General features: G+C 45.5%; 51 protein-coding genes and 8 tRNA genes (1 of these 59 running past the window's edge). 25 read left to right on the forward strand and 34 right to left on the reverse strand.

The annotated features are described in order from the left end of the window. Positions 1 to 31: 31 nt before the first annotated feature. The 4 genes from FW758_RS15735 to FW758_RS15750 form a co-directional block, all read right to left on the reverse strand. Positions 32 to 799 carry a hypothetical protein gene (locus FW758_RS15735; RefSeq protein ID WP_446445870.1) on the reverse strand — a complete coding sequence of 256 codons (768 nt, stop codon included), beginning with the start codon at positions 797 to 799 and terminating at the stop codon, positions 32 to 34. Positions 800 to 962: 163 nt separating this feature from the next. Beyond that, positions 963 to 1,289 carry a hypothetical protein gene (locus tag FW758_RS15740; protein ID WP_310802978.1) on the reverse strand — a complete coding sequence of 109 codons (327 nt, stop codon included), beginning with the start codon at positions 1,287 to 1,289 and terminating at the stop codon, positions 963 to 965. Between the two features lie 5 nt (positions 1,290 to 1,294). After that, entirely contained in the window at positions 1,295 to 1,918 is a 624-nt protein-coding gene (locus FW758_RS15745) for a hypothetical protein (RefSeq protein ID WP_012088965.1), read from the reverse strand. A gap of 30 nt (positions 1,919 to 1,948) precedes the next feature. Next, positions 1,949 to 2,188 (reverse strand): helix-turn-helix transcriptional regulator, encoded by a 240-nt coding sequence (locus tag FW758_RS15750; RefSeq protein ID WP_446445871.1) that lies wholly within the window; start codon positions 2,186 to 2,188, stop codon positions 1,949 to 1,951. A 130-nt stretch (positions 2,189 to 2,318) separates the two neighbouring features. Between FW758_RS15750 and FW758_RS15755 the strand changes: the two genes are divergently transcribed. From FW758_RS15755 to FW758_RS15830, 16 genes are all read left to right on the forward strand, one after another. After that, positions 2,319 to 3,074 (forward strand): XRE family transcriptional regulator, encoded by a 756-nt coding sequence (locus tag FW758_RS15755; protein ID WP_446445872.1) that lies wholly within the window; start codon positions 2,319 to 2,321, stop codon positions 3,072 to 3,074. Positions 3,075 to 3,315: 241 nt separating this feature from the next. Continuing rightward, positions 3,316 to 6,957, forward strand: a complete 3,642-nt coding sequence (gene gapS6b / locus FW758_RS15760; protein ID WP_446445873.1) for a GapS6b family protein — start codon at positions 3,316 to 3,318, stop codon at positions 6,955 to 6,957. Positions 6,958 to 7,463: 506 nt separating this feature from the next. Continuing rightward, positions 7,464 to 7,826: a hypothetical protein gene (locus FW758_RS15765; RefSeq protein WP_446445874.1), complete on the forward strand. Its 363-nt coding sequence runs from the start codon at positions 7,464 to 7,466 to the stop codon at positions 7,824 to 7,826. Between the two features lie 138 nt (positions 7,827 to 7,964). Beyond that, a complete protein-coding gene (locus tag FW758_RS15770; RefSeq protein ID WP_006082041.1) occupies positions 7,965 to 8,312 on the forward strand; it encodes a hypothetical protein in 348 nt (115 codons plus the stop codon). Positions 8,313 to 8,342: 30 nt separating this feature from the next. Beyond that, complete coding sequence (locus FW758_RS15775; protein WP_446445875.1) at positions 8,343 to 8,972, forward strand: hypothetical protein; 630 nt, start codon at positions 8,343 to 8,345, stop codon at positions 8,970 to 8,972. After that, the gene (locus FW758_RS15780; protein WP_446445876.1) at positions 8,969 to 9,358 is read left to right on the forward strand and encodes a hypothetical protein; all 390 of its coding nucleotides are present in this window, start codon (positions 8,969 to 8,971) and stop codon (positions 9,356 to 9,358) included. The genes FW758_RS15775 and FW758_RS15780 overlap by 4 nt, the downstream gene beginning before the upstream one ends. Next, entirely contained in the window at positions 9,355 to 9,648 is a 294-nt protein-coding gene (locus FW758_RS15785) for a hypothetical protein (RefSeq protein WP_012089044.1), read from the forward strand. The genes FW758_RS15780 and FW758_RS15785 overlap by 4 nt, the downstream gene beginning before the upstream one ends. Beyond that, positions 9,649 to 9,927, forward strand: coding sequence for a hypothetical protein (locus FW758_RS15790; protein WP_115334406.1), 279 nt, complete (start codon positions 9,649 to 9,651; stop codon positions 9,925 to 9,927). After that, positions 9,924 to 10,154, forward strand: coding sequence for a hypothetical protein (locus FW758_RS15795; RefSeq protein WP_012089913.1), 231 nt, complete (start codon positions 9,924 to 9,926; stop codon positions 10,152 to 10,154). The genes FW758_RS15790 and FW758_RS15795 overlap by 4 nt, the downstream gene beginning before the upstream one ends. Then, the gene (locus tag FW758_RS15800) at positions 10,151 to 10,759 is read left to right on the forward strand and encodes a hypothetical protein (RefSeq protein ID WP_446445368.1); all 609 of its coding nucleotides are present in this window, start codon (positions 10,151 to 10,153) and stop codon (positions 10,757 to 10,759) included. The genes FW758_RS15795 and FW758_RS15800 overlap by 4 nt, the downstream gene beginning before the upstream one ends. Continuing rightward, the gene (locus FW758_RS15805; protein WP_259576182.1) at positions 10,756 to 11,076 is read left to right on the forward strand and encodes a hypothetical protein; all 321 of its coding nucleotides are present in this window, start codon (positions 10,756 to 10,758) and stop codon (positions 11,074 to 11,076) included. Before FW758_RS15800 ends, FW758_RS15805 begins: the two co-directional genes overlap by 4 nt. Next, positions 11,073 to 11,387 (forward strand): hypothetical protein, encoded by a 315-nt coding sequence (locus FW758_RS15810; RefSeq protein WP_446445877.1) that lies wholly within the window; start codon positions 11,073 to 11,075, stop codon positions 11,385 to 11,387. The genes FW758_RS15805 and FW758_RS15810 overlap by 4 nt, the downstream gene beginning before the upstream one ends. Positions 11,388 to 11,565: 178 nt before the next feature. Beyond that, positions 11,566 to 11,874 (forward strand): hypothetical protein, encoded by a 309-nt coding sequence (locus tag FW758_RS15815; protein WP_446445878.1) that lies wholly within the window; start codon positions 11,566 to 11,568, stop codon positions 11,872 to 11,874. A 2-nt stretch (positions 11,875 to 11,876) separates the two neighbouring features. Beyond that, a complete protein-coding gene (locus FW758_RS15820; RefSeq protein ID WP_310803691.1) occupies positions 11,877 to 12,074 on the forward strand; it encodes a hypothetical protein in 198 nt (65 codons plus the stop codon). Positions 12,075 to 12,086: 12 nt separating this feature from the next. Beyond that, complete coding sequence (locus tag FW758_RS15825; RefSeq protein WP_115334402.1) at positions 12,087 to 12,314, forward strand: hypothetical protein; 228 nt, start codon at positions 12,087 to 12,089, stop codon at positions 12,312 to 12,314. Between the two features lie 5 nt (positions 12,315 to 12,319). Then, positions 12,320 to 13,504 carry a recombinase gene (locus tag FW758_RS15830; protein ID WP_115334401.1) on the forward strand — a complete coding sequence of 395 codons (1,185 nt, stop codon included), beginning with the start codon at positions 12,320 to 12,322 and terminating at the stop codon, positions 13,502 to 13,504. Positions 13,505 to 13,664: 160 nt separating this feature from the next. Here the strand turns inward: FW758_RS15830 and FW758_RS15835 are convergent. Continuing rightward, positions 13,665 to 13,741: transfer RNA gene (locus FW758_RS15835), tRNA-Pro, on the reverse strand. Positions 13,742 to 14,206: 465 nt separating this feature from the next. On the opposite strand from FW758_RS15835, the gene FW758_RS15840 reads away from it, so the two are divergent. Next, positions 14,207 to 16,441, forward strand: coding sequence for a diguanylate cyclase (locus FW758_RS15840; RefSeq protein ID WP_446445879.1), 2,235 nt, complete (start codon positions 14,207 to 14,209; stop codon positions 16,439 to 16,441). A 232-nt stretch (positions 16,442 to 16,673) separates the two neighbouring features. Here the strand turns inward: FW758_RS15840 and FW758_RS15845 are convergent, their stop codons facing one another. Beyond that, a complete protein-coding gene (locus tag FW758_RS15845) occupies positions 16,674 to 18,152 on the reverse strand; it encodes an alpha/beta hydrolase (RefSeq protein WP_446445880.1) in 1,479 nt (492 codons plus the stop codon). 260 nt (positions 18,153 to 18,412) lie between these two features. On the opposite strand from FW758_RS15845, the gene FW758_RS15850 reads away from it, so the two are divergent. Continuing rightward, positions 18,413 to 18,895: a DUF6942 family protein gene (locus FW758_RS15850; protein WP_446445881.1), complete on the forward strand. Its 483-nt coding sequence runs from the start codon at positions 18,413 to 18,415 to the stop codon at positions 18,893 to 18,895. A 118-nt stretch (positions 18,896 to 19,013) separates the two neighbouring features. Here the strand turns inward: FW758_RS15850 and nadE are convergent, their stop codons facing one another. The 10 genes from nadE to dapA form a co-directional block, all read right to left on the reverse strand. Continuing rightward, positions 19,014 to 19,844: an ammonia-dependent NAD(+) synthetase gene (nadE, locus tag FW758_RS15855; protein WP_446445882.1), complete on the reverse strand. Its 831-nt coding sequence runs from the start codon at positions 19,842 to 19,844 to the stop codon at positions 19,014 to 19,016. 201 nt (positions 19,845 to 20,045) lie between these two features. After that, positions 20,046 to 21,350, reverse strand: a complete 1,305-nt coding sequence (locus FW758_RS15860) for an inosine/guanosine kinase (protein ID WP_006086215.1) — start codon at positions 21,348 to 21,350, stop codon at positions 20,046 to 20,048. Between the two features lie 476 nt (positions 21,351 to 21,826). Beyond that, positions 21,827 to 22,846: a ferrochelatase gene (hemH, locus tag FW758_RS15865; protein WP_446445894.1), complete on the reverse strand. Its 1,020-nt coding sequence runs from the start codon at positions 22,844 to 22,846 to the stop codon at positions 21,827 to 21,829. A gap of 111 nt (positions 22,847 to 22,957) precedes the next feature. After that, the gene (gene adk, locus FW758_RS15870; protein WP_006082054.1) at positions 22,958 to 23,602 is read right to left on the reverse strand and encodes an adenylate kinase; all 645 of its coding nucleotides are present in this window, start codon (positions 23,600 to 23,602) and stop codon (positions 22,958 to 22,960) included. A gap of 140 nt (positions 23,603 to 23,742) precedes the next feature. Continuing rightward, entirely contained in the window at positions 23,743 to 24,606 is an 864-nt protein-coding gene (locus FW758_RS15875; protein WP_446445883.1) for a co-chaperone YbbN, read from the reverse strand. Positions 24,607 to 24,904: 298 nt separating this feature from the next. Next, positions 24,905 to 26,818, reverse strand: a complete 1,914-nt coding sequence (htpG, locus tag FW758_RS15880; RefSeq protein ID WP_300482670.1) for a molecular chaperone HtpG — start codon at positions 26,816 to 26,818, stop codon at positions 24,905 to 24,907. Positions 26,819 to 27,009: 191 nt separating this feature from the next. Beyond that, positions 27,010 to 30,105: an efflux RND transporter permease subunit gene (locus tag FW758_RS15885; protein ID WP_446445884.1), complete on the reverse strand. Its 3,096-nt coding sequence runs from the start codon at positions 30,103 to 30,105 to the stop codon at positions 27,010 to 27,012. Then, positions 30,102 to 31,184 (reverse strand): efflux RND transporter periplasmic adaptor subunit, encoded by a 1,083-nt coding sequence (locus FW758_RS15890; protein WP_446445885.1) that lies wholly within the window; start codon positions 31,182 to 31,184, stop codon positions 30,102 to 30,104. Before FW758_RS15890 ends, FW758_RS15885 begins: the two co-directional genes overlap by 4 nt. Positions 31,185 to 31,553: 369 nt before the next feature. Next, positions 31,554 to 32,651, reverse strand: coding sequence for an outer membrane protein assembly factor BamC (bamC, locus tag FW758_RS15895; RefSeq protein ID WP_446445886.1), 1,098 nt, complete (start codon positions 32,649 to 32,651; stop codon positions 31,554 to 31,556). Between the two features lie 3 nt (positions 32,652 to 32,654). Beyond that, positions 32,655 to 33,539 carry a 4-hydroxy-tetrahydrodipicolinate synthase gene (dapA, locus tag FW758_RS15900; protein ID WP_107947968.1) on the reverse strand — a complete coding sequence of 295 codons (885 nt, stop codon included), beginning with the start codon at positions 33,537 to 33,539 and terminating at the stop codon, positions 32,655 to 32,657. A gap of 172 nt (positions 33,540 to 33,711) precedes the next feature. Here dapA and FW758_RS15905 point away from each other — a divergent pair, with 172 nt between their 5' ends. Beyond that, a complete protein-coding gene (locus FW758_RS15905) occupies positions 33,712 to 34,263 on the forward strand; it encodes a glycine cleavage system protein R (protein ID WP_006082061.1) in 552 nt (183 codons plus the stop codon). Positions 34,264 to 34,266: 3 nt separating this feature from the next. Beyond that, entirely contained in the window at positions 34,267 to 34,734 is a 468-nt protein-coding gene (gene bcp, locus FW758_RS15910) for a thioredoxin-dependent thiol peroxidase (protein WP_006086208.1), read from the forward strand. 244 nt (positions 34,735 to 34,978) lie between these two features. On the opposite strand, the gene FW758_RS15915 is transcribed toward bcp, so the two are convergent. Then, on the reverse strand, positions 34,979 to 35,596 hold the full coding sequence (locus tag FW758_RS15915; RefSeq protein WP_106650801.1) for a LysE/ArgO family amino acid transporter: 618 nt from the start codon (positions 35,594 to 35,596) through the stop codon (positions 34,979 to 34,981). A 125-nt stretch (positions 35,597 to 35,721) separates the two neighbouring features. Between FW758_RS15915 and FW758_RS15920 the strand changes: the two genes are divergently transcribed. Continuing rightward, a complete protein-coding gene (locus FW758_RS15920) occupies positions 35,722 to 36,657 on the forward strand; it encodes a LysR family transcriptional regulator ArgP (RefSeq protein WP_446445887.1) in 936 nt (311 codons plus the stop codon). 94 nt (positions 36,658 to 36,751) lie between these two features. Here FW758_RS15920 and htpX read toward each other — a convergent pair whose 3' ends face one another. Beyond that, positions 36,752 to 37,615 (reverse strand): protease HtpX, encoded by an 864-nt coding sequence (gene htpX, locus FW758_RS15925; RefSeq protein ID WP_446445888.1) that lies wholly within the window; start codon positions 37,613 to 37,615, stop codon positions 36,752 to 36,754. A gap of 286 nt (positions 37,616 to 37,901) precedes the next feature. Between htpX and pepE the strand changes: the two genes are divergently transcribed. Continuing rightward, the gene (gene pepE, locus FW758_RS15930; RefSeq protein WP_446445889.1) at positions 37,902 to 38,615 is read left to right on the forward strand and encodes a dipeptidase PepE; all 714 of its coding nucleotides are present in this window, start codon (positions 37,902 to 37,904) and stop codon (positions 38,613 to 38,615) included. A 552-nt stretch (positions 38,616 to 39,167) separates the two neighbouring features. Then, positions 39,168 to 40,763: a glucan biosynthesis protein G gene (locus FW758_RS15935; RefSeq protein ID WP_446445890.1), complete on the forward strand. Its 1,596-nt coding sequence runs from the start codon at positions 39,168 to 39,170 to the stop codon at positions 40,761 to 40,763. A 567-nt stretch (positions 40,764 to 41,330) separates the two neighbouring features. Here FW758_RS15935 and FW758_RS15940 read toward each other — a convergent pair. From FW758_RS15940 to FW758_RS15990, 11 genes are all read right to left on the reverse strand, one after another. Further along, positions 41,331 to 41,417 (reverse strand) — tRNA-Leu (locus FW758_RS15940). A gap of 140 nt (positions 41,418 to 41,557) precedes the next feature. Next, positions 41,558 to 41,644 (reverse strand) — tRNA-Leu (locus FW758_RS15945). A 49-nt stretch (positions 41,645 to 41,693) separates the two neighbouring features. Further along, positions 41,694 to 41,767, reverse strand: a tRNA-Cys gene (locus FW758_RS15950). A gap of 44 nt (positions 41,768 to 41,811) precedes the next feature. Beyond that, positions 41,812 to 41,887: transfer RNA gene (locus FW758_RS15955), tRNA-Gly, on the reverse strand. A gap of 220 nt (positions 41,888 to 42,107) precedes the next feature. After that, the gene (gene pgsA, locus FW758_RS15960; RefSeq protein ID WP_006082068.1) at positions 42,108 to 42,656 is read right to left on the reverse strand and encodes a CDP-diacylglycerol--glycerol-3-phosphate 3-phosphatidyltransferase; all 549 of its coding nucleotides are present in this window, start codon (positions 42,654 to 42,656) and stop codon (positions 42,108 to 42,110) included. 47 nt (positions 42,657 to 42,703) lie between these two features. Then, positions 42,704 to 44,533, reverse strand: a complete 1,830-nt coding sequence (gene uvrC / locus FW758_RS15965) for an excinuclease ABC subunit UvrC (RefSeq protein ID WP_446445895.1) — start codon at positions 44,531 to 44,533, stop codon at positions 42,704 to 42,706. A gap of 103 nt (positions 44,534 to 44,636) precedes the next feature. Continuing rightward, positions 44,637 to 45,281 (reverse strand): UvrY/SirA/GacA family response regulator transcription factor, encoded by a 645-nt coding sequence (gene uvrY, locus FW758_RS15970; protein WP_006082070.1) that lies wholly within the window; start codon positions 45,279 to 45,281, stop codon positions 44,637 to 44,639. Between the two features lie 419 nt (positions 45,282 to 45,700). Next, positions 45,701 to 45,791 (reverse strand) — tRNA-Ser (locus FW758_RS15975). A gap of 562 nt (positions 45,792 to 46,353) precedes the next feature. Next, positions 46,354 to 46,444 (reverse strand) — tRNA-Ser (locus tag FW758_RS15980). 188 nt (positions 46,445 to 46,632) lie between these two features. Next, entirely contained in the window at positions 46,633 to 48,630 is a 1,998-nt protein-coding gene (locus FW758_RS15985; RefSeq protein WP_446445891.1) for a methyl-accepting chemotaxis protein, read from the reverse strand. 931 nt (positions 48,631 to 49,561) lie between these two features. Continuing rightward, positions 49,562 to 49,652, reverse strand: a tRNA-Ser gene (locus FW758_RS15990). A 221-nt stretch (positions 49,653 to 49,873) separates the two neighbouring features. Here FW758_RS15990 and FW758_RS15995 point away from each other — a divergent pair. Continuing rightward, the gene (locus FW758_RS15995) at positions 49,874 to 51,607 is read left to right on the forward strand and encodes an AAA family ATPase (RefSeq protein WP_446445892.1); all 1,734 of its coding nucleotides are present in this window, start codon (positions 49,874 to 49,876) and stop codon (positions 51,605 to 51,607) included. A gap of 74 nt (positions 51,608 to 51,681) precedes the next feature. Continuing rightward, a complete protein-coding gene (fabA, locus tag FW758_RS16000) occupies positions 51,682 to 52,197 on the forward strand; it encodes a bifunctional 3-hydroxydecanoyl-ACP dehydratase/trans-2-decenoyl-ACP isomerase (RefSeq protein WP_006082073.1) in 516 nt (171 codons plus the stop codon). A gap of 123 nt (positions 52,198 to 52,320) precedes the next feature. Here fabA and rmf read toward each other — a convergent pair whose 3' ends face one another. The 5 genes from rmf to rlmKL all read right to left on the reverse strand — a co-directional run. Next, complete coding sequence (gene rmf, locus FW758_RS16005) at positions 52,321 to 52,497, reverse strand: ribosome modulation factor (RefSeq protein ID WP_006082074.1); 177 nt, start codon at positions 52,495 to 52,497, stop codon at positions 52,321 to 52,323. A 187-nt stretch (positions 52,498 to 52,684) separates the two neighbouring features. Further along, on the reverse strand, positions 52,685 to 54,568 hold the full coding sequence (locus tag FW758_RS16010) for a DUF3466 family protein (protein WP_446445893.1): 1,884 nt from the start codon (positions 54,566 to 54,568) through the stop codon (positions 52,685 to 52,687). A gap of 28 nt (positions 54,569 to 54,596) precedes the next feature. Beyond that, complete coding sequence (locus FW758_RS16015; protein ID WP_006082076.1) at positions 54,597 to 56,522, reverse strand: ABC transporter ATP-binding protein; 1,926 nt, start codon at positions 56,520 to 56,522, stop codon at positions 54,597 to 54,599. Between the two features lies 1 nt (position 56,523). Further along, positions 56,524 to 56,778 carry a glutaredoxin family protein gene (locus FW758_RS16020; protein WP_107947992.1) on the reverse strand — a complete coding sequence of 85 codons (255 nt, stop codon included), beginning with the start codon at positions 56,776 to 56,778 and terminating at the stop codon, positions 56,524 to 56,526. Beyond that, positions 56,771 to 57,671, reverse strand: the 3' portion of a protein-coding gene (gene rlmKL, locus FW758_RS16025; protein ID WP_259482183.1) for a bifunctional 23S rRNA (guanine(2069)-N(7))-methyltransferase RlmK/23S rRNA (guanine(2445)-N(2))-methyltransferase RlmL. It continues 1,229 nt past the right edge of the window; the window shows 901 of its 2,130 coding nt (coding positions 1,230-2,130); its start codon lies beyond the right edge, outside the window; it ends in the stop codon at positions 56,771 to 56,773. Before rlmKL ends, FW758_RS16020 begins: the two co-directional genes overlap by 8 nt.

Raw genomic sequence — 57,671 nt, forward strand, 5'->3', positions numbered from 1 at the left:
AGCGGGCTTTCTTATGTCTACAACAACGGGATCAACTGCAATGCGCCCCGTTGCCCTCCGCTCGCTCGCCTTCACTGCCAAGCAAGTAAACCTCGTGCGCCAAGTTACTGCGCAACTGGCTAAAAAAATCTCGCCGTTTAATGTGCACGTTGCGGCTTTTCGCGATTGCACTCATATCAGTGGCATTCACATTAGCCGCACTCGCATCAGCCGCGCCTACATCCGCTGCCAATAGCGCAATAGAACGTTCCGCACGTTGTTCTTCCATCAACAGATAATTCATAATCCAATCGATACTCACCGTCGGCAGCAACAACTGCTTGCTACTGCCCAGCAACGCCTTATCCACTATGTCGGTCGCGATAACCGCCCAACGCTCGGGGCGACTATGCTGCAATTCATCGCAGCTCCTTAACACCTCAACCATTCGGCCCACCTGCGTTCGCCTAAACAACTCCGCCGTGGTATGCCCATGAAAACAGGCAATGTCTTTGCCCATGTTCACGCCACTTAACGCTGCCCGTTCAGAGGTTGCCGCGCTAAGCTCAAGGACATTAGGATCATTAGCGCTAAGCTCAGCCACATTAGGCTCAGTGCTATTAGGCATGTTCGACTTAGATTTAAGCGCCATCGCCTTAAGCATTAACTGCTTTGCTTGCATCACGAGTAACGTCACTTGCGCGGTTTCCATCTCGGTAAGCGCGGCCACGACGGGCCCATCAGCACGGCTAACTTGCCCATGTACCGAACACGCGGCGCCGCCCTCCAAACAACAAATTAAAGATTCAGGATCAAACATCGTTTATCCTCCTCACTTCATCTTAGGTATCAAGCCCGCATCGGTCGCCAAACTGTGGCGGGCAATTTGATAACGGCGTTTTTTACGCGCCCAGTTATCACTTAACTGATTTGTGAACATGTCATTCACTCCTTCTTTCATTTCAACAAGTCATTCAAACAACTCATTTCAACAACTGCCACTTATGCCCATTGGCACACACGGCGCGTTTTGAGCCCGACTTGGTTTGCTTTAAAGCCAAACCGCACTGGCCACACGGCACATCAGCCACCCGCTTAAGCATTACCGCATTAATCTGTGCGCTGTGATTAGCCCGTTTAGGCCGATACCCTAACGCCCGCGCCACTTTCACATACTCTTTCGCAATCCATTTGCCATCGGGTTCTAAATGCAAACCGTCGCCGATCATGTCGCCCAAGCGGATCAACTGCTGGTGCAACTCAGGTTTAGCGCGGGCGATAACATTGATATTTAGGTTCGATTGCGGCATCGCGGTCACTTCTCGGCCGCGAATTGCGCCGCCTTACCGCCATGACTTGCTAAATACGGATACGCCAGCTCTAACGCCGCCATGCTGGCTTGCGTGGTCGCCGCCGACTCTTTTAACTCGCGGTGCGCCGCCACTAACTGCTCGCGCTTGGGCTCACAACCCAAGTGGATCACCGCCACTTGCGCCTCGGCGTTCTCTTTGGTTAACGATGCAGCCATATCGGCCACATGCAACACATGGCCATCATTCATGCGGTCAGCAATGACCGTCACCCCAGTGCAACCAAACACATCGTTGAGATACTGCACCCGCAAATGCTCGGGCAGCGCTGCCACCAGTGCTTGCTCAACATGAAACAAGCGATCCGCCTGCGGATGTTGACCCTCGTACTGGCCGAGCCAACGGAACAGCTTTTGGGCATTTATCCGCGCATCGTTATGTACGTCTTGCGTGCTCGCAAAGCTAATGCCCTCCGCCGCCAGCACCTCACTCAGCCCGAGGCGCTCAACCGCCGCAACAAAATCTATCGCCAGCGCAAAGCGCGTCATCTTGGGTAACTCCAATACCCGATGAATCGTTTTCATCAACAAATTCAAACGGCTATCTTTTTTACGTGAATTGGTTTTCATGCTAATAAGCCTCTCTCTGTTAACGTTCAATTAAATGGCAAGCGAAACGGCCTTATTGGTGTCGCCTGATGGTTCGGGGAAAACATCTGCAAAAGTGCATTCAACACCCAACTGGTTAATCGCTCTTACAATTTCCCAACAAGTACTAAGATCGATGTTTCTAATACCGGCCTCGTAGTTGCCAACCGCCCCTTGAGTCTTGCCAATTGCCCTCGCTAGATCAGATTGAGACAAATTGGCTTTCTTACGGTAAGTGGAAATATTGTTCATGCTATCCAGTCTCAATGTTGATTTAACCACATTAAACACGAATCGTGTTTACAAGTAAACACAAAACGAAAAAATCAAATATCACATATCGTGATATTCTTAAAACGAGACTTTATCGTTGGTGGTTATAATGGGATCTGAAGATTTAAAAAAACGAGTTGGACAAAACATCAAACGGCTTCGAATGAATGCTGGCATTAAAAGTCAAGCCGAACTGGCAAACCTTTGCGGATGGAAATCTCAATCTCGTGTTGGTAACTATGAAGCAGGTACAAGAGCGGTTAGTGCCATCGACGCGGAAATATTGGCAAAAGTGCTTGGTGTGAGTCCTGCTGAAATTCTGTATGGTAATTCCCATAATTCATATGACTCAAATACCAAAACAAAACCAGAGTCAAATGCCGAATGGCATGCTGGTTTTGATCTGTGGGATGGTGATACACCGCTTAAGGATGATGAGGTCGCTTTGCCATTTTTTCGTGAAGTTGAATTAGCCGCTGGTAATGGTTCTACTTTTGTGCAAGAAAATGGCGGGTGCAAACTACGCTTTGCTAAGTCCACTCTAAAAAAGAGTAATGTTGATCCCCAACATGCCGCTTGTGTAACAGTATCTGGCAACAGCATGTTACCTGTCCTACGACATGGCACCACGGTCGGAGTCGATACAAGCAAAAAGAGTATTGTTGATGGCGAAATGTACGCCATCGATCACGACGGTATGCTAAGGGTTAAAATGCTCTACCGTACGCCGGGCGGAGGGATTCGAATCAAAAGTTATAATAATGATGAATTCCCAGATGAATTTATCCAACCAGAGAAGATAGGCGAAATTAAGATCATAGGTTGGGTATTTTGGTGGTCTGTATTGAACATCTGGAATAACTAGCAAATAACTATTTGAGTGTATGGTATTAAATAGCTTATTTTAATTTCGCTATAATAAATATCGTTCTAAACAAACTCATAAAAAATAAAAATCCTAATTTAAATTCCGATTATAAGAGCTGTTTAAAATATGACAGGAAAACTAAAGATGGCCTCAACAATGAATTGCAAAGAAATTATTGAAGGTAATACTGTATAAAGTTGCTATAATAATTATTTCATTAGAGTGAAGGAGCATTAAAGTGGTTGGAGCATTTGAGGGATGGTTGCTTGGTTACGCAGGAACAAAGCTATCAGATAAAATATTATGTATATTTATGAGCAATCCTCTCATATCCGAGCTGCATTCAGCAATAGATAAATGGGCTCAAGAACTTCCAATAGATGCTAACTTAATTTCCTCCTATGCACTTTTCCCTGATCATATCCTTGATGAAGACTTAAAAGAACGTAAAAGCCTAAAAATACTTCGCTCTAAACTACATAATTTTACAATTCCAGAAAAGGATGACTGGGTAAAAGCTCTTATAGAACAATGGCACTTTGTGAAAGATAAAATTTCAAGTCCTCAAGAATTTTTTTTAATTGATGAAGATGCAGCTCTAAAACATATAATACATCTCTCAGATAGCATGGATATTGTGTGTTCAAAACACGACCAACTATTTAAAGTGACAGTAATTAAATTACTGAGAAACATAGATAGCACAAAATACATTGAAGCAGAAAATCTAGAATATGTAAGCGAAAATATTTTGCGCGACATTAGATTCAGATTATTTTCAACTGCAAAAGAAAAAATTAATATTCTAAAAAACATTGAATCTCTTAATGGCGATACTAGAAATTTGCTATCCGCGCTTTCTATAAAAATAGAACTAGCAAATGGAGTAATAACAGAGAGCAAGCACCAGCTCACACAAATTCTAAGTACACTAACCTCAAATAATATAGAAACAATAATAACATCAATATTGATTGAATTCGAGTCTAAAAAACAACCAGAAATAGCAAGAAAACGGTACAATTTAATTAAAAAAAGCTCACCTTATATTGAAGAAGTATTTTTTGAATTCCTTGCTAATGAAGAAGAAATTGTAAATAAATACGGGAGTAATATAAAGTACAACTTAACTGAGCAAGAATTAACAGGTTTAGCAAGAGGTGCATTTAGAATAGGCAATATAGAACTTGCTGTAGAAATTAGCAACTTTCTTAATGAAAGTTACCCTTCCAGCAATAGCAAAACACTTATTCTTTATTTATCTAGTATTTCAATTGCAAATAAATGTAATTCTAAACACTATTTCTTAATAGAGAAAAACATCCAACTACAAGTAGAAAGCCTAATAGAACAGTTGATTAAAAACATTGACAACCAAGATTTAAGATATATTTATTCTCTAATGAATCTTTTAAGTATTACTTCCTTTTTAGACAGAAGATTACTTCAATTTTTTGATAAACATAGAGATCAAATTTCAAATATAAATCCAGATTTCATAAATAATCACCTGAATAAAAAACATCAAGCATCCGAATATAAATCTAGATTTGAACTATCTAACAACGAAGTAGATATTGAAGGATATGCTGAACTAAACTTAGCGGTGGAGAATAATAAGATATCAATCACCGCTATTAACAAATGGCTTGACAATGGAGGTCGAATAGAGACAGGTGACGACCTGTTTAATTCATTTTTAACACTCAGTTTAACAGCAAAAATTTGCAAAATAACAAATAAACTAGACATTAATAATGTAAAAAAATTAGCAGAAAATTTCCTTTCTTACAATATAGAAAGATATATTGAAATTCATCCTGCTGCCGTGATTAATTTATGTGACGACTTTCTACGGTTAGATTTACCACTATGTGCCGTTGAGTTGTTGAGTATTTTATTACCAGACTCGCCTTGGCTTTCACCTATTTACAAATGCTATTTAAATGCATTACTGGCAAGTGAAAAATATGAAATTTTAAAAAACAAATTAGATGAAATTTGTTTTGAAGATAAATCTACATCACTTTGGCTAATTGAGGCACAATTATATCAACGGCTCAAATCTTATATTCCATCAATTCGCGCTGCTCAGCACTCAATCAGGTTAGACGCCAACAATGCATATTCTTGGTACTTTTTATTATTCACATCTCGACTTAGCGGCACATCAATCGAAGAACGTAAAAAAATTGTATTTGAAATCCCTGAAAAAATGTTAGAAACATATTGTGAATCTAAGATCCCCCTAATTAATGAAATTGCCACAAATATTGATAAATATATGGCTGAGAGAATTCTTGTAGATTGGTTTGTACAGGATCCTAATGAAGTAGCCTCCCTCTTAACACAGATTCACTTTAGCACTTTGATCAGTCAGGAACGGGTATATGATAATCCTTATGTACCTATTCATTGTCGTGGAGGAGTAATTTATTCACAGGGATTTCAGACGCGGAATAAAGTACTAGTTAGGAATATAAATCTGAATCATTCATCTTTATTGGATGCTGACTCACATATTGGTAAGCTACTCGAAAAAATGCAAGTGGGTGAAACGATGGAAAACATCACACTACTTGAACGTTTACAACCATACATCGCAGCATTTCAATTAGCGATAAAGATAAGAGATGAAATAAATGACGGAACAGATGCATTTTGGTTGTTGACTCTACCTAGCGATAAAGAAGATTTCATTCCTTTTATGGAGAAAGTATTTAAAAAATTCTCTCACAACGGAATGAAACAGAATGATGTTTTACATAACCCCAATATTCCTCTCGTTATGAAAGGCCACTATGCAAACCCTAATTGCCCAGTTAAAAGCGCTATTGCTCACCTTAAGTCTAATGATTCAAATAAATATTTAGAATTGTTTGATGAAGGTCTTAAAAATCCAGATAGAGTCGTCATTGATATCTATACCGCAGTTTATTTATCATTAATTGGTGCAGCTTCAACTTTATCAAAATCTACAATCGAAACAGTAATGACAGATCAATCTAAGTACTGCCTTGAACAATGGATGACAGATATTACTAGAGATGACTACCTATCGTTAGATTACACAGAAAATGGCCTTTTTAAATATACAGCCGCAGATGTTAGAAATGATTTAACTTCTTTAATTCAAGAACTTAAAGAGTTGATAAGCACTTCTCAAACAGAAGCTTTAAATCCAAAGGATACACCTGAAAACTTAATTAAAATTAAAGACTTAATTGACGCAACAGTATATTCAACCTTTCAGATATCGGTTGCAAATGACTTGCCATGGCTCTGCATTGATAACAAAATGAACTTATTAGCTTCAAAGTTTTCTTACTCTACCGTAAACATAAAATCAATTGTTAGTAGCCTCCTAGATAATACATGCTTCCAGAAAAGAAAGCGCGGAATTAGCCTTAATTTATTTTATGGAGCTCCTGTTCCAATATTCTATAACGATATTATCGAGCTATCAAAATCCTCAAGTAGAATAGATAACTTTTTAGTGTATAAATTCCTAGAGAAATGCGATGTTCATTCTTATAAATTAGGAACTAATGAGATTACATTAGACTTCTTATCTGAAGTTGTTGGAAATATAATAATTAATGGATGCAAAGATGGAGAAATAATCAATGGTGGTAGAGCAAAAAATGCATCCTATGATGGATATGTAGAACATATATTTAACTACTGTTGCCGAATAGCAATAAGCGATTTGGAAGGAGATAGCACTGAAGAACGCTTTGCTCAATTTATGTCTTTTGTACTAGAAAATCATTCCCTGAATATAAGAGAATACTGGACGCTTTTATCAAGTCTAGCGTCTTCGTTTGCTACTGGTCACTTCCTTGATTTGAATGAATTAAATCGAATATTTAAAAAATAACACTCTAAATCGTGTTTGTTTGATTTTTAAATAATTTTAAAGAGTTATACCAGCTACATAAACATAACTTGCTCGAATTATCACCTACATCTATATATTAGTTTTCTTAAATATTCTTCTTCCTTCAGCAGTTACCTAGAGTGTTTACAAGTTGTAAATATGGTTGGCAGAATATATTAAAACATTGATTAACCTACTAAAACCAACATCTAATTTGAACCTAACTAAAACCCTCTTCTTTTTTATAAGCCATAACGTTTATGGTGCGCAACTATAAAACTCTCTAACGTTTAAGATCTAAGCTTCCAAGCCCGAGAACTATAAACACAATTCATACAGACAAATCACACACCCACCACAAACACGAAACGTGTTGACACAATCACAATGCGTGATTACTATCAATACCAACAGAAAGCTAATACCAAGCACTGACATTCTGAACCATAAACGACTGACCGCCCTTTCGAGCTTTGCTCTCAATGGGCACTACCGAGGACAAGGAAATGATTCTAGCGAAAGTTCACACCACACCTAAGCAACGCGATGAGTTTCGTCTACTGGTTGCAATACGTTTTGCCTGCTTGATGGCGCTGGCCAAGGGCCACACCGACCCGATGGATTGCCCACGGGTGCAAGCCCGTTGCAATGAGCTGGTCAAGCATTTTGCCTATCACCACCCAAGCGCCGCCTTTTACCGCCAGTTCATTCGTCACACGGGCGAACTCGGGCTGAACTTCTGCCTGCGCTTTACTGAGCCCCAACAAGGTTTGTACGGCAAGGTGATGGTGTGGCGCAACGACTCGCAAGCCGTCACTAATGTGCATCCGCTGAACACTATGACGACAGCCACGCCAATCGGCCGCTAAGCAGTAGAGCCGCAGAGCCGCCGCACACATTCACGATTTAGGCTATATGGCAAAGCAGCCAAGGCAAAGCAACCAAGGGGTGATGGTCCATATCCCTGTAACGATTACGGCGACAGTTTCACCTTGTTGGAGGCAATTATGTTTTTTGTTTATGGCGTGTCCATGACCTTAGCGAAAAATCAAGCGGCCAAAAAGTGCAGCACCTCAGTTGGCGCGCACCCTAACCGCCGTCAACTAAGCCCCGACGAGTACCAAGCCAAGTTGGATGATATGGCGCAGCACTTGTTTGAAACCATGAAGCCACAACGCCTGTCGCATTCGTTATCGACGCCCGCGCTGTGCCAGCAATATATCGTGTTAGCCATGACCCAAGAAGCCCACCGCGATGTGCATATTCGCTATCACAAGCTGTCGGACAAGGTGAACCCCAAAACCAAGAAACCCATCATCAATCTGGTGGTGTTTAACGGCGAAGCCGCAGCCTAGCCCTGCTGATTCAAAAGGAAGGAATAGTGTATGAACCACCCAACGAAAGAGTCATTTTTAAGCGATGTGGCCGAACATCAACTCACCATTCTTAAGGATGATGGGGTGTTCCGGCACATGGTACTCAGCCAAGGCAGCTTTGATCATCGCTTTGAGATCACCACATGGCCGCAGCATCTGTGCATCAGTGGCGATATGGGTTGTTACGTATTTTCTCGGGTGCAGGACATGTTTTGCTTCTTTCGCCAAAGCGGTGATGACTGGGGTGTGAATGCGAGTTACTGGGAAGAAAAGGTACTGGCTGAGTGTAAAACCGACGGCACTCGCGAGTTTGATGCCAAGGAAGCCGATCAACGCCTTGAGCAGTTTTTGCAGTGGTTTATTGAAGGGCTGGATCCAACGAACGAAGAAGAGGCTGAGGCAATTAACAGCGCGACCAATGCCGTTAAGGAGTTTACCCAAAACCGCGAGAACGCCGAGTGGGATGTGGTTTATCGCCTCAATAATTGGGATGAGGAAGATGCGGGCGGCATGACGTTAGATGATTTTTGGGATGGCTGGAAAGACCCTTTCACCTATCGCTTTATCTGGTGCTGTTTCGCGATTGTGTTTGCCATCCGCCAATACGACGAAGCCACCCAAAGCAAGGAGGCAGCATGAGCAACGAACATGATTTTTATGCCAAACATTACCCTTGGCTCAATGCAGATCAACGTGAGTGCTTTGATTTCCTGTGTGACATACACGGCGGCGGCAATCACATGTTTGGCAAAATCCAAGCCTGTGGTGAGCACGGGTTATCAATCAACAGTACTAGCGCGCATTACATGTCTACCTTCGACTATAGCGCCCTCACGACTGCCGTCGTTCTTGCACATGACCGCATGATCCGCTTTCAAATCGAGCCATCGGGCCCACGTATGTTAAAGCTCGTTGCACATAAGCGCCATCAGCGTGAAGGCCGAATGCATGAACGCCATCCCAGCATGGAAGACGCGATTAACAATGTAAGGAAGCAATACCCATGTGACGAGGTGGCAGCATGAACCACTTACTCCCAGGCTTTGAATCACAAGAGCGCGTTGCGTTATTGCTGTCACTCACCCGCATTAGTTCGCCCGAGGTGATTGCGGCGTTAACGCTGCATTACACCAGCGCCCTGCCCGCCGAACGTGCGGCGGCTCGCCACGGTATTGAGCTTTCAAACTTTATGCGCGGGCAAAAGAAGCTAGAGCAAATCGCCGCCACGGTCGAGGCCATTAAGGCCATCGACTGGGCCAAGCTGCAATTAACTCATTTGCAATCAAGCCCTTTGCAACCGAAGCAGGTGGCCTAAATGACTCAATCAGCGGCGTTTCGCCATCTGCTAAATCATTATCGCAGCCATAAGTTAAGCCTGTTACTCAAGGCCAAAACGGGCGACAGCATCAAAATCGCGCTGGCGCTCGGCGCGTTAGATTGCCTGTACTGGCAAGCATTGGGCAACGGCTTAACCAACTTAGCCAAGGGCATTAGCCGCACCATAGTGTATTCGTACCGATATCACCCTATGCGCCTACCCTGCCACCAACCTGTCAGCCAAGCAAGCGACAACCAAAACAAGGAGGCGGCATGAATACGTTCAGCACTAAAGCGGGTGTGGTCACGTTATCTAAGCCCTACTCCACCTTGATGTGCGAACAGCAACAAATCGAAGTGAAGTACACCCCCAACAACTATCACGGCTGGGGCATTTGTAAGTCTTTTAACGCCATCGAGTGCAGCGATTTCGGCCAAGCCGACGCCGAAGTATTCGCACTCAACGCAGAATCAAAACTCAGGATAAAAGGAGAAGCAGCATGAGCACACCCAAGATTAAAGCGTTTCAAGTACAAGAACATTGCGAGGGCGCCGCGTGCATTGTGTTTCATCAACATGCTGCCGCCGCTCGCCGCATAGGTGCGGGCGAACTCAATCTGACCTTTGAAGATGATATGTCAGTTACTCGCTGCCCTGAATATGACCAATACGCTGCGCAAGGCAACGTGCCTTATCAAGTGTTACTGGCGGATGGTTGGTGTTTTACCTGTTACCACTGCGGCAACCCAATTAAAGCCGAAGACGATGAAGGCAATGCGACGGACATTGAAGCGGTGATCTGCATTGGCGAGGCGTTTTATTGCAACGCGGCGTGCCATTCACAAAAGCAAGCTGACATCACGGAACACAATGCTAAGGCCGAAGCCTTTAAGCAACAGCTGTTATCACTGCGCCCTGATCTGACCTTCACGGCGTTTAACGGTGCATATCCACAACTGTATTGCACTGCGACATTCACTTTTGAGGGTGCTCAATATGGCGGCTCAGTGGCCTATGACAAGGCTGGCGAGCTTGATTGGCGAGTATCAAACACTGATTTGCCCGCATGGCAAACATATCAAGCCCAGCGCCAAGGAGAAGCAGCATGAACCCGATACAAGCAGCAACTGTAGAACGTGAAGAAGGTTATTGGACCCATCCAGATTTGCCCGAGTGGGATGAAGGTGTGACCCGTGTGGAGTGTGAAGCATGGGCCGCACGCCAAGGCGGCGAGTTTGTGGCGATTTGGTTTGAACTCGACGCGCCTGAAAACCTCATCGAGCGCTACTTTGACGAGGGCGACACCGATATCAGCGATTGGCAACCCGTTTGCGACAAGGCCGGCTCATTCTTGCTGAGCATTCACGACACCGAAGATGGCCCCGTCGCACTGTTCTTCGCCCCGAAAGATAAGGAAGCGGCATGAAGCAGCTTTCACTATCTGAACGGCTAAAGCAGTTCGCTACAGATCAAGACGACTTATCTCGTCGTGGTGAAAAGAATCTTGCGGCTGAGGCAGCGCAAGAAATTGACACTCTAACAGCTGAGCGCGGCCAGCTGGCGATGCAGGTGGATAAGCTCAAAACTTTCATATCTACACAAGCACTGCCAAACCTATTAGTACTAAGTAATGACTATCCACAGTGCCTAGGAATCGAGAGTGCAATAACTGATGCGAACGAGCTTCTAAAAATTTGCGGCCAAGAAAAAAGCGTTACAAATGGTGGTAAACAATGAAGAAGATGGCAAAGCCTGCTGGGCTAATAGTTTCATGTCCACACTGTGGCGGTGAAAATACGATTTACGCATCAGATCTATGCGAAAACGAATTTGTCTGTTCATGGGCGCATTGTGAAAAGGAGTTTGCAACGTGTGGCGAGGATGATTTTCATCGTTACATTGAGGATGGTAAGCAATGAGCTGGTCAAATTGTGGTGAAGATAGTATCGGCAGACCCATTGGTTATGCCTTCGAAGCAACCTGTGATCATCAGGGTTGCCACAAACAAATCGACCGCGGCCTTTCTTATGCGTGTGGTGGTATGCATGGCGAAGATGAGATCAGCTGCGAGGGTTATTTCTGTGAAGCACATAGACCAACCTTTGTCGAACATTGCGGCAGTATCCATCAGATTTGCAGTCAATGCACCAAAGCATTAATCGACTCAGGTGAATGGCAAGAAGATGAGGATGAAGGCTGTTTAACACAGGTAGGTGCAGCATGACGATGAATGACAGACTTAACCTAGCTATCGCTGAGAACATTGAGATTAAAGCCAGAATTGTCGAGCTCGAGCAACAAGTGGCAATGCTGAGTAAGCGCCCTGAGTTTGATCTATCAACTGTTCAAGTACGTGAGCAAGCAGTGATTACTCGATTAGATAGGATGAGTTTAAAAGCAGATAACCTTAACGAATTGAATTAAGTGGAGTTTAATATGTCATTTAAAAAACCTTCCAAACTAATGAGGGCCAGTGAGTGGTCTGAACGTGAGTTTGCTGCCAATTCCGCGCCTCAAAATCGTACCATTAAAGGTTGGATTTTACGTGGAGTGATTCGCGGGCTCATTGTAGATAACAAGGTCTATGTTTACGAAGACCAGCACTTTGGTGTGGCGCCCGCCGTTAGCAGCGCGGTGTCTGATTTAATTGCAGCCTCAAGGTAATTAACATGGTACGCCCAAAAAAGTCGCATAATAAAAATCTGCCTCAGCATCTAATGTTTGATAGCTCCAAGGGCACTTACCGCTTTACGCTGGTAAATGGTGTTCGCAAAACATTAGGTAAAGATAAAGTGCAGGCGATTCAAATTGCGGTTGAGTACAACCGCATTATGCGACCTACCGTTGGGTTAACGGTGGATCAATTGATTGAAGCCTCATGCGCCTCACCTCAAGCTGATGGACTGTCCTTTGCCAGCCATGTGGACCGCCTTTTAGAGTTGATTTTTAAAGAGGAAGCACCAAGTAAGCAACTGGGCAGCACTATGCGCAACGATGCCGAACGGGTTAAAACCTATTTTGCTGAGGTTAGCAGCCAAGATATTAGCCTTGAGCACATCAACGGCTATCTAAACCAATACCATCCTGATGCCAGCCCCAATGTGCATAACCGCAAACTTGGATTTTTGGAGAAACTGATTAACTACGCGATCGACCAGTCCATCATGTTAGATAATCCGGCCTCTCGAAAGATGAAAAAACGCAAAACCAAAGGTAAGGAACGCCAACGCTTAAGCTTTGAAGTGTATCAACAAATCCATGCTGCTGCGCCACTGTGGTTACAAACGGCGATGGACCTTGCTTTGCAATCAACCCAAGCACGCCTTGAAGTATCGCGGATAAAATACAGCATTAAAAAACCTAAGGAAGGCCAATGTGGTTGCCTATGGTTTGATGAACCTGTCGATGGCATTTACGGCACGTTATTTATTCATCGCCAAAAAGTGGAAGAGCAAGAAGCCAGCCATGTGGCAATCCCTATCGGTGAGGTATTAAAGGCCGTTATTGATAAAAGTCGTGATGGAGTGCTTTGTCCTTATGTGGTTCATCGCCGACCAGACAAACACAATAAGCAAAGTGAAGCGACTGATCACCGCTATCAGCTCGATCCTAATTATCTCAGCAGAGCGTTTTCAGCATTAAGGGATGAGTTAGCGTTGTTCAATCATTTAGAAATGAGCCAGCGCCCAACCTTCCACGAGATCCGTGCGCTTTCCGCCAGATTGTTTTCTGATATGGGTGTTGATCCTCAAGGCCGAATGGCTCACACCGATGCTAAGTCCACCAAAATCTATGTGCGGGATCATCTGCAATGGACCGAAGTACCTCACGCTGAAATTAAATTCAGCCATTAATAAAACTAATGCAACCAGCGCACTTGACCACTGTAATTCTGAAACCCGTTTCACCCCGATTTCACCACAGTTTCACCACCTCTAAGCAGTAAAAAGCCAAATTATAGACACAAAAAAGCCCGCAACTGATTAAGATTGCAGGCTTTTTTGTTTATGAATTTGGTCGGTATGAGAGGATTCGAACCTCCGACCCCTGACACCCCATGACAGTGCGCTACCGGGCTGCGCTACATACCGAAATTTTTTAAGTGAATTGTATTATCAGCCTTGATTTAGTCAGTTATAACTTAGTGGCTATTTCAACCTAACTTATCCAATCACTCATCACCTAAGATACTGTTTATGGGGTTTATCTTAAGTAAGCCAGAACTGTAGCAATTGCCTTGCAACTGCGCAAGGGCTTCATTACATCTCTTTGATCGACTGCTTAGTTTATGTTCTGAATGACACAATTTTCGTCGATAACCGTTCGGAAATGGCCTCATCCATTGACTCTGCTAATCATCAATCTGTTGCTGACCAGAATTCACCCTATGTTTACCTAGATAAATCGGTGGCACTATTCCTTTCTATAATTTGTCTCAATATCAATAATTCGTTTCTTTAATCCGTTCCCAGAATCAGTTTCTACAAATTCATTTCTGTTATAGCTTTATATTGGGGGCTTCAATTGAAGCTCTGAAATAGAGGCACTGTATTTATTTGTGCCATAATCACAAACAGTTAACAGAAGCAAATTTTCAAAGGGACTTTTCTTTGCATCTACCCACATTCCAAACCGCCCATCTCAGACTGGCCATTATTCTAGGTGTATTCGGCTTAGTCCTGAATCTTTTTCCCATCCCTCTATTCGCCAATGTGCAATTGATTCTCGGCAACGTGGCCGTTGTGATAGTGGCAATACTCTTAGGGCCTTGGTATGCATTGATCACCGCCCTATTTACCGCAACGGGACTCATGATCGTGTGGTCGAGCCCGCATGTGTATTTACTGTTTTTACTCGAAGCATTATGGCTTGGTTTTGCAAGGCGCCGAGATATTCAAATACTCTATGCCAGTGTAAGTTATTGGGTGTTATTGGGGATCCCGCTGTTAGCCATTTATGTGGCTGTCATTGCTAAAATGCCCGCCAGTCACATTCCTTTTACTGCGATAAAACAAGCCGTTAATGGCATGATTTACGCTGCAATTGGTGAACTCTGTGTGGTTGCTATTCCAAGCCTATGGCATTTTAAAGGCAAGCTGACCAATCTTAACCGGCGCACTTTTAGCTCGCAGCTCAGTTACTTGTTTACCTTAATCATTACTGTGAGTTTATTAGTTTCGTCCTTAGCCTTTAATCACTTTTTTATCGACAACCAACAAGTGATGATTAATCGCAATCTGGACGATACGGCAACCCATTTGAGCCATGCAACGGACAACTATCTCGCTTACAACACCCAAGTCATCGCTAGCACTGCCAAGTTTTTGAGCCTGTCGAATGCAGATATCAATGAGGGGCAGGCATTACTGTCGAGCATACACGATAGTAATCAAGGCTTTAAAACAATGCTGATTGCAAATGAACAAGGCAACTTACTCGCTGCCAGTCCGATAGCCAATATAGTAAAATTAGACAGTCTCTCTGACATTTCTTCGGTGAGCGATAGGGAGTACTTTACCCAAGCGTTTTATAACCATAAAACCTTTGTATCACCTGCGTTTATCGGCAGAGGTTTTGGTAATGACGTGATTGTTGCCATTAGTGCCCCGATTTTTAGTCAAAATGATCCCAATCAAGCCAGAGGGATAGTCGAAGGCAGCTTAGATTTACGCTATTTTTCCAGCATAGATAAACAAAATCTACATCATGAGCAGCAATCTATTTTACTGACAGATGAGAACAATAATCTGATTTATGCCTCCGAAGGGTTAGGACTAGCACCGCTCAGCTCCTTGTCATTCAGCAAAGGCAGTGAGATTTATCGCGCCCGGCTTCAACTGATGAACCTGCATAACCTAGATTCAAATACTCCTGAGTATATCTATGCCCAGCATAAGTTAAACAATGGGTGGCAACTCTATGTTTTAGAACCTTTTGTGCCGCTTCTAAAACTAGCTGAGCGCCAATATGTCAACACGGTGATTTTGCTGTTTTGCTCCTTAGTCGGTGCCTTTTTTATTACTAAAGCTATCAGTAAGTTACTGACCGAACCTCTGTCGCTTTTAGCGCAGCATTTCGGTCCCGCTAAGCAAGAAAAAGCCAGCGACGAGAAGTTTGAACATGATCTACTCGATAAAAGCACCCCTAAAGAAATCTACAGCTTGTATGAAAGTTTGGCCTCGAACCAACAAGCCTTACTCGAACACCAACAAGAACTTGAACAAAAAGTACAACAGCGCACCCAAGATTTAGAGGCCGCTAATGTGAAATTAAAGGATTTAGCCGAGCGCGATCCGCTGACGAATCTCTATAATCGCCGCTATACCGAGCATCAATTTCCACTTATCCAACAGATGTGCGAACGGGGTCAAGATGCCATGACGCTTGCCATATTGGATTTAGACCATTTTAAGCAAATCAATGATACTTATGGCCATTTGGGCGGCGACGAGTGTTTAAAAGTGGTTGCTGAACTCTTAACCTCGCTCTTCAAGCGAGATATTGATTTGATCTCCCGCTACGGCGGCGAGGAATTTTTGCTGATTTTACCTATGTGTAATGCCTTGAAAGTCGAAGCACATCTCAATGAGTTTAAACGGCAGCTCGCAGGCACTGTGATCATCAATCCGCAGGATCATCGAAGCTTTAATGTCACGGCGAGTATCGGCGCTGTGATTGCCAATGCCACCTATAGCGACTCCTTAGAGTACTGGCTTAAACAGGCCGACAATAACTTGTATCTGGCAAAGGAACAGGGACGTGATCGGGTTGTTTGCAGCCTAATTGTTTAACTGGCGCTTGTTTAAGATAAAGCTGTTGAAGAGATTGTCGTTCAAAGATAGAAGGTTTAGGTCAGATTAACTGAGTGGCGTTCAATCACTATTTGATTGCGCAGGATTGTACTGAATGCTAGCGGGCTAAGTTGCACGGCCCTGCTTGATTCTGAGCGCACATTTACATAGCGTGATCATCAATGAAAGCTCAGGCGTTATGACACCTGAGCGGTTAATCAATCACAAAATCCTAGTGCATATGGGCGAGTCGATACTCATCTATGCGCTCAAGTAGATACGGGAAGAAGGGATTCCATTTCTGGCGCAACATTTCCGATGCCGACACACTATACAAACCGCGCTCTCCCCGTGAAGCCGTCGCACCGATTTGGATCCGATGTGAATCAGGCTGAATGATCTCGCCATAGAGGCCATCATCCACACCAAAGGGTAGCGCAACATGGGACAAGGAATACACGCCAGCGGGCCAATACAGATCTAATGCTCGCACTTGTTCATTGCCTTCTGTGACCACTTTACCCTGCGCAGCTAAACCAAAGCTGCGCGCTTGAGCTTGCGTGGTTTCATGACTGATATTTTCCACCACAGTGCCGCGATAATGCAGCGCAGGACTATTGATGCTCGACAGCAAGCCTGCTAACGGATCATTGGACACCATTTTGGTATTCACATCGAGTCGGTTCATATCGAACAGCACGAGCTCATGGCCTTTTTCTGGTAACGTTTGATACAGATTATTCACCACAGCCGAGGTTGAAACGGTTGCATCCACTACCGACTGAAAAGTAAGTATCGATGGAACTTGCGCCCTTTGCGGCAAAGTTAATCCAGCCAATAAACCTTGGTTACGTAGCGCTAATTGATACACCACATCGCCCGCATTGACCGCAAAAGAGGTGTATTTAAAGGGATCGTACTCCACTTGAATGCTGTTCCATTGCAGCTTATCCAGCTCCAGCAATCGGCCAATCCAACTCTGCCAGCGTGCGGCCGCTGCCGATGGCGTTAACCCTATCGCAGGCGAGATAAAAATCATCCCAGCATAATCTGGGGTTTTATCTTGACTGATACGCTCTAACTCATGGTTTAGTGCTATGGCGGCACCAGTCGAAAAACCCACAACAAATAGCGGTTTACCCTCCAGTGTTTGCCGCATATGCGCCGTCGCTAAATTTACCGCGGCGACGAGATCTTGCCAATAAACCTCTGTTAAGCCACTCGGAATGGAGCCATGCCCTGGCAATCTTAACCCCAGAACATGGGCTTTACCTTTAAAATGCGCTGCCACATTGGATAAGGCATAGGGCGAGTCTGACATGCCGTGGAGCAGCAATATCCCAAACTCGGCATCGGCTTTGGGCCATTCATAACTGCGATTCCAATTTTGTGCCCAATGGGCAGGATCGGATAAGCTATTTTTGACATAGCGGTTAACTGGAGAAAACTCATTGGCGGGAATCTTTTGGACGACTTTGCGCTCAACTTCGGCGAATAGGCGCTCTTCTAGCGCTAAGTACTCATTAAAATTAGCGAGTTTAGTATTGTAATGGAACTCATTTTCTAGCTCGACCGTATGCCAAAGTGACAATTCTGGACGCGTATTGAGAAAATAAATCCCCGTTGCGAGTAACGCCAACGCTATGCCAATACTCGCATACACTGCGGCTAAGAATAGGTGTTTTGTCGAACCTATGATGATGGCCTTCATGGCTGTTCCTACATAACAATAAGATAAAATAAGCAAGCCAATTATACGGTTAGAAAAAAACATCCTTCAAACTTTTTACCACAATAATATCCACTGCCATAAGCTGCGTAATTTTGTCACCTCAGCTTAAGCAACTAAATAGTTGTCTCCTAAACTCAGTCACTCGCAAGATAGCCACCGCGCAATTTTATTAGCCGCATAGGCCTTAATCGGGTTAGGATCCAAAGCAGTCTTATTCCAACGAAACTTATACGCTCTCGATGATAATCGGTAATCCACACGCTAGCTTCGCCTACTATCTTCCTACTGCGCCGCTGATACCTGACAATTGGCATTACACTCAGCCAGACGCTGTAGCAACTCTCATAGCGTTAAATGGCAATCATTGGCGTAAGATCTTCACTATTATGGCAAAAATCAGCGCGGTCGGAGAGGATTGGCGTGGCTATCGTGACCAAGTGTTACTCAAGCAAAATGAACTGCTCTGCATAGGCGGCACTGAATTGATGGCAAACGCGAAGATCCATCTTGTCGCGGGGCAAGTGGCTGCAAAGTGTTTAGGGTTCACCATCTCTGCAAACGAAATCCATGCACAGCATTTAACCGCCCAAAACAAATCCATAACCGCGATGACGCTTCCATCTTCGCAGGGGCAGCATTGTTTACTCACGCCCTATTTGGATTATCGCCAATACCCAAATCAACTGATCGCCCTGACACGCCAACACTTAGTCGCGCCATAATCACTACTAGAAGATGCATTGCCAAATGCAGTAAGCTCAATGACTCTGTAAGAAAAATGCATAAAAAAGCACTCGTGAACTGAGTTCCAACGAGTGCTTATTCGAGTACGATTTAGCGTTAGTCGTAGATCGTTGGGATAGGCTGACGTTTATGCTGCGTCGCCTTATAAATACCAATCAACTTGTCTTCAACCGCCTTGCCGACCTCTTTGCCCTCAAGGAAATCATCGATTTGGGCATAGGTTAGCCCCAGTGCGACTTCATCTTCGAGTAACGGTTTATTATCTTCTAGATCCGCGGTTGGCGCTTTATGCACTAAAGACTCTGGCGCACCAAGATACGCGGCAAGTTGGCGAACTTGGCGCTTGTTAAGACCAAATAAAGGCGCTAAATCGCAGGCACCATCGCCCCACTTAGTGTAAAAACCTGTGATGTTTTCGGCGCTGTGATCTGTCCCCACGACGAGTCCACCTACGAGTCCGGCGAGTTCGTATTGAGCTATCATCCGCATACGAGCTTTAACGTTACCCTTAACAAAATCCACTTTTGCCACATCGGGCAAAGGCAATCCAGCTTCGGCTAACGCGGCGACGGTAGCGCTGTGCACGCCATCAACGCCTTGATGCACATTCACTGTGACCAATTTAGAGGGCTGAATAAACTGACAGGCTAATTGAGCCTCATGCTCATCTTTTTGGATCTGATAGGGTAAGCGCACGGCGATAAACTGGTAACCGCCTTGGCTATTTTCGTGGTTTAAACTGTCCACCGCCAACTGACACAAACGCCCTGCGGTAGAAGAATCCACCCCACCGCTGATCCCTAATACCAATGCCTTGCTGCGCGCTTCTTTTAGTTTGGTTTTAATAAACGCGACCCGACGTTGTACTTCGAACTCTGGCTCTATGGCCGTGAGTACCTTCATTTCTCTTAAGATTTGCGCTTTCACCGAAAATTCCACCTTAAATAATCGCTGTATTTGGACTATCTGAACCCGACTAACGTTAACATTTATTCGCAACTGCCTGTAGTTAAAATTAGCGCTTGGCCGATTGATTGTTGATAAACGCCATAAAAATAAAGGCAACAACGGTTTGCCGTTATTGCCCTAGCGTAAATCAGTCAGCTTAATACCAATACAGGTACTGGCTTATCTTTCCCAGTAGGATTCTTCTAAGCTGTCTTCGCGCTCAGGTAAACCACGGGATAAACGCGGGCTATGCTGGGCTAAGACTTCATAGGCAACGCGGTTAGCGTACTTACATACTTGAGAAAACGAGGAATAACACAGGCCATCGCGCTTATGTTTACTCGAACCCGGCACGTTAGTCTTGTGGAAAGTATTGGCAGCCAGATCGTGTAATAACGCCGATAACGCGCCATCGCCTGCCCCATTAGTATTCCCAATTTTTTCTGGACCGCCCATATAAGGTGAAATGTGGGCAAACACTTTGATTGGTGTTTCACAGTCATTCTTAAGCTTTGGACGGGAGAACTCATAACGGTTAAATTCTGGGATCGCGCCCGGCAACAAGGTATGAACGGTTTCGCGCTTTTCAGAATCTTCAGTATAACCCGCAGTATAAAGCCCGATTGGACCCGCTGTGGTTAATACCATGTCACACCATTCCAAGGCTTTTTCACTGGCGAGCAGAGGATCCCGTGAACCGGTTAAGGCTTCACCTTCATCTTCATTCATCGCCAAAATGGTGACATGTTCTTTGATGAAGTTTTGCCACCATTGCGGATCTTCTTCAATCAAAAAACGTGTGCCTAAGGTCAATACTACCGGCACCTCGGCGGCTTTTGCGTATTCGATGGCGCACATGGCCGCATCGGTAATACGGTCGCCATCGCTGGCGCGCATTAAATATGCGGTCAGCACTAAGGCAGAGCTGCCCTGTATTACATCTTTATCAATATATTCAGGCGTGAGTTTATCCATCGAGCCTTTGCTAATCGCAAATGTCCGCTCGCCACACTCAGAAATCAGGGTAAAACAGCGACCGATAGGGCCATCTACAGGCTGTAGAAAGTTAAGGTCGACTTTAGAAGAGGTATTACATAAATAGCGGTAGGCGTAACTGCCCACTTCGATATTCTGGCTCATTACCCCAAACAGCACTGAACGGTCATCGGCCAGAATAGAATAATTGTGCACTGTGTTGCCAATCGTGCCACCAGCAAATTCATCGCTAATCAAACCATGAATTTTTAACTCAGTGTAGAGTCTGTGAGCCTGTTCATCATTGATCAGGGTCGAATTGCCTTTAGGTAAGCCATAACGGCTCAGCAATTCGTCTTCCACTTTAGCTTCGATATCCACTAAGGTTTGATCAATACCGCTGATATAAGTCGCAAACGGCTGAGGCTGTTGAGTCAGCTGTTCAAGCAGCGGATCTCGGGTTTTAACCGGAAAATAATGTTTTGATTTACGCTGACCGGGAAACTTCATAGTGGCTCTCTTTTCCTGGCATCCATGCTAATTGGCGTCTGCCGAGGCGGTCAAGCCAAGCAGCATCCTAAAAATATTGAGTCTAGGCTAGCGAGACAAAAAAACCACCCTTAGCCGGAAGGGCGCAGATTCTATCACAAAATCAGTTCGAAGCCAGTGCTCCAATACCCAAACAACCTGAAGATGTAGGATTCAGCGGGAATTTAACGGAATGGTTCAGACAAGGCCATTTATTGCTCCTGCATAAATGGCATTCACGCCATCCATGGCGATTGCGGCTATTTGCAGACCTAGTGGGCTAAGTTAAAAATAGTCAACACAGTATAAAGTGCATTACCTCGTGTTTAACATCTGCCGCCGGGACGGAGCGCTTAGGGCACTCCACTTCCGTGTTGCATCAATTCAAAAGGTGGCCGACATTCTGTCATTGATGCGCCTTGAATTGAATCACCCTAGGCGCGCTGAAACTCGACTCTTCAGGTGGCTTGGGTATGGGCCCAAGATACCGCTTGTTCTTGGATTAATTGCCGTAATAATTCAATGTGTAACTCATCGTCGTTCAAACAAGGGATAAACCGATAGTCGCTGCCACCTGCATCTAAAAAGGTTTCCTTGGCGCCGATGGAGATTTCTTCTAAGGTTTCGAGGCAGTCAGTCGCAAACGCTGGGCAAATCACATCGACACTTTTGATTCCTTGCGCAGGTAACTCGGCCAATAATTGATCGGCGTAGGGCGTGAGCCATTCTTCGCGGCCAAAGCGCGATTGGAAGCACACCTGCCACTGCGACTCGCTAAGCTCAAGTTTTTGCGCTAACAGTTTCGCGGTGACAAAACACTGCTCACGGTATGGATCGCCCTCTTTCACATAACGCAGTGGAATACCGTGAAATGACAAGAGTAACTTGTCGGCCTGCCCATGGGTTTTCCAGTGACGCGTCACACTATGCGCCAGCGCCGCGATATAAGCATCATGGTCAAAATAGTCTTTATTAAAGCGAACCTGCGGTATGTCACGCACGGTTTTAAGATAATTGGCAACGGCATCGAACACACTTGCCACAGTCGAGCAGGAATATTGGGGATACAAAGGCAGCACAATAATGCGCTCTGCCCCTTGGTCTTTCAGGCGTTCAAATCCCGCATCGATGGAGGGATTGCCGTAACTCATGCCCAGTTCAACCGGGATGGTCTGGTTAAACGTGGCGCTTACGTCCACCGCCAGCTTTTGTGCTTGGCGTGCACTTATCACCATCAAGGGCGAGCCTTCTGGCGTCCACACGCTTTGGTAGAGTTTGGCGACTTTAGCCGGACGGGTGTTGAGGATAATGCCGTTCAGCAGCGGTTGCCAAATCCACGGTGATAAATCGACGACACGCGGATCACTTAAAAACTGCCTTAAAAAGCGTTTTACGGCCTTAGGGCTAGGTTCATCAGGCGTGCCGAGGTTAACCAATAACACACCAAAAGCAGGGGAAGGATTCAACGTTAGGCTCATGGTTAATGAAGTTAACTTGGAGGCTAACATTGCGATACCTATAAAAAAAGCCTGCATCGGCAGGCTTTTTTCTAATATGAGAACTCGTTCTCGTAAATTATGCTTTTTCGGCTATTTCAACACGCTGGCAAGCTGCTCACTCACGGCCGCAACCGATTGAGTACCGTCAAACTTGTTGTATTGAGTTTGACCAGCTGCAGCCACTTTACCGTAGTATTCAACCAGCGGCTTAGTTTGCTCGTGGTAAATCGCAAGACGTTTACGCACTGTGCTTTCTTCGTCATCTGGACGAATAGCTAAATCTTCGCCAGTTACGTCGTCTTTACCTTCCACTTTAGGTGGATTGAAAACCACATGGTAAACACGGCCAGAACCAGGGTGAACACGGCGACCGCTCATGCGCTTAACGATTTCTTCGTCTGGCACATCGATTTCAATCACGTGATCAATGCTAATACCGTTTGCCGCCATCGCATCCGCTTGTGGAATAGTACGTGGGAAACCGTCTAACAAGAAACCTTTAACACAGTCTTCCTGTGCGATACGCTCTTTAACCAGACCGATGATCAGATCATCAGAAACCAGTTGACCAGCATCCATCACTTTCTTCGCTTCCAAACCCAGTGGAGTGCCAGCTTTTACCGCGGCACGTAACATATCACCAGTGGAAATTTGTGGGATACCATACTGTTCCATAATGAACTGGGCCTGGGTACCTTTACCGGCACCTGGGGCGCCCAATAGGATAATGCGCATCTCAAGAGTCCTCTTTTCGCATTGATATTCTTCTTAGGGCGGCGATCTTCGCACATCTGGCCGCCATTGAGAAGGGTTTTAGCTTCGACTTTAGCCTCAGAAACCGCAAATAAACTGCGGTTTCTGAGGTATTTTTATCATTAATAGAGCAAGGTATAGAGCTTACGGCGGTATTGATTGGCTAAGGGATTGCCTTGGCCAAGTGCCGTTAATACTTCCATAAACACTTGTTTTACTGCGCCATTTTCAGCACCTAAATCTTTACTGAGCACACCGAATAACAGTTCTAGTGCTTCATCATCGCGGTGGGCGGCATGCAATGCCTTACTCAGTTCGAGTAATAACACTAAATCTGTTGGGTTTTGCTCAAACTTTTGCTGCAAATCGCGAATTTCAGGGGTATCAGCCGCATCCAAGGCAAGTGCGAGCTTGGCTTTTAAACTCTGGTAATAACCATCTTGGTCGGCAAGCCCGACTTTCTCAAGCATGGCTTGCGCTAACACTAATTCGCCCTGCATCAGATACACATCGGCGAGTACTAGACTCACCTCACCCGCTTGATTTGAGCCTGCATGCGCGTCTTTAAGCAACACGGCAGCAGTGGCAAGATCCGCTGCGCTCACTTGGCTAAGCGCGAGCAATGCTTTGGCCTGTGCTAACTGTAACTGCCACATAGGCGGCAAATGTTTATCCAGCATAGCTGTGACTTGAGCCGCATCTTGCACCCCCGCAAAACCATCGACAGGCTGACCTTTATCCAAGACTAACGTAGTCGGCAGACTTTGAATGCGAAAGTAATTGGCGATTTCTAACTCTGCTTCACAGTCGACTGTAGCGAGCACGAATCGACCCGCATTTTGCGCGGCAATGTGCTCTAAGGTGCGTAGCATAGCCACACTTTGTTCCTGCGGCTGTGCCCAAAATGCTAACACCACTATCTGCTGCATCGAGGCGTCAACGACTTGCTGAATATTGTCTTTAGTCAGGCTGAGGATATTGTCCATAGTATTCCCTTAACGTTTAAGGCCTCAAACATCGGAGGCCTTATGCTTTTAAAACTGAGTGTTAGCACTCAGCTTCAACGCGCTATTTTAAAATCGTTGTCTTAACAGCTTGTATACCCAAGCAACCTGAAGAGTCGAGTTTCAGAGCGCCTAGGGTGCTTCAATTCAAGGCGTATCAATGTCAGAACGACCACCTTTTGAATTGATGCAACACGGAAGTGGAGTGCACTAGGCTCAAACCACTCTTCCTGCACTAGAAACAATATCGGGGCCATTCAAAAAAGGCCCCGATAGTCATTTACTTCATGTTAGCCAGTAACATTTGGTTCATCAGCTTGATAAAGGCCGATGGGTCCGCAAGGCTACCTTTTTCAGATAATTGCGCCTGTTGCAGCAGCAGATTCGACCAATCCGCGAAGGCGGCTTCATCTTGAAGATCATTTAAGCGCGACACTAATGGGTGCGCTGGGTTAATCTCAAATGTCGGCTTCACTTCTGGCACTGGTTGACCGGCAGCTTGCATCAGCTTGATCATCTGAGTCGACATTTCGCCTTCACCCGCCACTACACAGGCTGGGGTGTCGGTTAAGCGTGACGTGACTTTCACATCCGCAACAGTCGAGCCTAATGCCGCTTTAATGCGTTCAACTAAAGCTACAGATTCTTGCTCAAGCTTTTCTTGCGCTTCTTTTTCAGATGCATCTTCCAGCTCGCCAAGTTCTAAATCACCACGAGTCACTGAGTGCAGTTGTTTCTCTTTGTACTCAGTTAAGTGGTTGATTAGCCACTCGTCGATACGCTCTGACATCAGTAAGACTTCGATGCCTTTCTTACGTAACAACTCTAAATGTGGGCTGTTAGCGGCGGCTTCATGGCTATCGGCAACGATGTAATAAATCTTAGTTTGGCCTTCTTTCATGCGGCTGATGTAGTCATCGAGTGACACAGTCGGCGCAGCACTGCCCGTATGGGTCGAGGCAAAACGTAATAAGCCAGCGATACGTTCACGGTTGGCGAAATCTTCCGCTGGCCCTTCTTTCAACACTTGGCCAAATTCAGCCCAGAACTGTTGATATTTTTCCGCATCGTCTTTCGCCAGTTTTTCCAGCATGCCAAGCACACGTTTGGTGATACCAGTACGCATCGCTTTGGTCACATGGTTATCCTGCAGAATTTCGCGGGATACGTTCAGCGGCAAATCGTTTGAGTCAATTAAGCCCTGCACGAAGCGCAGATAAGATGGCATAAATTGCTCAGCGTCATCCATGATGAACACACGTTGCACAAACAGTTTCAGGCCGTGCTTACGGTCGCGGTTCCACATATCCCAAGGTGCTTTTGCAGGAATATACAATAGGTTAGTGTATTCTTGCTTACCTTCTACCCGATTATGACTCCACAGTAGTGCGTCGGTATAATCGTGGGAAATGTGTTTGTAAAATTCTTGATACTCTTCGTCACTGATGTCAGCTTTGCTGCGCATCCACAAAGCAGTCGCTTTGTTCATGACTTTCCATTGACCTTCGGTCGCAGGAATTTTTTCGCCATCTGGACCATCACGCTCTGGCGTACCCTCTTGCCACATTTCGACCGGCACAGAGATATGATCTGAGTATTTAGTGATGATCGAGCGCAGGCGCCAATCATCGGCAAATTCTTTTTCTTCATCACGCAGGTGCAGGGTGATTTCAGTACCACGGCTCGCCTTAGTAATGGTATCAACGGTGAAGCTACCCTCGCCTTCTGATTCCCACAATACGGCTTCATCGGTCTTATGACCGGCAGCGCGAGTGCGAACCGTGACTTTCTTGGCCACGATAAAGGCTGAATAGAAACCGACACCGAACTGGCCAATTAACTGTGAATCCTTTGAAGATTCGCCCGATAGATTCTTAAAGAAATCAGCGGTGCCCGACTTAGCAATTGTGCCTAAATGCTCAATCACGCCGTCACGGGTCATACCCACGCCGTTGTCTTCGATGGTCACAGTGCCTTTTTCTTTATCGGCACTGATTCGGACTCGCAGTTCACCGTCGCCTTCGTACAGAGCGTCATTGGTCAACGCCAGATAACGCAGCTTGTCCGCTGCATCCGCAGCGTTGGAGACCAGTTCACGCAAGAAAATTTCTTTGTTGGAATACAAAGAATGGATCATCAAATGCAACAGCTGTTTGACTTCTGTTTGAAAACCATGAGTTTCTTGTTGTGACATGAAATTTTCCTTTATTTGTTACGCAATTTGGTAAAAGTAACGCTTAGTGTTTACTAAATGGGGCTCCAAATTTGCTTTTCAAGGGCAAGGGCTAAAACGAGGTTCGAATGGCTAAAAATAAGGCGCTTGATGAATACCAAGCGCCTATATGTGGACTTTCGTGTACTTTCAACATCAGCCTACGCGAGGCGTTAGTCTTCGGCTAATTCTTTTTCTAACTGTTGGGCTATGGCTTCGGGCGATCCGCTGTTACGGGCAAAGAGTCCATAAGCGGCTGGGATCACGAAGATAGTGAATAGGGTTGCTAGTAAAATCCCCGACAACACGACTACACCAATCACGAAACGGGTTTCAGCACCCGCGCCTGCGGCCATAACCAAAGGTACAGCGCCAGCGGCGGTAGTGATGCCAGTCATGAGAATAGGTCGTAAACGCTGCGCCGAGGCTTGAATAATCGCCTTATCAAAATCAACACCTTTATCCCGCAATTGGTTAGCAAACTCAACAATCAAGATACCGTTTTTGGCCGCCAACCCGACCAGCATAATAATGCCTATCTGACTGTAAATATTAAGACTCTGCCCAGTAAGCCACAAACCAATTAACGCGCCCACGGTCGCCAGCGGCACAGTCAGCATGATGACCATAGGGTGAATGTAACTCTCTAACTGCGCCGCCAGCACGAGGAATACAATTCCCAGCGCGAGCAAGAACACGAAGTACATAGAGCTACCCGACTCTTGATAATCGAGGGATTGGCCCTTATAGCTAATTACCGCCTCTGCTGGCAAATAAGCACGCGCCAATTGATTCATATAATCAAGGGCTTCACCTAGGCTATAACCATCTTCTAAACTGGCTTCTATGGTGATAGCGCGCATGCGGTTGTAACGGTTAAGCGAACTGGCGTCGGCAAACTCTTCCACCGTCACTAAGTTCGACAGCGGGATAAGTTCTTGAGTCCGCTCGGAACGCACGTAGATGTTTTGCAGATCCGCTGCGGTATTTTGATTACCGCGCTCGCCTTCAATGATCACATCGTATTCTTCACCGTCACGCATAAAGGTCGTGACTAAGCGTGAGCCCAACATGGATTCCAACGTACGACCGATATTTGAAATCGATACCCCAAGGCTCGCCGCTCTATCTCTGTCGATGACGACGCGAAGCTGCGGCTTAGTCTCTTTATAGTCGTGATCTAAACCGAGCAATTTAGGATTCTGTGCCGCCTTTTGCATCATGATATCGCGCCAGCGGGCCAGCTCTTCGTAGCTTGGGCCGCCAATCACAAACTGCACAGGTTTACCGACGCCGCGGCCAAAGGCTTGGCGCATCACAGGAAACGCTTGCACCCCAGCAAGATCGGCAAGCCGTTTGTTAATGTCTGCAATCACTTCTTTAACGGGGCGACGTTTGCCCCAATCTTCCAACACGACGATGGCCATACCATTAGAGAAATCCGCAGCGCGGCCAAAACCACGTGGGGCACGAATGAGCAGACGCTTAATATCACCCGTGTCAACCAGCGGCATCAAGCGGTTTTCCACCTCATTCATGTAGGATTCTATGTATTCGTAACTCGCGCCTTGCGGTCCGTTAACCATCAAGAATAACGAACCTCTGTCTTCCTGCGGCGCAAATTCCTGCGGCACTTTTTGAGCTAAATAGGCGCTAGAGCCTAACGCGATCAACACCAAAATCGACATCAATAACGGGTGGGCCATGGCAGACTTTAACGATAATTGATAACGGTTTGACACTTTGGTCATGATGCCGTCAACCTTACGCACCAACCAAGAATCCTGCGAGCTAGGCTTGAGCAACTTAGAACACATCATAGGTGTGAGCGTCAAAGCCACCAGGCTAGAGAACAGCACTGCCGCACTCATGGTCACAGCAAACTCTTTGAATAGTTTACCTAAGTCGCCTTCAAGGAAAGTGATCGGCATAAACACGGCGACCAAGACTAAGGTGGTTGCGATGACCGCAAAGGCCACTTCACGTGCACCGAGGAAGGCCGCTTTTAAGGGCGAATCTCCTTCTTCAATACGGCGGTGAATGTTTTCCAGCATCACAATCGCATCGTCCACCACCATGCCGATGGCGAGTATCATCGCCAACAAGGTCAAAAGGTTGATGGTATAGCCAAGCGCATACAGCACAATAAAGGTGCCAAGCAAGGACACAGGCACAGTGATCGCGGGGATCAACATGGCGCGCACACTGCCAAGGAACAGATAAATTACGATAATCACTAAGACCATCGCAGTGAACAGGGTTTGGTACACTTCTTTAATCGAGGCTTCGATAAACACTGAGCTATCGTAGCTGCGCTTAATGGACATGCCCGCTGGCAAGGTTGGGTTAATTTTATCAACCAGCGCATTCACCGCACGCGCCACTTCCAAGGTATTGGCGGTTGACTGCTTAGACACGCCTAAACCTATCATCGCCTCTTTGTTGCCACGGAACATAATCCGCTCTTCTTCAGAGCCGATTTCCACCCGCGCGACATCCCCCAGTTTAACTAAGTAACCGTCTTCCCCTTGGGTGATCACTAGATTTGCGAAATCTTCGGCGGTGCGATAACCCCGCTCGAGCCTCACCGTAAAGTGCCGCTCCTTAGATTCAATCGAACCTGCGGGTAACTCGACGTTCTCGGCTCTAAGCGCAGCCTCTACATCAGCAACCGTCAAGCTGCGCGATGCCAAGGCTTGTCTGTCTAGCCATATCCGCATCGCATACACTTTACCGCCACCAATACGCATTCGCGCCACGCCATCGACCACAGAAAAGCGGTCGGCTAAATAGCGGTTGGTGTAATCGGTCAATTCGAGGGTGGTCATTTGATCCGACACCAAATTGAGCCACATGATTACTTCATCGCCGCCATTGGCTTTTTGCACTTCTGGGGGATCGGCCTCCTCGGGTAAATTGTCGAGTAAGCCAGAAATACGGTCGCGTACATCGTTAGCCGCATCTTCAATATTACGGCTAATATCAAACTCTAAGGTGACGGATGAACGGCCATCACTGCTCGATGAACTCACGTGCCGAATGCCTTCGACGCCGCTGATCCTGTCTTCAATCAATTGGGTAATGCGGCTTTCTACCACGGCGGCACTGGCGCCGCGGTAGTTAGTGTCGATAGACACCACAGGCGGATCGATGTTTGGGTATTCACGCAGGGGCAATTTATCAAAGGAGACAAGCCCGAAGGCGACCAGCAGCAAGCTGATCACTGAGGCAAATACGGGACGTTTTACCGAGAGATCAGTGAGGATCATACACTTGGCTCCGTGCTCGTATCAGCAAGATAACTAAACTTTTCCGCGAACTCCGTTTGCACTTCATCCCCAGGATGGACTTTCAATAAGCCACGGATCACCACGTTTTCACCCAAAGCTAAACCGTCTAAGATCTCGACCCAACCACGGGTACGAATCCCGATAGTGACTTGTTTACGCTCAATCACATTGTCGGCATTAACGCTGTAAACAAAGTGATCATTTTGGATTGGGATAATGGCAGATTCTGGCAACATCAAGGCTTCGCGGCTACGTTTGATGAGTTTGACCTTCATCAACATGCCCGGTAATAAACGCAGCTCAGGATTGGGGATTTCGGCACGGACAATCACAGTGCGCGTCGTTGGGTTTACGCGGCTATCAATCGATGTCACCACGCCTTTGAAGGTAAAATCAGGAAAGGCCACAGCTTTGGCTTCAACTTTCTTACCTGGGGCTAAATCTTGAATAAAACGCTCAGGCACTGAAAAATCGAGTTTAATCTTAGAGATATCATCCAAGGTGGTGATCGCAGTGCCGGGCGACACTAGGCTGCCGACACTAATTTGGCGTAAACCTAAACGGCCATTAAAAGGCGCCAGAATACTGCGATCATTGAGTGATGCTTGCGCCTGTTCAAGCTCTGCGCGGGTGGTATCGATAAGGGTTTGTAATCTGTCGCGTTCTAACTCTGCCACAGTGCGGCTAGTGACTAATGAACTGATACGGTTGAATTCACGTTGATTATCACTGACTTTAACTTGCGCGGCTTTAACCTTAGCGATTTGCTCGGCATTTTGCAGTTGGAGTAGCAAGTCCCCCTTTCTCACTATGTCGCCATCATCAAACTTCAGCGCTATCACCATGTCAGTGACTTTAGGGGTTATGGTCACAGATTCTGCGGCTTTGTTGGTGCCAATGGCTTCCACTTCATCGCGAATAGGTGCCATGGCAGCGGTGGCGATCACTACGTTAGGCATGAGTTTCATTTGCGCGGTGGCAATCTCTTGCGGTTGCATGGCTTGATATCCAAACCATGCCGCGGCCAATAGGGCGATTATTAGAATAATTTTTTTCATCGGGCTTCCAAGGGATGACTCGCATTAATGACGGCTAGTTTACTCACTCACATCATCGCATCAATACGTTTTACTTTTTCTTACAAATTACGCCAATAGCGCAAAATATGTGTGATTAAGTGTCTTTGGCGATATACATGGCGGAGTGGCCAGAATGCAGTACGATAATGAGGGTAAGTAGTGATAATATCTGCAATTGATAGATTTTGCGGAGTTTATTGCTAAACCCATTCGAAAAATATTGATATCTAGACAATTAAATCCTAAAACACCGTTTGCTTAGATAATCATCAAAACCTGCTCCATAGCGCTAAATCGCAGCCAATAAAAAAGGGCGATAATTCGCCCTTCTCTCATCAACCGTTGAAATTAACGCAGTTTGCGTTCTTCTTTCATCAGGTTTGACAGTGACTGATACACATTGGTAACGACTTCATCGCTCAATGGCTGATCTTCAGCATCGCGGAGGAAAATCTTAGTCTCTTCAGGCGTATCGCCATCTTCAAGCAGTAAACGGTAGCTGCCTTCTTTGAGCGCTAACTTATCTTCGCCCCACAATGAACTCCAGAAACCTGAGTTATCGTCAAACTTGATAAAGTACAATCCTTTCGCGCTATCCATATCGGCAATTTCGAAGCCCATTTCTGGCAGCACGATACGCAGACGATCCCACACTTGTTTGTACGGGGCTTTAGCAGACCAGTAGGCTTTGCCTTCTTCTGGCGTGACTAAATCGACATTGATACCTAAGGTTTGCTTCAAACGATTCGCTTGAATAGATTGGTCACGTTTAATACTGATGTAGGCAATCGCACTGTTCAGCATATCAATCGTGTATCTTTGCTTATCTTCGCCGCTTAGTAACACGTCTTGTGCTTTATCGTCGTAAAACTCTTCGTGTTCAACTAAGTGAATAACGATATTGGCAGTGCGACCATGTGGACGTGTTTCCACATCGAAACGGTAGCGTTGGCGCAGCAGATAAACTTTATCTGAACCCCACATGTTTGATTCGATCACTTCGCGACTTTCGATCCAATCGGTTTCTATGTTGCCTTTATCAAAATCACGGCTACGAACAGCAATCCCTTTTTGGGCCAAGAAACCGTCTAAGTTGCTAAAGATTTCTTGTTTCAAGTCCACTGTATTATCGATAGATTCGACCACGATTTTAATGTTGTCGCTGCCCTCTTCCACGTGAGTACCTTCAGCCATAGGCAGTACTTGCAGTGGCGGACGGATATCCAAATTTTTACCGTAGACTGTAGCATTGGCTTTAGGGCCCAATGCTGGCACATCGAATTCTTTATTGTAGGGCGGTGTTTTCAATCCGGCAGGGATCTTAAGCAAAGGCGCTTGCTCAGCCTGAACATAGTCTTCAGTACCGTTCGCTTGGCGACGCTCAAGTGGCGAACTACAGGCTGCAACGGCAGCAACTAAGATCAGTGGGGTGACTTTCTTTAACATTAATTATTTAACCTCTATCTGGGCACGAGTCATTGCTTCTATCAACAGACCATGACATTGCTCAGAAAGTTCAGTCAAAGGTAAACGAATATGGCCACATTCAATCAAACCCATGCGATGGGCAGCCCATTTTACTGGGATAGGATTGGCTTCACAAAATAGTGTGCTGTATAAACCGCGCAGTGGTGTGTCTATGCTCAGCGCAAGCTCAGCATTGCCGGCAAGCGCCGCATCACACATAGCTTTAAAGGCTTGTGGCACTATGTTGTTCGCCACTGAAATGACACCATTGCCGCCTAAGAGTAAGAACTCTCTGGCAGTGGCATCATCGCCGCTATACAAGAGGAAATCGTCGCCGCACAGTTCGCGCAGACGTTTTACACGGGATAAGTCACCGGTCGCTTCTTTTACGCCAATAATGTTGCTCACGTTGACTAACTCGGCAACGGTTTCTGGCAACATATCAACGGCAGTACGGCCAGGGACATTATAAAGAATTTGTGGTATATCTGTGCTGGCAGCCACGGCTTTATAATGCGCAATCAATCCCTTAGGAGTTGGCTTATTATAATATGGCGTTACGCCAAGCATAGCGGCAACACCCACCTTAGATAAGGACTTGGTGAGCTCAACGGCTTCAGATGTGGCATTGGCACCATTGCCACCAATGACAGGAACGCGGCCCGCAGCAAATTTAACGGTTTGTGAAACGACCGTTACATGCTCAGACATAGGCAGAGTCGCTGACTCGCCAGTAGTACCAACGGCCACAATGGCATCTGTGCCTTGGTCAATATGGAATTCGACTAACCTTTCAAGACTTGCAAAATCTACTGAGCCATCACTGTTCATTGGCGTGATTAAGGCTACGATGCTTCCGTTTATCATCTGACTTTCCCCAAGATTTCAGGATTCGCTATGGTACTGATGCCAACCACTAATGACAAGCATTAACGGGGCTCTCAAATTGAATTAGTTATGGTAGCATTACATCCCGCACAAAAACTCAGCTTCACCCCTGAGTTTTCGCTCTATGATATCGAAAAAGTGAGGAAAATTCATGACCAATTTCCTGGTCGTAACAGCGATGGGTCTCGACCGTCCTGGACTCGTAAGTAAACTAGCTCGTCTTGCCAGTGACTGTGACTGCGATATCGTCGACAGCCGTATGGCATTATTTGGTAACGAATTTACCCTTATCATGATGTTGTCAGGCTCGTGGGCATCAATAACGAAAATTGAAAGCATGCTCCCCAGTCTCTGTGTCGAGTTAGAACTGATGACAGTGATGAAACGTACCTCTAAACACACACCACAAAATTACCTTTCTCGCCTTGAAGTTCGCTTCACGGGTAAAGACCAGCGTGGCACGATTAAACGCATTACCCAGTTCCTTGCCGACAGGTCATTAGATCTGGCTGCAGTGCGCTCTTTCTCCGAAGAATTACCTGACAGTGAGCAGACGCAAAACGTGTCGCTGACCATTAATATTCCTGAAAAAGTTGAACTAGAAAAGCTCGAACAGAGTATCTATCAACTCGCCCAAGATATGACCTTAGATTGCACTATTCGTCGTATGGAAGGCACAGCCATTTTAGAGGACAGAGGATAATAGATGAATACCTTAACGGCTGGGGCAAAAGCGCCTCAATTTACCCTGCAGGATCAACATGGCACGTCAGTTTCACTGGCCGACAGCCTTAAGCAAGGTCCTGTTTTAGTATACTTTTACCCTAAAGCAGCGACGCCGGGTTGCACAGTGCAAGCCTGCGGTCTACGTGACAGCAAAGCGGCGCTCGATAGCCATAATGTGACAGTATTTGGCATTAGCCCAGATCCTGTGGCTAAACTGGCCAAATTTGCTGAAAAACAAGCACTCAACTTCACTTTACTGAGCGATGAAGACCACAGTGTCGCCGACGCGTTTGGGGTCTGGGGCGAAAAGAAATTCATGGGTAAAACCTATGATGGCATCCACAGATTAAGCTTCCTTATCAATACCGACGGCACTATCGCCCACGTATTCGATAAGTTTAAAACCAAAGATCACCATGAAGTCGTACTCGCGCAAATCGCAGGTTAATGACAGATATGGCGACGAATACAAGGCTTCAAGCTGCTGATTTAATCAGCACAAAAGTGTAAATGTCGTGGGTTGATGTCAAAAGGTTGAATAAATAATCGGCAATCGATAACGAAAAGGTCCTGAAATCAGGACCTTTTTCATGAAAAATTTTCACTTTCATATCACAAGATACGATCTAACCGAGCAAAAAAACCGCAAAAGCATTCAGCTAGCCCGTATTCTATGGCATCACAACGTCGGTTTATCCTGCCACATAGGGCCAAATAATCGCGGCGGCAATACTCCACATAGTTAACCAAATAAAACGGTCAAGATAACGCCATGCCGCTGGGCGAGTAAAAATGGGCGCCAGCAAACGCGCACCAAAACTTAAGCCGAAGAACCAAATAAACGATGCCAGTACAGCACCCGCGCCAAACCAAGGCCGATGTAAATCATCAAATTGAGTGCTAATACTGCCGAGCAGCACCACAGTGTCGAGGTACAAATGCGGATTAAGCAGACTGATCCCAAGCGTAGTCAACACGGCCTTTTTGAAGGTATCGGCACTATCAGCCTGCTCCATCTCAATGCCCTTGGCCACAAATGATGCCTTGAGCGCATTCGCGCCATACCAGAGTAGAAACGCGGCGCCACCGAAACTCGCCACATGCTTAATGGTCGGGAAAGATTCAATGATGTGCCCTAGCCCCGCCACACCCGCAGTGATCATCAGCGCATCAATGATAGAGCAGAGCAAGGCAATCGGTAACGGGTACGAGCGCTTAATGCCTTGCTTGAGCACAAAGGCATTTTGCGCGCCCACAGCAATAATCAAACTGCCACCAATTCCCATACCTTGTATAAATGCCGCTTGCATAACCACCTCTCATGTTCGAAGAAGGCGCTAGCATAGTCAAAACAACAAAATTAATATAACTAATGTTTTTTATGTATCATAAGTAAAATTAATAACCACCAAACATACATCGATTAAGGATGACTATGCTGGAATACGCCAATCTCAAAGCCCTCGCCGTTGTCGTCTCGGAAGGCGGTTTCGATCGCGCCGCTAAAGTGCTGCACATCACCCAGTCGGCGGTATCGCAACGCATTCGGCAGCTTGAGGAAAAAGTCGGTCAGTCATTACTTATTCGCTCCAATCCCGTGGTCGCCACCCCCACAGGCAAACGCCTGCTGCGCCACTATTCACAGGTTCAATTACTTGAGAGTGAATTAAGAGCCGAGATGGACGCCGACGATCCCAACCATCCAACCACAGTACGCATCGCTGTGAATGCCGACAGTTTAGCCACTTGGTTTTTACCTGCGCTGGCAGGCATGTTCAGCCGCCACGCTTGGTTATTAGAGTTGATTGTCGATGACGAGTCTTACACCCATCATCTATTGAAAAACGGTGAAGCGGTCGGCTGCGTCACCACCACCGAAGTGCCGATGGCGGGTTGCAGCAGTGAGTTTTTAGGCACCATGGAATACCTGAGTGTCGCCACGCCCGAATTTGCCGCGCGCTATTTTGGTGAGCCGAGCGACACTCAGTCACTTAGCAACACTCAGCTGTTTAACGGCATTAGCCAAGCTCAGTTAGCAAAGGCGCCAGCAGTGGTGTTCTCCACCAAAGATAAGCTGCACGAGAAGTTTCTCGCCCAATATTTCAATATGACGCCAGGGCAATGGTGGCAACATACAATCCCCTCTTCAGAAAGTTTTTTAGAAGCGATTAACTTAAGCTTAGGTTATGGACTCGTCGGTCATCTGCAAGCTAAGCCATTAATCGATCAAGGAATACTGATTGAGCTCACGCCAGAGCGGCGCATGCGTGTGCCACTGTTTTGGCAGCATTGGAATATTAAGGCGAAGCAAACGACACTGGTCTATCGCGCTCTTGCGGCAACCGCGCAACACAATTTGCTGCAGGCATAAAAAATCGGGCTCAAACCAAAGTTTGAGCCCGATATTGAGAGTCATAGATCTAATCTCAAGTGAGGCTTAAAACTTAAACCTAACTCTCTCTTTATTAGCTTGCTCTTAACGCTGCAATACGTTTTTCTAATGGAGGATGACTCATCATCATTTCCGCCATTGAACGTTTGCCGTTAATACCAAAGGCAGACATTTGTGCAGGCATTGCCGTGCTTTCTGGACCTTGGCGTAAACGCTCAAGCGCAGCAATCATCTTGCCTTTACCCGCTAAACGGGCCGCGCCTTCATCGGCTTTGTACTCACGAATACGTGAGAAGTAAGCGACGATGATTGAAGCCAAGATACCAAATAACATATCCAGCACGAAAACCACGGCCATGTAAGCGAACATGCCTAAACCTTCGCCTTCTTCATCATTGCTCGACACAAAGTTGTTAATAATGCCAGCAACCACACGAGCCGCGAAGATCACGAAGGTGTTAACTACCCCTTGGATCAGTGTCAAGGTCACCATGTCACCGTTAGCAACGTGGCTCACTTCGTGGGCCAATACGCCTTCGATTTCATCTTGGCTCATGCCATATAACAGACCCGTACTCACAGCCACTAATGAATTGTCTTTGCTTGGGCCTGTAGCGAACGCGTTCATGTCGGGTGATTGATAAATCGCCACTTCTGGCATTTTAATTCCCGCTTGTTTAGCTTGACGGGCAACCGTCTCTACTAACCAACGTTCAGTACTGTCACGTGGGGTGGTAATCACTTCACAACCCATGGTCTTTTTCGCCATCCATTTTGAAATGGCTAAGCTGATAAAGGCCCCACCGAATCCCAAAATGGCAGCGAACACCAGCAGTCCACCCATAGTAGACGTGTTCACGCCTAGAATAGACATAACAATTGAGGCTACTAGCAACACAGCTAGGTTAGTCGCAATCAATAAAAATATACGCTTCATTTCAGCTCCTTTAGGGCAAGAATGTGCCATTTAACTTTGCTCAAAGACATAATATGTCCAAATCATCGAAATTCAAGTGGTAAAAGAAAAGAGTTTTTAAATTAGGTTATCTTTCTCGTATATAGGCACTGTCTTTCATGGATCGAGAGTCTAGGGACAGTATATTAATCGAAACTTAAATCTAGCGGCTATCAGTGCTACAGCGCAATTCTGCTTTATTTCTCTATGTTTATCGGGATTAATCTTTGTTAACATGCCAGCACATTCCGAGATTTCAGGATATAAAATGACAATCAATGCCCTACTACTGAGCAGCTCTCGTGTCGGTGATACACCTTACCTTGCCCACGCGATCCCTTTTATTAAACCGCTTACCGCCAAAGCGCAGAAATGGATTTTTATTCCCTATGCTGGCGTCAGCATGAGTTATGACACTTATTTGGCGTCTGTGGTGACAGGGTTAAGTGAGCTTGAACTCGATATCAGTGGCATTCACCAGCATCCCGATCCACAACAAGCGATTAAAGATGCCGACGGTATTTTAATCGGTGGCGGCAACACTTTTCATTTATTGCACCAACTATATCGCTATGATCTGGTAACGCTGATTGGTGAGCAAGTCGCCCTTGGTAAACCTTATATCGGCTGGAGTGCGGGCTCTAACGTATCGGGACTGAGCATTCGCACCACGAACGATATGCCCATCATCGAGCCGCCGTCGTTCAAGGCATTAAACTTAGTGCCGTTCCAGCTCAATCCGCATTATTCCAATTACCAAGCACCGGGCCACAACGGTGAAACCCGTGCCCAGCGGTTATTAGAGTTCACTAAAGTCGACCCATTAACCCCAGTGGTCGGCATAGTTGAAGGCTCAGCCCTGTGGCGTCAAGGAGACAAACTCTCACTCTTAGGTGACCAACCTGCGTATTTGTTCTGCGGAGAACAGCAAGAAATCCCTATCCCTGTGGGCAGCGATCTGTCGCACTTACTCAAGGCCTAATTTACTCAAGTCCTAATATTCAAGCTAGCAGCCGCATAGCGCATCTAAATAGGCTCACAGGAAAAACGGTGAGCCTCAGTTATTTATCTAGTCCTATCGCTTGAGCCCTAATGCGCTTGTCTGTTTTCTTCAAATCCTAACGTTAACGGTGCCTCGGCTCTGTAGCAACGCCACTCGATTGAATCAGTGCTAAGTTAACTTAGCCAAGCGCGTTTTCACCACACTCTTTATTACCACTGAGCTATTACTACCACTGAGCAATTACTAGGTGTTACTACCACTGACTATTACTACCGCCGAGCACATTCGCAATTACTGTTATTAATGGCTAAACCATGTAGCAAAGTATCCAGAGCAGCACCTAAATAGCGCAAATCATAATTTATGTTACAAATATCCTGCTACACAGGTAAAATTACCGCTCACCTCAGCGAGTCAGATCCCACAACTGAGGATTTTGTAGCAGACAAGTTATTAATATTTAGGGATTAGATAGACTGAAGCATATATTGTGCCTATGAATCAGCGTCATTTTAGTAAGGAGTTTCCATTTTGCGAATGAATCATACGATGAATTACCCTACCGGTTATCCGGCATTACTCAAAAAACTACCTTTTTTCATCTTGACCGCCATCGTCTACGTCGTCGGCATGAATAACGTCAATGCCGCAGCGGCAGAGACAACCGCAGCACCTGCGCCTGCCCCAGAAAAAAAATCTAAAAATTTTACCCACGATACTGTAGTCGAAATCGCGCAACAGCTGTCGCAAAAACCATTTAAAGAAGCCAAGAAAGCGCCTAAAGAGCTGATCGATCTTGATTTTGCCACCTATGGCAAAATCAATTATCAAGAAAATGCCGCGATTTGGGGCGGTACACCCACTAAATTTTCGGTACAGCTTTTTGCTCCGGGTTTTCTCTATAAAAACCTTGTCGATATCGACGTGGTCGAAAACAGCAAAGCGATACCGATAGAGCTCACTGAGGCCTCGTTCGATGTGCCCAGTGACGCCATTGAAAAACTCATCACCCAATTAGGTCAATATGCTGGCGTGCGTTTGCATTACCCCATCAATGACGATGAAATGAAAGATGAATTCATCATGTTCCAAGGCGCGAGCTATTTTCGCGTACTGTCTAAAGGCCAAACCTATGGCCTGTCGAATCGCGGTTTAGCAATAGATGTCGCCCAACCTAAAGGCGAAGAATATCCATTGTTTAAGCGCTTTTGGGTTGAACGACCATCCAAATACCAAACGGCGATTGTGGTGCATGCCCTGCTCGACAGCCAAAGTGTCACGGGGGCCTATCGTTTTGGTATTTACCCTGGCGCACCATCACGTGTCGAAGTGGATGTAACTCTGTTCCCACGCAAAGATATTCAACATGTTGGCCTTGCACCGCTGACCTCTATGTTCCTGTTTGGTGGATTAGATAACTCGGATAAACCCGATTACCGCCCTGAAGTACACAACTCAGACGGCTTGCAAATCGATCGCGGCAATGGCGAACGTCTATGGCGCCCATTAAACAATCCCAACAAACTGCAAGTCAGCGCCTTTGCCGATGAAGATATTAAAGGTTTTGGTCTGATCCAGCGCCATCGTAAGTTTGAAGACTATCAAGATCTGAGTGCAAACTATCAACTTCGCCCTTCAGCGTGGATTGAGCCACTTAATGATTGGGGCAAGGGTCAGCTGGTGTTGATTGAAATCCCATCGAGTGCTGAAACCAACGACAACATAGTCGCCTATTGGGAGCCTCAAGGCGGCCTGAAGAAAGACCAACCCTATAAATATTCCTATCGTATGACGGCGTCAAACGACAGCCCTTCAATCGCGTCAAAGGCACGAGTGGTCCGCAGTTCGAAGGGGCAAGTGCTCAGCAAGGGTAAAGAGTTACTCGTCGACTTTAGTAATATCAAGCCACAAGATATTGATAAAATTAGTATCGATGCCAGCATCAACAAAGGAAAAATACTGTCAACTCGGATTGTTGCCCACCCTGACATCAATGGTGCACGGGTATTTGTCAGCTTCGAACCAGAAAGCACCAATGTAGCTGAACTGAGATTACAGTTGAAGAAAGACGATAAACCCCTAGCAGCAACTTGGTTATATCGCTGGAATAGCGACGATTGGCAATAGAGCTTAATTAGTTCCCTTGCTTAGCGAGCATAAACCGACCCTATAGCGTTAATAAAAAGGTAAGGTTAATAAAAGCGTCAGTCTTTACTGGCGCTTTTTTATGCCTAGGATTTTATCGATAGATGTTATTGATAGATTTTTATTGATAGGTTTTCTATTTCTAGGTTTATCTCAAGCATAAATAGGTTAAACCAAGGAAAAAAACTCACAACCTGCGTTTCAGCCGAAATAATCTCACGCCTTATCGCTCTGACTTCTCTGCACAAGAAGAGTTAAATCAGCATAGCTACTGGCTTGATTCAAGCTGATGCTATCAGCTTCAAACGTACCGCTGTTACGTGATGCAATGGTTTTCAGCACTCCCCTGACGAGCATCGCAGCATGAAGTCCTGCTGACTAAAGCAAGCGATAATAGTCCACCACATCGATGACTATTTCTTATATCGAAAGCGGCACGCCAAGCGTGTCAGTCAAGTTTGGCCTTAAACCTCTCGCGAACAATACTGACTAAATGTGGGAATCCAAATGCAAAAAAGCCTCAACTTTCGTTGAGGCTTTTTCTTTTTTTGGTACCCGAGGCCAGACTTGAACTGGCACGCTGTTACCAGCGAGGGATTTTAAATCCCTTGTGTCTACCGATTCCACCACTCGGGCAAACTCTGAATATCAATGACGGGAATCATGTCAAAAATATTATTAACTCTATGTCGCTAACGCTTAATACAACAATCAAATCTTTAATAAAAACCTATTGAAGCTTAGGATTTTATTTTTACCATTATCATCAAAAATAATGGTACCCGAGGCCAGACTTGAACTGGCACGCTGTTACCAGCGAGGGATTTTAAATCCCTTGTGTCTACCGATTCCACCACTCGGGCAAACTCTTTATATTAACGACGGGAATCGTGTCATTAATACGTTAATCTATGGAGGCGCGACCCGGAGTCGAACCGAGATCGACGGATTTGCAATCCGCAGCATAGCCATTCTGCCATCGCGCCATAGTTGCTAACTCGGATTAACCAGAATCAGACTTCAAGAATATTGGAGCGACATATCGGGTTCGAACCGATGACCTATACCTTGGCAAGGTATCGCTCTACCAACTGAGCTAATGTCGCATTTTGTTTTACTATTTACTCAAGTAAGTAAGGTATCGTATTTAACCTTATCAACTGAGCGAATATCACATTTCAATATTCAGTAGCGTTAAGATTTTGTTTTCACATCGTCTCTTGTCTACGGGGTGGCATTCTACCGATTTACCACCCAGTGTCAACCGCTGTTTTATCGATAACTTACTGCTTGCACACTAAATAATCTCTTTGATTTTTTATTGCACTATTCAGCAGTCAGATCTTTCCAAGCGGCTAAAATGTAACTCATCATTGACCAAAAAGTTAATACTGCAGCGATATATAACAGCACAAACGCGGCATTGGTCATTAAAGGATTGTATTGCCAAATCAGGCCAATAATCGCCACCATTTGCGCGGCAGTCTTATATTTACCAATCCAAGACACGGCGACAGTGCCACGTTTACCAATTTCAGCCATCCATTCTCTCAACGCTGAAATGACAATCTCGCGACCTATCATAAACAGAGCTGGCATCGTCAGCCAGATATTGGCGTATTGATCGACTAACAGCACTAAGGCTGTGATCACCATCAACTTGTCAGCGACTGGATCGAGGAAAGCACCAAAACGGGTTAATTGCTTCAATTTACGGGCAGCATAACCATCTAATGCATCCGTTAACGCCGCGAGCCAAAAGGTAAAGGCGGCAACAAAAGGGGTCCAGTCGTAGGGTAAATAAAACAGCACCACAAAGATGGGCAGTAAAAAAAGCCTGAAAAGAGTTAATGCTATAGGTAAGTTAAACGGCATGATCAAACCAGTTAGTCAAAAGCAGCGCCAATCTTGCCTTAATTTTATCACCCTCGCAATGCATCATGAATGGTTTGTGCCATTTCTATGCTGATCCCTGGTACTTTGACTAATTCCGCCACACTTGCCCCTTTCACTTCTTGCAACCCACCTAAATGCTGTAACAAAGCTTTACGGCGTTTAGGGCCAATTCCTGGAATAGATTCCAATGTGGAAGTATTGCGGGTTTTCTGGCGACGATTACGATGGCCTGTTATCGCGAATCGATGGGACTCATCGCGAATATGTTGAATAAGGTGCAACGCAGGCGAATCACCTTCGAGGGAAAAGCTAGTTTCTGTATCCCCTAAAATTAAGGTTTCGAGCCCAGGTTTACGGCCCTCGCCTTTCGCCACCCCAATGAGCTGCGGTGCTTTATCTAAATGGACAAACTTTTCATCCACTATCTTCTGGGCGATACGCAACTGCCCAAGTCCACCATCGATAAACAGAATGTCAGGGATTTTACCGCCCGCCTCAATCTTATCGAAGCGTCGACTCACCGCTTGCTTCATTGCCGCGTAATCATCGCCCGGTGTAATTCCCTTGATATTATAGCGACGATATTCACCTTTATGCGGCCCTTCCCGATTGAATACCACACAGGAGGCAACTGTGCTCTCCCCCATGGTATGACTGATATCAAAACATTCCATCCGTTGAATAGGCGTACTCAATTCAAGGATTTCTTCGAGTAATACAAAACGCTGCTCGACCGTATTTTTATGGGACAAGCGCGTAACCACGGCATTCGTCGCATTGGTCACGGCTAACCGTAAGAAACTTGCCCTGTCGGCGCGTACATTGGTCTTAATCGAAAACTTTTTATCTAACGCCTCAGAAATTGCCGCTTCGAGTTCATGTAATTCTTCAAAGTTGTGGCTAATCACCACTTCCTTTGGGATGGAGCGTTGAATATCCGCATTTAAATAAAACTGCAGGATGAAAGAGCGCAGCACTTCGTCCATATCGGTTTGGGCCGGCACAGAAGGATAATAGCTGCGACTACCAAAAATTTTACCCTCGCGGATAAACAGCAAATGGAAACAGGCGATGCCCGACGAATAATGCACACCGATGACATCCATATCGCCTTTATTATTCGATACTTCCTGTTGTTCGGCGACTTTACGCAGCGCCATGATCTGATCGCGAAATCGTGCAGCTTGCTCATAGGCTTGTTGCTCGGCCGCAAGCTCCATTTTGTCAACCAAGGCGCTGATCACTTGCTGATCTTTGCCCTTTAAAAACAGGCTGGCAAGTTTCACTTGCTCGTCGTAATCAGCGTTGCTGACTTTACCCACACAGGGCGCGCTGCAACGGGAAAGTTGATATTGCAAACAGGGGCGTGAGCGAGACTTGTAGTAAAGGTCGTCGCATTGACGAATTGGAAACAGCTTCTGCATTAAATGCAGGCTTTCACGCACGGCGCCGCCGTTAGGATAAGGGCCAAAATAGTGGCCTTTTTCCCGCTGCGGACCACGATGATAAGCAAGCCTTGGGTGTTCGTGCTGGCTTAACAGTATGTAAGGATAAGATTTGTCATCACGCAATAACACATTGTATTTAGGCATGTATTGCTTGATGTAATCATTCTCAAGCAACAGAGCATCGGTTTCGCTGTGGGTCAGCGTCACATCAATATGGTGTATATGCGAGACTAAGGCTTGGGTCTTAACATTAGCGAGGTTTTTACGAAAATACGAGGTAAGCCGTTTTTTGAGATCTTTGGCTTTACCCACATAAATGACGTCATTCTTGACGTCATACATGCGATAAACCCCAGCGGAAGATGAAACCGTACGTAAAAAACTTTGGGCGTTAAATTCATTCGACATCATTTACACCCACAGTTTTGCAGACTTAACACAGACAACATGGCAACATTTAACCCACGAACTCACTCGACTCAAGCCATCGACCAACGAAATTCACTTACTATTAAAAATGGCCAGCATCCAACATTTTATAGCGAATAGCTAACCGCGTTAGCTCTACATCACCACTGATCCCCAGTTTGGCAAATAGGCGGTAACGGTAGCTGTTAACGGTTTTAGGGCTTAAGTTCAGCTGCTCAGAAATATCGTTCACCTTCTCGCCGTTGGTGATCATCAACATGATCTGTAACTCACGTTCAGACAAAGACTTAAACGGGTTTTCATCGGCGGGATTAAACTGACTCAGCGCCATCTGTTGGGCAATTTCAGGGGATAAATAACGCTGGCCGCGAGAAACCTGACGTATCGCCTGCAATACTTCCGGCGGCGTCGCCCCTTTCGTCAAATAACCCGAAGCGCCAGCCTGCATGACCTTGCTCGGGAATGGATCTTCCGTGTGCACAGTCAACACAATTATTTTAGCATGGGGTTGATAACGCAGAATTTTTCGAGTGGCCTCCAGTCCGCCCATCCCAGGCATATTCATGTCCATTAAGATCACATCGGCTTCGTTCTGGCGAGCCCACTGCACCGCAGTCTCACCATCAGGGGCTTCGCCCACCACTTTGATCCCACGTTCATCTTCCAAGATGCGGCGGATCCCAGTTCTCACAAGCTCATGATCGTCAACCAAATATATCGAAATCAACTTAACCCACCTTTTACAATTTACAGCTCGATCCGCGCGTTAAACAAAGCAACACAGCAGACGGATAACGAGTTCATAAGGCTAATTTAGCCCAACAACCCCATTTCGCAAAGCATAAATTCAACATTGTTAACTAGATGATATTTAAAGGAAGGATTCCAGAATAGCATACTCATAAAAAGCGTTTAAAAACGAAGCAATAACCCAAGCATTATCAGCCTAAAACCCTTATTGAATGGATAGTAAAGTATTTAGCAAATAAACTGTCATTTCTTGAAAATAAGCAAAAAAGCCATCGATGCATATGGCTTTTCCGTGAAATATGGCGGAGGAGTTGTGCCTCGAATCAGGAACCTAGGGTTCAAACTGCACAAATGCAAAAACGCCGCTAATAAATTAGCGGCGTTTTTGACTAAATATGGCGGAGGAGTAGGGATTTGAACCCTAGGTGGGCTATAAACCCACGCCGGTTTTCAAGACCGGTGCATTAAACCACTCTGCCACCCCTCCGAACGAGCGAGATAATAGCGATCTCTACTGCCACTGTAAACTTAAATTTATGCTTAATCGTGTTAATTGACTATTTCATATTCACTTAGGTCAAAAGCAGTTAAACAGTAAAGGGCTTAATCAACTTGCCAACTGACTCGAATGGATAAACGACGACTCACATCAAGCTTTATATTTTGCTCAATCACACTGCCTTATAAGTAAAGCAGCAGATTGAAGTCAATCAACAACAAAGCACTCTCAGGAAGGATATACCCGCGATAAGTAAAATCCAGTCAGCACACGTCAAAAAGACATACTGATGAGTTCTGGATCAACTAACTTAAATGCATAGGTAAATAGGTAAATAATTTATGAGTCGCTGAATAGCGTTAAAAATGAAGTGTTGGGACGAGAAGCCCAAGGTGACAACTGCATAAACGGAAAAGGCCATCATTGCAGATGGCTTTTCCGTGAAATATGGCAGAGGAGTTGTGCCTCGAATAAGGAGCCAAGGGTTCAAAATGCAAAATGCAAAATGCAAAAAAGCAGCTAACAAATTAGCGGCTTTTTTGACTAAATATGGCGGAGGAGTAGGGATTTGAACCCTAGGTGGGCTATAAACCCACGCCGGTTTTCAAGACCGGTGCATTAAACCACTCTGCCACCCCTCCGAACGAGCGAGATAATAGCTATCTCCTACTCCGCTGTAAACCCTTAATTTAAAAAAGCAATCTACATGGTCAATCTACATTCAATCCGCTTAAAAATATCGCGAAATTCAACCTATCTTGGAATCCCTTGTCGGTTGAAGCGCCACTTCATGGTGACCCACAACCCACTATTAATAAGCATATTAGGATTAAGCTCGATTGATGTTGATTAAACGGTCGGATAATTTTTGCATCTCAAGGCTTAACGCATCGAGCGCGGTCGCATCGAGAGAGTTATCTTCGCTGATACTATTAATCCGCACCGCCAACTCATTGATCTCCTGAGTCACTTGGCTTTGTTGCTGAGCGGCTAAAGCAATTTGCTGAGCTCGCTGCGAAATATCATCGAAACTTTGTACAGTACTCGATAAAGAACTGGCCGCTCCCTCAGCCTCAGCAACTGCGTGGACAGTGCGGGACTCACCTGTTTGCATCGCTTGTACCGCCAGCCGCGAAGCCGATTGCAAAGCGTTAATCATGGTACTGATTTCATTGGCGGAATCTTGAGTTCGCCCTGCAAGAGTTCGTACTTCATCGGCAACAACCGCAAAACCACGACCCTGATCCCCCGCCCTTGCTGCTTCTATAGCCGCATTTAACGCTAATAGATTAGTTTGCTCAGAAATCGCCTTGATCACATCCAATACGGCGCCCACTTTCTGGCTATCTTGAGCCAACTGGGATATCACCTTGGTTGCATTGGCGATTTCCCCCGCTAATGCCTCAATGGAAGCATTGCTGGATGCCACTCGGGTTTGCCCTTCTCGCACCACAATTAAAGAAGATTGCGCTGTTGAAGCACAATCATTAGTGTTATTTGCCACTTCCATCGCGCTTGAAGACATTTGTGTTATCGCCGCGGCGAGTTGCGCACTCTCGAGCCGCTGTTGTTCAGCACGTTGGGCTAACCTATGGCTAAGACCACTTAATTGCGTTGCCTCAAACTGAACTTTCTTCGCCTCTTGGGTGATCAAATCGAGCATTGCCCTCAGTGTACCCGCATAGGTATTTACAGCTCGACGCAAAGCGCCAATTTCATCATCCCGCTGAATTTGCAGCTCGACATTGGCGCCCAAATTACCGCTCCCAAGGGAAGCAATTTGATCTGTGGTTTCCTCAAGTTGCGCCAACAGTTTTTTACCCGACAACCAAGCCAAATAAAGTAAAATGGCGAGCAAGGGCAATAAAAACAACAAAATATCAAAGGTCAGCTCACGGGCAAGCCCTGTGACTCGGGTCTTTGGCGTCACAAGACCAATCACCCATCCGGTATCAGGCATCACAAAAAGGCTTACTTCGCTCGCCTGATTGAGTCTTCCATCCTTATCTAAACTCACTGAAATAACGTTATTAATTGAGGTTTGTTTAAGCGCAGCTTCAACGGGGGCAAGCCAAGGTAACTGCCCGACGAGATCCGTGAAGCGCAGCATAGTGTCGGACTTATTCGCTTCAGGAAAATGTAAGATATTACCCACTTGATCTAAAGCGAAAGCATAGCCGTCAGTTACATTGCCATGTTCTGTTAGAAATTTTGCTAAATCATCAAGTTTCAAATCTATTGTTGCGACCCCGGCAAATGTCCCCGTCAGACGATATGGCACACTGCATGTCACCATCGCCACTTTTGTAACGGTATCCTGATAGGCTTCAGACCATAAACATTGGGATACAGAACTGGTGCGTGCCCCTGTATACCAAGGATCATTGTGATAGCCAGGGCCAGATTGCGCATTATAGTCATCTGAATAAGCCAGCAAATTATCGCTACCACGGGCCCAGAAAAAACTATGGCGGGTGCTTCCAGCGACAAATTTATCCGGCTCAGGCCAGATCCCGCCGCCAGCGATAGTGAGATCGCCATTATTATCAATTAGATTGGGTAAGGAATTAAGGTAAAGAGCTTGCTCGTGGGGTAACACTTCTGCGAGGTGTGCAAGGCTTAAGGTAATGCCCTCAATGCTTGCAAGCTTGAGCGCGAGTTGCCTCACGATACTGCTACCGGTTTGCTCGATTAACTCTTGACTCGCCGCCACTACTCGAGGTTGCCCCCTAAGTGACATCACACCAAAAACGGCAAGTCCGGTCAGTAAAAGCAGCACTATGCTGCCCATAGTGAGCCGCTGCGAAATACGTGTTGGTAACAACATAGCTTTCTCTACTTAAAATAAGTCACCCAGATGGGAGAATTGCTCGGCCGTATGATCCAAGACAATCGAAAATCATACGTCGCACCATCCTAGTGCAAATTTTAAAGACCATAAAAACCATAAACTTGGCCACAGAGATGAGTGTAGACCATAAACAAGAAGAGCGGACATAAAAGACCATCTCTGCTTCACAGAAGTAGAACTTAGAATGAGGAACCTTGGTTCAAATTATATAAACAAAAAAGGCCATCATTGCTGATGGCCTTTCTCGTGAAAATCGCGGATGAGCCGTGCCTCGAATCAGAAACCCAAGGGTTCAAACTCTATAAATACAAAAGGCCGCTAATTGCTTAGCGGCTTTTTGACTAAATATGACGGAGGAGCTGAGCTTAGAATGAGGAACCTTGGTTCAAATTATACAAACAAAAAAGCCATCATTGCTGATGGCCTTTCTCGTAAAATATGGCGCAGGAGCTGCGCTTCAAATTAGGAACCCAAGGGTTCAAACTGTATAAATGCAAAATGCCGCTAATTGCTTAGCGGCATTTTGACTAAATATGAGGGAGGAGCTGAGCTTAGAATGAGGAACCTTGGTTCAAATCATACAAACAAAAAAGGCCATCATTGCTGATGGCCTTTCTCGTAAAATATGGCGCAGGAGCTGCGCCTAAAATTAGGAACCCAAGGGTTCAAACTGTATAAATGCAAAATACCACTAATTGCTTAGCTGCCTTTTGACTAAATATGGCGGAGGAGCTGAGCTTAGAATGAGGAACCTTGGTTTAAATTATACAAACAAAAAAGGCCATCATTGCTGATGGCCTTTCTCGTGAATATCGCGCAGGAGCTGCGCTTAAAATCAGGAACCCAAGGGGTCAAACTGTATAAATGCAAAACGCTGCTAATTGCTTAGCGGCATTTTGACTAAGTATGGCGGAGGAGCAGGGATTTGAACCCTGGGTGGGCTATAAACCCACGCCGGTTTTCAAGACCGGTGCATTAAACCACTCTGCCACCCCTCCGAACGCCGAAAATAATATAAGCATACCGCTAGCTTGTAAACCTCAATTTTTAATTATTGAGCCAAATGCTCAACTTATGTTCACCACAATGTTTTTTACGGCAAATACATCGCTAGTTTCAATGAATAATCGGGCAAACAGACGTAAAAACACCTATACAGTGAGAGACTTGTCGTCTTGGTATGGTAAAATCACTGTAACTTTTCACGGTAAATGCTTATATGAATTCACTCTTGATACCCACGTCTTCACTCGCACCTGAATTTAGCCTGCCAACCCTTTCCGAAACGGCTGCCAATCTAAGCGCATTGCTCTTAGGGCAAGAGCGCACTGTGGACGCGTTTAAACTCCACCAAGCTATTGTCGATCAACACTTGTATCTGGCCGATTTCCCGAGCATTGACCGCCAGTTAATGATCCAAGCCTGTATCGATAGCCTTGCACCTTTGTCCCCTGCGTATTTAGTGGCGACACGTCCGATTGATAAGGTGGTAACATTTCAGTGGCAGTCCGATAAGCCGCAGGAAAATCAAGGAAGTATTGCCGAAAAAACAACTCACTATCGCTACCTCAGTGGCAATATTCGCCGCGCAGATTTAATTGGCCGTATGGCGCAAACAGGGACAACGAGTCAGTATCAAGCTGGTGCCCTAGCCCAATGCCATTATGTGTTTATTTGCGCCGAGTCGCTGTGGAAACGTGAAGGTTTATGGGATTTAGTGATGCAAATCCTCACCCATAAAGAGTATCAAATTAGCAATAACTTAAGTCCTATTCCATTGAACTGTAAGATAGTACTGGTTGGTGCTGGGATGATTTATAGCCAAGTCAGAACTGAAGATTGGCAATTTCAACGTCACTTTACCCTATTAGCGGAACTTGCCAGTGAAATCGACTTGGTCCGTTATAAAGAGTCACAATACGTCGCATGGCTGCAAGCAGTTGCCCAAAGTGTGGATGTCACCCTTGAACAATCCAGTTTAGCGCCACTCTTTCGCTATAGTGCACGGTTAACCGAACATCAGCGTCGCCTCAGTTTATCTATGCTCGAGTTCGCCCAACTCATGATGCAAGCTAAAGCCTATCGTGGTAAACCGAGCATCAATGCAAGCAGTATTGAGCACGCGTTAACCCAAGCCAACTATCGTCATAACAGTTCGGAAGAATATTCGGGCCAGAGCTTCGATGACAATTTCATAAATCTGCCAACTTCGGGTGCTATGGTTGGCCAGATCAATGGCTTAACTGTGATTGATGCTATCGATTATAGCTATGGTGAACCAGCGCGTATCACGGCATCAGTTCACTACGGTGATGGTGAAGTAGCCGATATTGAAAGAAAATCTGAACTTGGCGGGAATATACATGCCAAAGGCATGATGATCCTTTCTGCCTGTTTGTACCGTATCTTTGGACGAGATGCGCCATTACACCTGAATGCCAATATCGTTTTCGAACAGTCCTATCAAGAAATTGATGGCGATAGTGCATCACTCGCAGAGTACTGCTGTTTGATGTCAGCGATTGCCGAACAACCCATTATTCAATCACTGGCGATTACCGGCGCATTGGATCAATTTGGTAATGTGCAAGCGATTGGCGGCATCAACGAGAAGATTGAAGGCTTTTTTAATCTGTGTGAACGTCGCGGACTTACGGGAGAACAAGGCGTTATTATGCCGAAGTCGAACGTATTACAGCTTAATCTCAATTCCAAAGTGATTACAGCTGTAGGCAAAGGTCTGTTTCACATCTATGCCATTGAGCATATGGACCAAGCGGTTGAGCTATTAATGCAAATGCCAGCGGGTGTTGCCGATGAAGATAATGATTTCCCACATGATTCGCTATATGGTCTCGTACAGGAACGATTAGACAAGCTCGCGGGAAATGGGGAGGAGGAAATCGGCCTAATCACGAGATTACTCGCAAAATTGGGATTTTTTCGCCGCTAATTAGCTGATCGGAGTTGTTTAGCTTACACGTGTTCGCTAACCTTGGCGGCTCTTATTGCTGGAGTAGTAAAACAATGAATAAAGCAAACAGTTTCAATAAAGAAGAACTCATCGCCTGTGGCCATGGGAAATTATTTGGTCCAAACTCACCTCGTCTGCCTGTCGATAACATGCTGATGATGGATAGAATCGTCACTATCAATGATAATGGCGGCGAGTTTGGCAAAGGTGAAATTGTCGCTGAACTCGATATTAATCCAGACTTATGGTTTTTTGACTGCCACTTCATTACCGATCCCGTAATGCCAGGCTGTTTAGGCCTAGATGCCATGTGGCAACTCGTGGGCTTCTATTTAGGCTGGGAAGGCGCTGAAGGTAAAGGACGTGCACTGGGTGTAGGTGAAGTGAAGTTTACCGGCCAAGTATTACCAGGCGCGAAGAAAGTCACTTACAAGCTCAATATCAAGCGTACCATTCACCGTAAACTGGTGATGGGTATTGCCGATGCAATCCTAGAAGTGGATGGCCGTCAAATCTACAGTGCAACCGATCTAAAAGTCGGTGTCTTTAGCGATACCTCTACATTCTAATCCGTCTGATGCCAAGACACTGAAGCTATAAGTACTGCAGATATAAAAATGCCCTCATCTGAGGGCAATATGCTGCATTACTTTGCTTGTTCTGGGCTATTTAATTAATGAGTTAAAACTCAATTATTTATTAAATAGCCCATTAACTCGGCCATCCACACCTTCACGCCAACCGCCTAACCACTGCGATCGCGAATCAAGATTTGCATAAGGACAGAGCTCCTTAGAGCGCCCACCCACACCAGCTTGGAATCCTTTTGAAAAAGCTCTGTCTAAACGATCTCGTTTTTGTCTTTTCATGCAAGCGTCCTCTGTTCTACATAAAATAGAAGCAAAAGCTTCACCCATAGAAATAGTGCTTTTTGACACCAAGATCAATCAAAAAATCGGCTATTATACTGACTATTTATTAAACTATTGAGATCCTAGCGAAAAAAAATCGAGGCATTTAGCCTCGATTTTTTTAGTCTGAATTCAAGCTTAAAACTTAGCGAATTCGACGACGGAACCACACTAATGGTAAAGCAAATAACCAAGCTAAGGTTGCAGCACCTTGACGCTCATAATTACCCGTATCAGTATTGTCCTCAACGGTGCAAGCCTCTCCACTGCTAGCAGGCTTTAGAACGACCATACGCGGGACAAAAGCTGTCACTGGATCACCATTACCATTAAGCTCAAATAACGCTTCACCATTTTCGCCAACAATAATATTACCAGCACTATCAAGTTGTAAGGAAGGCTTACGAATGTATGCTGTCCCTACAATAGTGCCCTCTTCATTAATACTCGTCCCTTCGACCACGATAATATCGGCATTATACGTGAAGGTTTTACCCGAACCGTCACGCACTTCGACTTGATGACGTGCCCAGCTACCATCGCTAGCTTTTCCATATCCCTTAGACTCACAGGTCAGCAACTTATTAAGATTGTTAAACTCACCGGTTGATTTCTCATACAGGAAACCCGCTTTAGGACGTGGTTTTTCTTTGTCATAAGTAGTTTCAATATAACCAACAACTTGGCCTTTATTATTGATACTCTTAGGTTTACTGGAAAGATCCGTTGTAGAAGCAGCAAAATCATTCGGGGTCACTACTGTTGCATCAGCTTGATTCGTATCGAAATAAAAGAACTTATCGCGTAAATAGCCTTGGATATAGCTGCGATAACTACCAACAACTATACCACTGGCATTGATGTCATAGGCGATAGAGCTTGAAACCGAATCTCCCATAGGGATCCAGTGGTATTGGTATTTACCTTCATTATCTTTAGCCCAATAAGCTGCATCTTGGGCTAAAGCTTTGCTATTGCCACCACGATAAACATGTGAACGACCCACAACGACGCCATTATCATTCAAACCCAGTGCTTGAGCGGTAAAAGTCAAGGTATTGTCAGTCGCAGGCGTTAGCCCCAGAGGTAGCTCAGTGCCTGTAGCAACATCGTTGTCGATTTGCCATGCATAGGCACGAGTCTGATACTGAATATTACGTGTACCAGTACTATTGGGGTATTGCTCACGTTGTACGCAAACATCTAACGGCAAAGTATTATCCGTACCTAAACAATAATTAACTCTATCACTACCATATTTACTGATATCAGTACTGGCATAACCCGCTACTAAATTATTGTTATTAATGGCTGTTGCTGCGGACCATCCACCTAACTTAACCTCTTTTATGACGTTAGTGGTATCAGGATTGACAAATGTATGATATGGCGGTGGTAAATCAATTTGAGTGTCGCCATTTTTTACCACACCGCGGAACTCATAGTCGCGGTAATACCAATAATTATCGGCTACATTAGCAGTAGATTTATTCTCTGTTTTCTTTTCAGGTGCTGTCATGCTGCCCACTTTAATACCGGCATCGTTAATACCGTAATAAAAGGTATCAACTGAATTAATCACCTCGGTATTGCTTGGATCTGTCGTGCCATTAATGCTGTCAAAAGTGGGGAGCCAAGGCTTAGATGCATCGTTGTGCTTAGCAACAAAAGCAAAGTTATTGGCAATGATGGGTTTATCTATCGAATACGTAATGGTTTCTTCTGGCGCGATACCATCAGCAACATCAATCACGCCGCCTTCAACATCTGAGCTGCTGAGTTTTTTCTTACCTTTTGAAATACCGACTAATTCATCATTGGCATTCACACCTAAGGCATAGCCGCTACGAGTGCCATCAAGCTTCCCCTTAAGGTCAAACTTTGTAACCTTAATCTGACCGTCGGCATCAACTTCAACAACCTTATCGATATTATCAATTTCATAGACAGGTGCAGCATGGGCACTGTTTAATACACCAAGGACACCTAAGGCAACCAAGGAAAGGGCTTTATCCAACTGTAACTTCATTAATTCTATTCCCATTTTTATTATTGGTTTACTTCAGTGACTCAAGCTCTTCCCATCGCTCGAAGCAAACTTCCAATTGCTTTTCTTTGTCCGCCAACTGGCTCAATACCTGATTGACTTTATCCTGCGCCTGACTATAAAAGTCTGAATGCCCAATGGTGGTCTGCAATGCAAGAATATCGGCCTCTAATTGCTCCATCACAGTGGGTAACGACTCTAACTCACGCTGTAACTTATAAGACAGCTTTTTTACCGCTTTCGCAGGTTCTGCAGCCTTAACTTCAACGGCTTTCGTTTCAACCGCTGGAGCTTCGACCGCCTTTTGCGAACTAGGTTCCTCAGAATAAAACTTTGCCCCCTGATTCACTGCGTCTTGATAACCACCAACATATTCGCTCCAATGGCCATTACCCGCATACCACCAACTACTGGTGACGGTATTATCGATAAATGCCCTATCATGGCTCACCAACAAAAGCGTGCCTTGATATTCAGTTAGCAGCGACTCTAACAATTCTAGGGTCTCAATATCAAGATCGTTGGTCGGTTCGTCGAGTATGATTAAGTTTGCAGGGCGAATTAAGAGCTTAGCCAGTAACAGACGGTTTTTTTCACCACCCGACAGCGCTTTCACTGGTGTTCTGGCGCGCATAGGCGAGAACAAAAAGTCTTGCAAATAACTTAATATGTGGCGGTCTTGGCCATTAATCGTGATGGTCTTTTTACCTTCGCCGACGTTATCTTCAACCGTTTGCTCAGGATCTAAGGCTTCACGATATTGGTCGAAATAAGCAATTTCGAGCTTAGTGCCGACTTTAATTTCGCCCGATTGCGGTTGTAGCTTTTCGATTAATAGTTTGATCAAGGTCGATTTACCACAGCCGTTCGGGCCAATCAGCGCAATGCGGTCACCGCGGATCACTGTGGTATTAAAGTTCTTAACCAGATTTTTATCGGGCAGATTGAAGTTAAGATCTTGAACATCAAATACTAACTTACCAGAACGTTCGGTATCCGATACCGCCATCTTAGCGTTGCCTTGACGATTCAAACGTTCACTGCGCTCATCACGAAGCGCTTTAAGTGCGCGCACTCTGCCTTCATTACGGGTACGTCTGGCTTTAACGCCTTGACGGATCCACACTTCTTCATCGGCGAGACGCTTGTCAAACAAGGCATTTTTCTCAGCTTCAACGCGCAGCCATTCTTGCTTACCATCAAGATACATTTGATAGTTGCCCGGCCATGAGGTCACAACACCACGGTCTAAATCGACAATCCGCGTCGCCATACGGGCAATAAAGCCCCTATCGTGACTGATAAAGACGATAGCACCTTGATAATCGAGTAAAAACTTTTCAAGCCATTCAATCGTGTCTATGTCTAAATGGTTGGTAGGCTCATCAAGTAACAACAGATCTGGCTCGCTGACCAGTGCTCTGGCTAACGCCACTTTACGCTGCCAACCACCGGATAACTCGCTCAACGATTTGTCAGGGTCGAGGCCTAACAACTCGCAGTTTTGTTGAATGCGAGAATCGAGTTGCCAACCATTATAGTGATCTAAGGTTTCTTGCAGACCTTGCATCTCATTTAACATACGATCCATTTGTTCTGGATCGGCATGGGCGACATCGTGGGACAGTTGATGATAACGCTCAAGCGCCTCACCCACTTCCTTCAATCCTGCCGCGATATACGCGTATACCGTGCCTTGCTCAGCTTTTGGCGGATCTTGCTGTAAACGACTAACACTCACATTACCGGCAATGTTGAACTCGCCTTCATCCAGCAGCACATCGCCGGATAACACTTTTAATAAACTCGACTTGCCGGCACCGTTACGGCCAACAATACACACGCGCTCGCCGCGTTGAATAGTAAAATCCGCTTTTTGTAACAACGGAGTGTAACCATAGGCTAAAGAGCCACTATTGATACGAACCAGACTCAAACTAAGCTCCTGTAAACTCTTGTAATTGCGTTGCGTTAAATGGCCAATGTAATTCTCTATCATCCCAGGCTTTAAGCACAGGGATCGATACGCCATAACGCTGCGCGAGGTATTCATCGTCACATATATCTATGGCCCGATAGCCAATATCGGCCGCGGCCAGTAACGCCGCGGCCAGTTCACACAGATGGCAGCCCTCGGTGTGATATAGCAGATAAGTCCTGTTATCCCGCTCTGCTTGAGTCAACTCAGGCATGGGTGATAAGCCAAGTATTATGGATATGTGGATTACGTTTGTAGTCCATAGGCAAAGTCACGTCATCAATGTTTGTCACATTAATGTTCATCTTTGTCAGCGTCTCTATGTCCATCTTAAACTTACGTTTATTGTTAGAGAACACTAGCTCGCCCGTTGGGCTGAGCAGTTTCACTAAGGATGACAGTAAATTCACATGATCCCGTTGCACATCAAACGAATCTTCCATGCGCTTAGAGTTTGAGAAGGTCGGCGGATCGATAAAGATCAGATCGTACTGTTCGTTACAATCTCTAATCCACTGCATGCAGTCAGATTGAACAAACTCATACTGCTTACCTTGCAAGCCATTGAGCGCAAAGTTGTCTTTCGCCCAAGCGATATAGGTATTGGACATATCTACCGTCGTCACCGACTTAGCACCACCAAGCGCTGCATGCACAGAAGCAGAACCTGTGTAAGAGAACAAGTTCAGTACCCGGCGACCTTTAGATTTTTGACCGACTAAACGACGTGTCAATCTGTGATCGAGGAACAAACCTGTATCCAAATAACCGGTTAAGTTCAACTTGAACTTAGCGCCATATTCGGTAGTGATAAGCTCTAACTTGCGCTCATCCAGTTTTTGATATTGACTCGTGCCCTTTTGACGCTCACGGGTCTTCATGATCATCTTGTTAGGATTGATGCCAATGGCCGATGGCAGTGCTAATAACACATCGCTTAAACGGCGCTTAGTCACGGCTTCAGGTATGGTCGCTGGCGCCATATACTCTTGAATAATCACGTAATCTAAATACTTATCTACTGCGACGTTATATTCAGGAATGTCGGCATCGTAAATACGATAGCTGTCGATGCCTTCTTTCTTCGCCCATTTCTCTAATAACTTG

Source organism: Shewanella sp. 1180_01, assembly GCF_052850535.1.

Coding starts and splice junctions, on each gene's coding strand:
- FW758_RS15885 (WP_446445884.1), bottom strand. CDS start 30,105: ATGATCCTCACTGATCTCTCGGTAAAACGTCCCGTATTTGCCTCAGTG.
- FW758_RS15800 (WP_446445368.1), top strand. CDS start 10,151: ATGAGCACACCCAAGATTAAAGCGTTTCAAGTACAAGAACATTGCGAG.
- FW758_RS15750 (WP_446445871.1), bottom strand. CDS start 2,188: ATGAACAATATTTCCACTTACCGTAAGAAAGCCAATTTGTCTCAATCT.
- FW758_RS15780 (WP_446445876.1), top strand. CDS start 8,969: ATGAGCAACGAACATGATTTTTATGCCAAACATTACCCTTGGCTCAAT.
- dapA (WP_107947968.1), bottom strand. CDS start 33,539: ATGATAAACGGAAGCATCGTAGCCTTAATCACGCCAATGAACAGTGAT.
- hemH (WP_446445894.1), bottom strand. CDS start 22,846: ATGAGCCTAACGTTGAATCCTTCCCCTGCTTTTGGTGTGTTATTGGTT.
- uvrC (WP_446445895.1), bottom strand. CDS start 44,533: ATGTCGAATGAATTTAACGCCCAAAGTTTTTTACGTACGGTTTCATCT.
- FW758_RS15825 (WP_115334402.1), top strand. CDS start 12,087: ATGTCATTTAAAAAACCTTCCAAACTAATGAGGGCCAGTGAGTGGTCT.
- FW758_RS15775 (WP_446445875.1), top strand. CDS start 8,343: ATGAACCACCCAACGAAAGAGTCATTTTTAAGCGATGTGGCCGAACAT.
- bamC (WP_446445886.1), bottom strand. CDS start 32,651: ATGTTAAAGAAAGTCACCCCACTGATCTTAGTTGCTGCCGTTGCAGCC.
- FW758_RS15905 (WP_006082061.1), top strand. CDS start 33,712: ATGACCAATTTCCTGGTCGTAACAGCGATGGGTCTCGACCGTCCTGGA.
- FW758_RS15745 (WP_012088965.1), bottom strand. CDS start 1,918: ATGAAAACCAATTCACGTAAAAAAGATAGCCGTTTGAATTTGTTGATG.
- pepE (WP_446445889.1), top strand. CDS start 37,902: ATGACAATCAATGCCCTACTACTGAGCAGCTCTCGTGTCGGTGATACA.
- rmf (WP_006082074.1), bottom strand. CDS start 52,497: ATGAAAAGACAAAAACGAGATCGTTTAGACAGAGCTTTTTCAAAAGGA.
- FW758_RS15795 (WP_012089913.1), top strand. CDS start 9,924: ATGAATACGTTCAGCACTAAAGCGGGTGTGGTCACGTTATCTAAGCCC.
- FW758_RS15875 (WP_446445883.1), bottom strand. CDS start 24,606: ATGGACAATATCCTCAGCCTGACTAAAGACAATATTCAGCAAGTCGTT.
- FW758_RS15735 (WP_446445870.1), bottom strand. CDS start 799: ATGTTTGATCCTGAATCTTTAATTTGTTGTTTGGAGGGCGGCGCCGCG.
- FW758_RS15860 (WP_006086215.1), bottom strand. CDS start 21,350: ATGAAGTTTCCCGGTCAGCGTAAATCAAAACATTATTTTCCGGTTAAA.
- fabA (WP_006082073.1), top strand. CDS start 51,682: ATGAATAAAGCAAACAGTTTCAATAAAGAAGAACTCATCGCCTGTGGC.
- htpX (WP_446445888.1), bottom strand. CDS start 37,615: ATGAAGCGTATATTTTTATTGATTGCGACTAACCTAGCTGTGTTGCTA.
- FW758_RS15850 (WP_446445881.1), top strand. CDS start 18,413: ATGATAATCGGTAATCCACACGCTAGCTTCGCCTACTATCTTCCTACT.
- FW758_RS15790 (WP_115334406.1), top strand. CDS start 9,649: ATGACTCAATCAGCGGCGTTTCGCCATCTGCTAAATCATTATCGCAGC.
- FW758_RS15805 (WP_259576182.1), top strand. CDS start 10,756: ATGAACCCGATACAAGCAGCAACTGTAGAACGTGAAGAAGGTTATTGG.
- FW758_RS15740 (WP_310802978.1), bottom strand. CDS start 1,289: ATGCCGCAATCGAACCTAAATATCAATGTTATCGCCCGCGCTAAACCT.
- FW758_RS15890 (WP_446445885.1), bottom strand. CDS start 31,184: ATGAAAAAAATTATTCTAATAATCGCCCTATTGGCCGCGGCATGGTTT.
- FW758_RS15770 (WP_006082041.1), top strand. CDS start 7,965: ATGTTTTTTGTTTATGGCGTGTCCATGACCTTAGCGAAAAATCAAGCG.
- FW758_RS16020 (WP_107947992.1), bottom strand. CDS start 56,778: ATGCCTGAGTTGACTCAAGCAGAGCGGGATAACAGGACTTATCTGCTA.
- FW758_RS15765 (WP_446445874.1), top strand. CDS start 7,464: ATGATTCTAGCGAAAGTTCACACCACACCTAAGCAACGCGATGAGTTT.
- FW758_RS15755 (WP_446445872.1), top strand. CDS start 2,319: ATGGGATCTGAAGATTTAAAAAAACGAGTTGGACAAAACATCAAACGG.
- FW758_RS15920 (WP_446445887.1), top strand. CDS start 35,722: ATGCTGGAATACGCCAATCTCAAAGCCCTCGCCGTTGTCGTCTCGGAA.
- FW758_RS15815 (WP_446445878.1), top strand. CDS start 11,566: ATGAGCTGGTCAAATTGTGGTGAAGATAGTATCGGCAGACCCATTGGT.
- pgsA (WP_006082068.1), bottom strand. CDS start 42,656: ATGCCGTTTAACTTACCTATAGCATTAACTCTTTTCAGGCTTTTTTTA.
- adk (WP_006082054.1), bottom strand. CDS start 23,602: ATGCGCATTATCCTATTGGGCGCCCCAGGTGCCGGTAAAGGTACCCAG.
- bcp (WP_006086208.1), top strand. CDS start 34,267: ATGAATACCTTAACGGCTGGGGCAAAAGCGCCTCAATTTACCCTGCAG.
- FW758_RS15810 (WP_446445877.1), top strand. CDS start 11,073: ATGAAGCAGCTTTCACTATCTGAACGGCTAAAGCAGTTCGCTACAGAT.
- FW758_RS15915 (WP_106650801.1), bottom strand. CDS start 35,596: ATGCAAGCGGCATTTATACAAGGTATGGGAATTGGTGGCAGTTTGATT.
- FW758_RS15830 (WP_115334401.1), top strand. CDS start 12,320: ATGGTACGCCCAAAAAAGTCGCATAATAAAAATCTGCCTCAGCATCTA.
- FW758_RS15985 (WP_446445891.1), bottom strand. CDS start 48,630: ATGTTGTTACCAACACGTATTTCGCAGCGGCTCACTATGGGCAGCATA.
- FW758_RS16010 (WP_446445893.1), bottom strand. CDS start 54,568: ATGAAGTTACAGTTGGATAAAGCCCTTTCCTTGGTTGCCTTAGGTGTC.
- FW758_RS15845 (WP_446445880.1), bottom strand. CDS start 18,152: ATGAAGGCCATCATCATAGGTTCGACAAAACACCTATTCTTAGCCGCA.
- FW758_RS15820 (WP_310803691.1), top strand. CDS start 11,877: ATGAATGACAGACTTAACCTAGCTATCGCTGAGAACATTGAGATTAAA.
- FW758_RS15785 (WP_012089044.1), top strand. CDS start 9,355: ATGAACCACTTACTCCCAGGCTTTGAATCACAAGAGCGCGTTGCGTTA.
- htpG (WP_300482670.1), bottom strand. CDS start 26,818: ATGTCACAACAAGAAACTCATGGTTTTCAAACAGAAGTCAAACAGCTG.
- FW758_RS15995 (WP_446445892.1), top strand. CDS start 49,874: ATGAATTCACTCTTGATACCCACGTCTTCACTCGCACCTGAATTTAGC.